Genomic DNA, 57,671 nt, shown 5'->3' on the forward strand with positions numbered 1-57,671 from the left:
GCGCGTGGTCGCGGCGGATCGACGACGAGCACCGCCTCGTCTACCTGGTGACCGACGCAGAGGTCGTCGTCCTCGCGGCTCGGTACCACTACTGACCGCCCGTGCTGGGATGACCCTGCCGAAAACAGCGTTTCCGCAGGTCACGGCCCTGTGCTCGACGTTCTGCTTCAACCTGTGGTCGACCCGTTACGGCATGTTGGCCAGGTTCGTCGAACGTGCAGGTCAGAAGGGGCCGGACTCGTCAGAGTCCGACCCCTTCTGCATTCCCGTGCTGACTCGGTGCTGACTTTTCAGCCGCTTCGGGGTGGCGTGAGCTTGTCGAGGTCCAGGCTGATCGCGAAGGGCACCGGGCGCTGGAGGGTGCCGCGGAAGATTCCGGTGGGGGCGTAGGCGCCGGTGGGTTCGTCGAGCTCGTAGGCGTAGACGACGGGTGCCCCGTCCTCGTCCTCGATCCGCCAGTAGTGCGGGATGCCGGCCTCCGCGTACTTGCGGAGCTTTACTGTGCGATCGCGATGGGCGGATTCGGGTGACACCGCCTCCACGACGAGCTTCACGTCCTCCGGGGCGTACCAGGTGCGGTCGGGGTCGTAGGGCAGGTTCGTCAGCAAGAGGTCCGGCTCGGGGCGGTTGCGGGCGTCGAGGCGGATCGTCATCTCGCGCTCGACCTCGAAGCCGGCCGGTGCCTGCGCCATGAGCGTCGTGGTCAGGGCGGTGACGAGGCGGCCGTGCCAGGACCGCTGGGGCGACAGCATGAAGACGAGGGCTCCGTCGATCAGCTCGGTGTGGCGGGGTGCCTCGGGGAGGCGGTCGAGGTCCTCCGCGAACCAGCCTTCCGCGCGCGGCGGGCGCATCCAGTCGGGCAGTGCGGTCATGGCTTTCACGGTAGCGCCTGCGGCCCAGGTCGAGGAGCGAACTGTTCCCGCTGATCAAGAAGGTCAACGAGAACCATGAGGCCATCGAGATCGTCTCCCGTCTCGGCCGAGGACTACGCGGCGCTGCGCGAGGGCTCCTACGCGCTGCCCTCACCGGCGAACGCCCGGCGGCTGCTCAAGGCGTACGAGAACGCCCTGTCGCACATCGACGTGTCGGAGCGTGAGCTGATCGATCCCGAGTCGCCGGACGCGGGTGCGGGTGCCGCCTGAGGCTCGTCTTCGAGGATCAGGGCTGGGGGGACTACACGTCCTGACTCAAGAACGACCGCAAGACGTCGGTCCGGTGTGCTGGGACGGCATCGGTCACCTCTCCGGGTGCAGGTCGGTGCGGTCGATCCAGGTGGGAGCTACGAAGACGTTGTCGGCGACGGGGGCTTCGGTGGCTTCCAGGAGGGACCAGGTACGGGCTTCCTCGACCAGGTGCTCCCAGGGCGCGGTCCAGTCGAGCTGCCGGTCGAGGCCGGTGCCGGAGACGCCGTACGTCTGGCCGGCGTCGACGCGCCAGAACTGGGAGTAGAGGATCAGTTGGGAGTGGTCGGCCAGGTCGTCGATGATCTCCGCGAAGTGGGCCGAGGGCCAGCCGGGGCTGTCCGGTCCGGTGTCGGCCTGCAGCCGGGCGGTCAGGGAGGGGACGACGGGGCTGCGGGCGCCGAGGTCGGTCAGGGCCCAGCGGGTGGCGACGGGTTCGGACTCGTCGGGGGGAGTCTGTCGCTCCAGGCAGGCGCGGTAGGCGCGGCGTAGGGGCTCGACCGCGTCCTCGATCTCCAGGCTCGCCGGCGCCGTGGCCGCCCACTGGCGGACGGTGGGGTTGTGTCCGTCGAGCAGGGTGATCAGGGCGGGGCCGCAGCGGGGGTCGGCGACCTCTTCGAAGACCTCGATGGCGGTCAGTTGTCCGAAGCTTCCGAGGGAGGGGAGGGCGTCGAGGATCGCGGGGGTGGCCGTGGATCCGATGTGGATCAGTTCCGCGCGCGCGTCGTAGGACTCGCCGGACTCACTGTCGAGCTGCTGGACGAGTCGCTCGATGTGGGAGGTCATGACGCCCGCCACCCGCGACGCCGGAAGGCGGGCAGCCACCGGCAGAGCACCGAGCGGTCGTCGGGCCACGGGACGTGCTCCTCGGCTTCCCGGTCCCCGAAGGAGGCGCGCGTCAGGTCGATGGGGCGCCAGGGCGGACGTACTGCCGGCCGTGCTGGTCGCAGGCGCCGAAGTCCTGGTCATTGCGCCGGGCCTCGATCAGGGAGACCTTGTGCGCTCCGCCGACCATGGCCGGACGGCGGAACCGAACCCCGTCGTCCTCCCGGATCCCGTAGGAGCCGGGCATGGCGTCGAGTACGAGGTGCTCGCAGCGAGGGCAGGGGTGGCGGTCGCTCACCTGCGCAGTCTCGTTGCAGGTCCGGCCCGTGCGCCATGGATTTCTCTGCCTCGGCACCTCCGGCCGGTCCGCGGTCGGTACGCCACGCGCCGGCGGCCCACGCCCTGATGATGCTCCGCGGAGGGCGCGCCCGGTGGGGGACACCCCCTAGCCTGGGCGGGCTCGGGATGTGGGTGCGGAGGGCGGAGGGCGGACGGGTGGACGTGGGACCGGGTGAGCGGTGGGAATGGCCGGGTCGGAGTCTGCTCGGGGTGTTGTCCGCTCCCGCGCGGGCGGAATTGCTGGGCCTCGGCTCGGAGTTGACGCTCGACTCCGGCGGCGTACTGCTCACCGAGGGCGCCACCGATCGGCATCTGTACGTGATCCTCGGCGGGTTCGCCAAGGTCACCGCGACCGTCGAGAACGGGCAGGAGTCGCTGCTCGCCGTTCGGGTCGGCGGGGACAGTGTGGGCGAGATGGCCGCGCTCGACGGCGCGCCCCGGTCGGCCGGGGTGGTGGCCTGCGGGCCGCTGCGGGCACGGGTGATCGGACCCGGGGCCCTGCACGGGCTCATGCTGCGGCGGCCCGAGGTGGCGATGGCGCTCACCCGGATCGTGGCCGACCGGCTGCGCTGGGCGAATCGTCGGCGGCTCGAATTCCGTGGGTATCCGGTCAAGGTGCGCCTCGCGCGGCTCCTGGTGGAGCTCGCCGTGGCGTACGGGCGGCCCGAGGCGGGCAGTGGCCATGTGATCGGCTTCCAGCTCACCCAGCCCGAACTGGCCGCGCTCACCGGTGCCGCGGAGACCACCGTGCACAAGGGCTTGCGCGAGCTACGGGACGAGGGACTGCTCGGCACCGGATACCGCACCACCACCGTGCACGACCTCGCCCGCCTCGCCCGGGTGGCCGAACTCGCCGAGCCCGTGGCACCGCCCGCCCCGCGCCGGCCCCGGGGATCAGCCGAGCAGCGGCCGTAGCAGCAGGCAGAGACCGGCGGTGGCCCCCATCACCGCGGTGCACACCACGGCGGCCGTCACCCAGCGGTACTTGCGCAGGGCCACGTCGGACAGGAAGCGGATCGCCGCCTGCACCTGCCGTTCGTCCTCGTCCTCGGCGGCGGTGGTCACGCCGGTGGCGGGCGACGGCGGGCCCGAGGTGGCGGCGAGCCGGACGAAGCTGTAGCCGTTGGCGCCGGCGGGCCGCCAGACGCGCGGCCGGAGCGCCAGCGCGAGCGAGGCCGCGCCGCCGAAGAGGCCGCAGGCGAAGAGGGTGAGCAGCACCGCCGCCAGCACGCCGAGCGCGCCGCCGCGCCGCCAGCCGTCGAACGCCGCCTCGCTCCAGGCGCCCGCCGTCCCCACGAGTGCCGCCTGCACGGCGGAGAGGATGCCGGCCTTGGCGTCGGCGTGCTGATGCGTCGTCTGCAGGACGGTCAGCATCGTGCGTGAGGTTGGCCCGGGCCCACCCCCGGCAGGGGTGGGCGCCGCCGTGGGCGCGGCGGGCGGGGTGGATGTCACGGTTCCTCCAGCGAGGCTCGTCAGGAGTTCCATCGAGCCACCGTGCCGCCGGGTGGACCAGGCACTTCTACGGGATCGGCCGACTTCGCCGGATCCCGTATTTCCACGGGGTGCGGGTGGCCGGATCCGGTGTACGACTGGCAGGGCGACCGACGCTCCGGGGGGTGGGCAACGGTCCGGGAGCCGGCATGCCGCATCGCTTTGCAACTCGTAACTCTGCTGATTCGCGAGCGAGTTGGAGGTGCGGCATGCTGTGCCTCCCGATGGCACGGACGAGGAGGACGAGATGTCCGTAGGTGCGATGGGCGTGTTCGGCAGGCGGCTTCTGTTCGCCGTCGACGCGCGTGGTTACGGCAGCGCGGACACCGCGCGACAGCGCGATATCCAGACAGTGTTGCCCCGCCTGCTCTCCGACGCCGCCGAGGCGGCCGGGCTCGACCGGGCCTCCTGGGTACGGCAGGCCGGCGGGGACTCCGAGTTCGCCGTGCTCCCGGCCGGTTCCGGTGAGCAGGCGCTGGTCGAGCCGTTCATGCGCCGGCTGGACGCCGGCCTGCGGGCGTACAACCGCGACCGGGTGCCCGCCGCCCGGCTCGCGCTGCGCGCCGCCGTGCACTTCGGTCCGGCGTCCGAGGCCCCCAACGGTTTCGTGGGCCCCGGCCCCGTCGAGGTCTCCCGGATCCTGGAGAGCGAGCCTCTGCGCCGGGCCCTCGCCGCGGCCCCGGACGCCACGCTCGCCGTCGCGCTGACCGCGCCGATCTTCACGGAGATCGTCGCCCAGGGGTACACCAACTTCCGGCCGGAGGAGTTCCGCGAGGTCGTCGTCGCGAAGAAGGAGTACCGGGGCCGGGCCTGGCTGTGGGTGGCGGGGTGCGACGTCCACACGCTGGACCTCGGCGATTCCGACTCCGGTTCCGATTCAGGTTCCGATTCTGGTTCCGGTTCGGAGCCTGACTCCCCTTCCGGTTCTAGGCCAGGATCCGGCACCGCTTCAGGTTCGGCATCTGCGCCGAACTCCGGTTTGGCTTCCGACTCGGATTCCGGTTCGACGCCGTCCGGTGTGGGCGGAGGCGACTCGGTCACCAACAATCTGTACGGAACCACCATCCGCGGCAACGTCGTCTTCGGCATCTCCAAGTGAGTTGAGCGGACGGGGAGACGGGGTGCACACGTGAGATCCACGGATCGGCCCACGGAGGATCACGGAAGTGGTGGGGAAGGGAACGGCGTGTCCGGCGAACCCCGGCAGTTACGCGAGGAGGGGAACGGCACCGCCGATCCCCGCCCCGCCCCCGAGTCGCCCGCGACCCCGGACCCGACCCCCTCCCCGATCCCGTCCACACCCGCGCCCCCGTCACCCTCACGAGTGAATTCCGGAGCGAATTCCGGAGCGAATCCCGGGGCGGAGTCCGGAGCCGATTCCACCGACGGCGACTACCGCGTCTACAACAACTTCTACGGCCCGCAGTACCACGGCCGCGCCCACTTCGGCATCGCCACCGCCGAGCGGCCCGGCCGGGCCCGCGCCACCGGCCTCCTCGACGGCGACGAGATCGACGCGCTGCTGCGCTCCTACATCCGCCCCGACTGCTTCGACGACGCGGCCCGCGAGCTCTCCCGTACCGGCATCGTCGTCCTGACCGGCCCCCAGGGCACGGGCAAGCGCTCCGGCGCGGTCGCCCTGCTCCGGGAGACGGTGGGACCGTCGGCCGACTACGTGGTGCTCTCGCCCGACATCGGCCTCGACCAGCTCGCGGAGCGCACCTTCGACGAGGGCGTCGGCTACGTCGTCCTCGACCGCACCGCAACCGCCGGCACCACGGGGGCCGGCGGGGCCGCCGGGTCCACCGCGGACGCCGCCGGTCCGTCCACCGACTTCGACTGGCGCCGCGTACGCGACCAGCTGCGCCGCCACCGCGCCCACCTGGTGATCACCACCGTGCACGGCGTGGCCGGGCGCTCGCCCGAGGCCGTACGCCATCTGCCGTGGCGGCCCCCGGCCCTGGACAAGGTGGTCCGGGCCCGGCTGGTCCAGGCCCGCCTTCCGCAGGACAGCGTCGACCGGGCGGTCTCCGGTATCCCCTCCCGCTGCCCCATCGCCGTCGTCGCCGAAGCGGCCCAGCGGATCGCGGCGGGCGCCGACCCCGACCAGGCGTGGAAGGAGCACAGCGGCAGGGCGCCGCAGGCGGTCCAGGAGTGGTTCGACGCCGAGGAGGAGCGGAGCCTGCGCGAGATCGCCGAGGTCACCACCCTCGCGTTCGCACCCGGCATCGGACGGCGCGCCTTCGAATCGCTGCAGGACCTCCTCGAACGACTCCTCGGACCGGTCTACTTCACTCCGGAGGCCGATACCGCCGACGGCGCGGCAGCCACCGACGCCACGGGGCCCACGGGGCAGGCCGGCGCCGCCCCCGACGGCCAGGGCCCGCAGCAGCGCCGCCGCGCCCGCCCGGTGGACCGGCGCCGCTCGCTCTCCCGCAACGCCCTGATCACCACCGAGATGCAGGTCTACGGCGCGACCACCCGCGAGGTCATGGTCTTCGCCGACGCCGAGCTGCGCCGGTGGGTGCTGCAGGCGCTGTGGCGCGACCACCCCACCGAGTACTGGGACGCGGTCCGGCACTGGCTGGACGCGCTCGTCGGCGCCGACCCCGACCCCGCCCTCCAGCTCTCCATCGCCTCCGGCCTCACCCTGCTCGGACACATCGCCTTCGACGAGGTCGTGCAGAGCTACCTCGACCCGTGGGCGCGCGGGGAGAGCGGCGAGATCGGGCAGACCCTCGCGGTGTACGTGCTCTGGTACATGTGCCTGGAGGAGACCCAGGCGGCCGCCGCGCTCACCCTGGCCCGCACCTGGGCCCAGTCCCTCCACCCCACCCTGCGGGGCACCGCGCTGATCGCCTTCAGCGGCCAGCTCGGCGTCACCTTCCCCACCGACGCGGTGAAGTGGCTCTGGGCGGTGCTGCGCAGCGGCGCCCTGGAGAAGCGGGCGGAGCGCGAACACGGCCTGCGGGCCTGGGCGCAGCTGTTCCTGACGCTCGTCGACTGCCAGGAGGACGCCGGCATCGTCCTCGACGCCCTGGCCCACCGGATCCGGAAGGAACAGCGCACCCGGTCCGCCGCCTACTCCGCGACCGGCCTGCTCGTCCTCGAGACCACCCTGTGGGTCTTCACCGCCACCGAGCGGCTCTCGGGCCGCCCCGCCGTCGCGCGCCACCTCGCCGACCGGCCCGAAGAGGCCGACGTCGTCGCCGAGTTGTGGGCGGCGATCCTCTGCTACCGGCCGCTGCGCCGCAACGCCCTGTCCGCCCTCCTCGTCGCGGCCCGTGGCCTGCCCGCCGTGACCTCCGACCCCACCGCTGCGGCCGCGCGACTCGGTCACGCCCTCGCCGCCGCGCTTCCGCAGGTCGAGCACCCCTTGCTGACAAGCGAGTTGGGCCGACTCGCGGTCTCCCGTCCCACTCGTGCCACGGGTCCCGACTGCGTCGCGACCCTGCTCGGCGCCTTGAACAGTGCGAAGGACACCCACCCACGATGACCACGATCCGCAAGAGCTATCCCCTGGTCGAGGAGCGCGTGCTAGCCCCCGCGCCCCGCACCGGTCGCCGCTTCTGGAACCAACCCACCCGCTCGTACGACGAACTGCCCCGCGTCTGCGCCCACGAGGTCCTCGTGTACCGCACCGGCGACCAGTACCTCACCGACCACGGCGTCCGCGGGCCCGGCGACGAGACCGTCCTGAACGCCGGCTCGGTCACCGTCGTCGACTGCCGCACCGCCGTGCCCGTCACCGTCGGCACCGACGTACCGTCCGCCGAGACCGACGGCTTCACCGTCCAGGTCGCCTTCCACTGCACGGTCACCGACCCCGTGGCCGTCGTCCGCGAGGGCGTCGTCGACGTGGAGTCGCGCCTGCTCGGCTATCTCCGGGCGTTGCCCGGGCTCACCGACGTCACCCAGGAATGGCCGCTGGAGAAGGGCAAGGAGGTGTCCCGGCGGCTGACCGCACGGCTGATCTCGTACCTGGAGATGGAACCGCCGCGGATCGCCGGGCTCTCCGTCGGCGACCCCTACCTGACGGTGCTCACCCCGCAGGAGTTCGCCGACCAGCAGCGCCGTGCCGACGAGGAGCGGCGCGAACGCGAGCACGACCGCGTGAAGGAGGCGGTGCGCCGCGAGCGCGAGCAGATGGAGCACGAGCGCGAGAAGGAACGCAAGGCGATGGAGGCCGAGCGCAACTCCCTCGAAATGCGGCACCAGCAGGAACTGGACGACCTGCGGCGCTCGTACACCCGGCGGACCGACGCCGAGGACCAGCACTACACCCACAACCTCAAGCGCAAGGACTACGAGTTCGAGCGCGTCGAGGCGCTCAAGGACCTCGAAGACTTCGGCACCGACCCGGCCAACACCGACATCCTCGCCCAGCGCCGGGGCGAGATCGGGTACTCCGAACTGGCCGAGCGCCAGCGCGAGACCGACCGGCTGCGCCGCGAGCGGCAGCGCGAGGACGAGGAGCGCCACTGGGAGAACGCCGAACGCCGGCGCCACGCCGAGCGGGAGGACCTGCGCTACAGCCTGGAGCGCGAGGACCGGCACCGCGAGGTCGACCGCCAGGACCAGCGTGCCGCGCTCGACGCCGCCCGTGAGGAGCAGCGCGAGCAGCGGACCGCGGACCGCGACGACCGGCTGCGGCAGCGCGCGGAGCAGCGCGAGGACGTGCTGGCCGACCGGGCCGAGCGGCGGCACCGGGCCGACCGGCGCGACAACATCAACCAGGAGCTGGGCCGCCAGATGATCAACCGCGGCCTGCTGGACAACGCGCCGATCGACGCCCGTGCTTTCGTGGAGCGCCTCGGCACCGGGCAGGGCCTCCTCGACCAGGACCCGCCCGCTGCCGGGCAGGTGGCCGGCGGCGCCGAGGCCCCGCAGCTGAGGGAGGGTGGCGGCGGTTCGTCCGGGGACCGCTCCGACGGGCGCCGCCGCCGTTCGTACGAGGAGGAGGCCCCGTACGACAAGAAGGACGAGTACGGGCGGGAGTACGACCCGGGCGACGACCGACGTGACGGCCGAGGTGACGGCCGACGTGAAGATCGCTACGGGAGTGACCACTACGGGAACGACCGGTACGGGAACGACCGGTACGGCGACGGGGGCGGGCGTACCGGTCGGGCCGGCCGCGACGGCGGCGCCGACCGGGACCGCGACGGCGCGGGCGACGACGACGGCGCCGGTTCCGCGCGCCGCCCCCTGATCGCCGACGACGACCTCGGTGAAGCGGGGAGGGAGGAGCGTGGCCGCTGACACCCCCGTCCGCCCGCCCGAGGAGGAGTACGACGCCTGGGCGGCCGACACCCGTACCGCCCACCGCTCGTACCGCCCCTGGGGCGGCCGCGGCCCCGCCGTGTTCCTGCGCCGACTGATCGGCATCCGGGAGGAGATCCTCGACCGCGAGAGCGCCGAGCGCGCCCGCTACACGTGGTACGGAGCCATCGTCCTCAACACCGCGCTGCTCGGCGGTGCCTCCATGGCCATGGCGATCTCCACGATCCGCGAGGGCACGCCGGTCGCGGTGGCGATCGTCGTCGGCGTGGTGTGGGCGTGGATCGTGCTGGCCCTGGACAGCTGGCTGGTCTCCAGCACCCACGGCTACACCGGCGGACGGGCGGTCCGCATGCTGGTGCCCCGGCTGTTCCTCTCCCTGGTGCTCGGGCTCACCATCGCCGAGCCCCTGCTGTTCCAGATCTTCGACCGGGAGATACGTCAGGAGATGGCGGTCGACCGGGAGCGCGACCTCGCCGACTTCCGGGGCGACCTCACCGCCTGCAACCCCCTCGACGGCCACGACACGACGGCCCGCCGCGAGTGCGGCGACTTCCATCTGACGGTGCCGGGGGCGCCGGCCTCGATCAAGGAGGACATCGCCGACACCACCGCCGCCACCGGCCGACTCGACGCGCAGATCAAGATCTACAACGACGACCTCGCCGGGAAGCTCGCGGACGAGCGCCGCGAGTGCGCCAAGGACCGCTGGATCCGGCGCGGCAACGGCTGGGACACCACCGAGACCTGTGAGCGTGCCCGCGCCGACACCAGCGCGTACAAGGCGACCAGCAAGGTCGCCGAGTACGAGGCGAAGCGCGCCGAACTCGTCGCCAAGGGCAACGTCCTGTCCGAGGCGCTGATCAACACCGGCGTCGCGTACCGCGTGGACGTCAAGAAGGCGATCGACGCCAAGGTCGCCGAGCGGCAGAAGTCGCAGCAGCACGACGGCCTGCTGATGCGCGCCGACGCCCTGTCCACGGTGGCCTGGTCCGACGGCTTCGCGCTCTTCATGATGTTCCTGCTGCACGCCGTGCTGCTGCTGGTCGACGCCATGCCGGTGCTCGCCAAGCTGATGAGCGGCCCGTCCGAGTACGACCGCCGGCTCGCCGAGCGGCGCGAGGCCAACAAGCGGATCCACCTGGAGGACCAGGAGGCGCAGCGCCGGGTCGACGCCATCGACCACGAGGTCCGGCGGTACGCGGCCGAGGTGTGGGCCGAGGAGGACAAGGCCCGGCTGGGCCACGACCACTACAAGGCGCGCACCGAGCACGCCCGTATGGTCCGCGAGGAACTCGACGCCCGCACCGCCCGACTCCTGGGCGAATGACGCGCGACGGTGACCGGTCGCCCGCCCGCCCCGGCGGTCGCGGCGACCGGTGACCGTCGCCGGTGACCGTCACCGGTCGGGGGCCGGTCGGGGGCCGGTCCTCGCGGCGTTGCCGCCGCGGCCGCGGTGGGAGGATGCGGGGACACGGAGAGAAGGGCCGGGGCCGGATGGGGCGCAGGGAGCGGGAGACGGTCGCCCGGGGTGCACGGCTGTACGAGGCCGCGCGGGCGGTGGTCGACGACCACCGCCGAGCCGTCGACGCGGTGCGGGCGGCTCTGCGGCCGATCCACGACGAAGCGGCGGAGCAGGCGCTGGCGGCCATCCCCGTGGCCCGGCTGAAGGAGGTCACCGAGGGCCGGCTGAGGCTCGGGGAGGTCGAGCGCAGCGGGCTGTGTTCGGTCGGGCAGGTGCTCGACGCCGGGTCGTACCGGCTGCGGCAGATTCCCGGTGTCGGCCAGCGGACCGCCGACCAGGTCGTCGCGGCGGCCCGGCAGATCTCCGACGCCGTCCGGGAGACCGTCGCCGTCCACATCGACGTGGACCGGCCGGAGCCCCGTACCACCGCGCTCGTCCTGGCCCTGCACGTACTGGTGGAGGCGGGCCCCGACGCGCAGCGCGCCCTGGACGCGGCCGTGGTGCTCGCGGAGCGCCTCGGTCCGCCGCTCGTCGAGGCCGGGCCGGTCGCCGGGCGGCTGCGGATGCTGCTGGCGGGTCAGGCCGGACGGGAGCGGGCCCTGGCGGCCGTGGCCGAGGTCCGCGCCCTGACCGAGGAAGCGGCGCAGGGCGGGGCGCCGGAGCTGCTCGCGCAGGCTTCGGTGGATCTGCTGCGCGGCCCCTCGACCGAGGTCGCGGCCTGGGTCGACTTCGAGCTGCGGTCCGCCGAGTACTACAGCCTCCTCGCGGAGATCTCCGGCCGCAGCCCCGACGCGGCCGCCGCCGAGGGGTTGCTGCCCGACGAGGTCGCCGAGCGGGTCCGCGGCCAGCTGCTCGACGACACCCACCGCAGGGTGTCGTTGCGCGGCTACCAGTCCTTCGGGGCGCGCTTCGCGCTGGCCCAGCGCAGGGTGATCCTCGGGGACGAGATGGGGCTCGGCAAGACCATCCAGGCCATCGCCGCCCTGTCCCACCTCGCCGCCGAGGGCCAGAGCCACTTCATGGTCGTCTGCCCGGCCGGTGTCCTGATCAACTGGACGCGGGAGATCGAGGCCCGCAGCACGCTGCGCGTGATGTGCCTGCACGGCCCCGACCGGCAGGAGGCGTTCGCCGACTGGAAGGGCCGGGGCGGCGTCGCGGTGACCACCTTCGACGCCTTGCGCGGATTCCCCACGCCCGGGGGCGGCGAGATCGGGATGCTGGTCGTCGACGAGGCGCACTACGTGAAGAACCCGCTGACACGGCGCGCCCGGGCCGTGACCGACTGGGCCGGGCGCTGCGACCGCGTCCTGTTCATGACCGGGACCCCCATGGAGAACCGCGTCGGCGAGTTCCGCAGCCTCGTACAGATCCTGCGGCCCGACCTGTCCGACGCGGTGGGGGACCGGGACGGCGTGGCCGGCTCCCAAGCCTTCCGCAAGGCCGTGGCCCCGGTCTACCTGCGCCGCAACCAGCAGGACGTCCTGACCGAACTGCCCGCGCTGCAGCACACGGACGAGTGGGAGGAGCTGAGCCCCTCCGACGAGGTCGCCTACCGCGAGGCCGTGCGCTCCGGCAACTTCATGGCGATGCGCCGGGCGGCGTACGCCCACCCCGAGCGGTCGGCGAAGCTGGACCGGCTGCGCGAGATCGTCGAGGACGCCGCCGAGAACGGGCTGAAGGTGGTGGTGTTCTCCACCTTCCGGGACGTCCTGGCGGTGGTGAAGGACTCGCTGGACGCCGCGCCGGGTACCGGCGGTGGCCGGGTGTTCGGTCCGCTCTCGGGGAGCGTGCCGCCCGCCCGCCGCCAGCAGGTGGTGGACGAGTTCGCCGCGGCGCCCGGTCACGCGGTGCTGGTGGCGCAGATCGAGGCGGCGGGCGTGGGGCTCAACATGCAGGCGGCCTCCGTCGTGATCATCTGTGAGCCCCAGGTCAAGCCGACCATCGAGAACCAGGCGGTGGCACGGGCCCACCGGATGGGGCAGGTGCGTCCGGTCCGGGTGCACCGGCTGCTGGCCACGCGCGGGGTGGACGAGCGGCTGGTGCGGATGCTGAAGAACAAGAGCCGCCTGTTCGACGCGTACGCGCGGCGCAGCACCGTCGCCGAGTCCACACCGGACGCGGTCGACGTGTCGGACGTCGCGATGGCCCGCCAGATCGTCGAGGAGGAGCAGGCCCGCCTGGGCACGATCCGCGGGCGGTCCTAGGGCGGCGGGCGTACCGACTCCCGGCCGCATCACCACCGTTGCCGCGAGGTGGGAACCAACTATCTTGTGATGCAAGGTAGTGAGTGACTATCTTGTACCGCATGACAAAGGAGCCGACCGCGTCCGCCGACCAACGGCGCAGCCAGCTCCTGCGCGGAGTGCTCGACCTCTGCCTGCTGTCCCTGATCGCCGAACAACCCAGGTACGGCTTCGAGTTCGCCCAGGCGCTCGCCGACAGCGGGCTCGACCTCGTCAGTGACGGCAGCATCTATCCGCTGCTCGCGCGGATGGAGCGGGCGGGGCTCATCTCCTCGTACCGCGCCCCGTCCCCGAGCGGCGGCGCCCCGCGCAAGTACTACCGACTGACCGACGCCGGGCAGGCCGAGCTGACCGGGGGGCGGGCCGGCTGGCAGTCCTTCGCCGGGCCCGTCGGCCGGATCCTGAACGCCGGTACGCATTCCACGGGGGAAGGCACACCATGACCAACGAGCAGATACTCGCGGCCTGCCGCAGCAACTGGGCGTACCGCGGCGTCGCCGAGGCGGACATGCGGGAGATGCTGGACGAGCTCTCCGCGCACCTGGCGGACGCGGAGGCCGCCGGGCGCACCGCGCGGGACGTCGTCGGCCCGGACGTACGGGCCTTCGCCGCGGCCTGGGCGCGTGAGCGCGCCCCCCTCACCCACCGGGCCCTGCGCACGACGGCCATGGCCTGCTACGTCCTCGGCTGCCTGCCGCTCTTCACGTTCCTGGTCCACCGGACCACCGCGATGGACGTGCGGGCCGACTACCTCGCCTTCTGGGCGGCCATCGGCGCGGTCACCATCGCCTGGGAGCTGCGCCGGGGCAGCCTGCGCATGTATCAGCAGTTGCTGATCTCCCTCGTCGTCGGTCTGCCCGTGATGATCCTCGTCAAGCGGCTGACCGGCGAGGGGGTGCTGTTCACGCTCCCGCTGTGGGCTGTGCCGATCCTGGTGCTGCCCGCACTGCCGTACATCTACGCCGACACGCGGGCCCGCCGGAACGCCAAGCGCGACGCGGCTCGGCCGCACTGAAGATCACGTGACGGTACATGGCCCGGGCTCGGCGTGACTTTGCTCGCTCTTGGAACTTCGCGGGGGATTCGTACATCCCAACCAGGGGGTGTCCTGTCGGTCGGGGCGGCTCACCTCCCGGGGATGTACCGCCGTTCTGCCCTCGGGCAGTCATGACCGTTCGGAGCGAAGTTCGTGCACCAGTACCCGCAGCGCCCGCGGCCCGATGAGCAGCCGGCGTACCAGGAGTACCCGCCCGCGGAGCAGTACCAGGGGCACCAGGACTTCCCCGGGTACCCGGGCCCGCCGGAGCAGCCCCGGCACCAGCAGTCGTACGGCGAGCGGCCCGCCGGCGCCCGGACCCCGGAGCCGAGGCGCTCCCGGCGCCGCGTATGGATCGGCGCGAGCGTCGCTCTCGCGCTCCTGCTCGGCGGCGGCGCCTTCGCCGCGTGGAAGCTCGACGTGTTCTCCGGCAACGGCCAGGACGTGAGCTTCGGGAAGAACACCCCGCCCTCGGCCACGGGCAAGGCGGACCCGAGCGCCCCGGCGACCGCCGCCACCCCCTCCGGCGACCCGGACGTGCTCATGCCGGCCGGTCCCAAGTCCGGCTTCCGGCAGACCACCAAGCTCGACGACGGCACGATCATCGCCAAGACCCGCCTCGCCGGCGCGAAGTCCGGCTTCGAGGGCGACGTATGGGTGTGGGCGCCCAAGGAGTACGACGACCCGAAGTACGCCAAGAGCGGCTTCCCGGTCCTGATCGCGCTCCCCGGCGGCAACGGCTTCCCCGACAACTACTGGGCCGACCGCAGCCTCGGCCTCCAGAAGGCCATCGGCGACGGCGTCAAGGCCGGCACCAGCCTGCCGTTCGTCGTGATCATGCCGGTGCTCAACCCGGACGCCAAGTACTACTACGACGGCTCCGACATACCCGGCCAGGCCAAGATGGGCACGTGGATCGCCGAGGACGTCCCGGACTTCGTCAAGGCCAACTTCCGTACGTACAAGTCCCGTGACGGCTGGGCCTTCATGGGCTCCTCCTCCGGTGCCTTCGTCGGGATGAAGACCGTCCTGCAGTACCCGGACCGGTTCAAGGCCGTGATAGCCAGCGGCGGCGAGATCGTGCCGGACTCCCCGCTGTGGAAGGGCCACCAGACGGAGATGGACGCGAACAATCCGGAGAAGCTCGCCCAGAAGCTGATCGACACCAAGGGCCCCGAGGTCTACATCAACTTCCAGATCGGCACCAAGGAGAGCGGGAAGGAGCGGATGACGAGGTTCCAGCAGCAGTACGGCAAGGGCCCGGTCAAGATGACCATCCGCGACATCCACAACGGTGAGCACAACGGCTGGCACTACGTCCGGGGCATGAAGGAAGGCTCCCTGGAGTGGGTCAGCAAGGTCCTGAAGGGGCCGAAGCCCGAAGCCGGCTGACCGGCCCGGCCGCGCCTCGCGGCCGACCACGTGGTGCTCGCCACGTCACCCCCGTCCCAGGCAACCCATCCCGTCGTTCATACCTCTGTAAAGGGTGTAAGGGGGACCGATCGGTCCGACCCGCGCCTCTGACCGGGCGCCGGAGAAGGAACGGGACAAAAACCGTGCAGCAAGACCAGCAAGGCGACGGCAGCCCTGTGACCGAGGGCCGCCGCCGCCCCCATCGCCTGCGCATGATTCTGATCAGCGGCGGGCTCGCGCTCACCCTCGCCGGGGCCGGAACGGCGGCATACCGGTACGGCCTCTTCTCGGACATAGGGGATCCGGTCGCCTTCGGCAAGACCCAGGAGAAGGCCGGCGCGGTCGCCGACGTGCCGCCCGAGGTGCAGATGCCGACCGGGCCGAAGGCCTCGTTCGTCCGTACCTCGCGGCTGCCGGACGGCACCCAGATCGGCCGCACCACCCTCACCGGCAAGAAGTCCGGCTTCACGGGTGACGTGTGGGTGTGGGTGCCCAAGGAGTACGACGAACCGAGGTACGCCAGGAGCGGCTTCCCGGTCCTGATCTCCCTGCCCGGCGGCCGCGGCTACCCCACCAACTACTGGGGTACCGGTCCCGGCCTCGGCCTCCAGAAGGCCGTCAGCGACGGGGCCAAGGCCGGCACCAGCCTGCCCTTCATCCTGATCATGCCGGTGCACAACGCCGACACCAAGCACCACTTCGACGCCTCGGACATCCCCGGCCAGCCCAAGATGGGCACCTGGATGGTCGAAGACATCCCGGATTTCACGAAGGCCAATTTCCGCACCTTCACCTCCCGTGACGGCTGGGCCTTCATGGGCTCCTCCGCGGGCGGATTCGGCGCCTTCAAGCACGTCCTCAAGTACCCCGACCGGTTCAAGGCGGCCATCGCGAGCGGGGTCGACATCGTCCCCGACTCCCCGCTGTGGCAGGGGAACAAGCAGGCCATGGACGCCGACAACCCGGAGAAGCTCGCCGCGAAGCTGATCGCGGAAGGCGGTCCGGACGTCTACGTCAACTTCCAGATCGGCACCAAGGAGAGCGGCCGCGACAAGGCCGAGAAGTTCATGAACGACTTCGGCAAGGGCCCCGTGCACACTTCGCTCCAGGTGATCCAGGATGGTGAGCACAACGGAAAGTCGTACGTGCGCGGTATGAGGGAGGGCTCCCTGGAGTGGATCAGCAAGGTGATGAAGGGACCGACACCCGATCCCGTCGTGCGATGAGCACGGTGGTGAAGGGGGCGTCGGCGGCCGCCGCGGCGGGGATCGTGGCGGTGTTCGCCGTCGCCTTCCTCGAGGTGCCCGGCGCGCGGCCGGTGCTCCCCTTCCCCACCGTCGGCGTACTCATGGCGGGCGGAGAACACTGGTGCACGGCGAGCGTCGTAGACAGCCCCGAGGGCAACGTCGTCGCCACCGCCGCGCACTGCGTGGCCCCGGCGGGCGAGGACGGGCAGCCGGGCGAGGTGGCCCACGACGGCCTGGCCATCGGCGAGCTCTCCTTCGCCCCGGCCTTCTCCGGCGAGGGCGCGGGCACCCAGCCGCTGGGCGTCTGGAAGGTCAAGTCGATCCACGTGGACGACCGCTGGACCAAATGGGGCGAGGACACCGCCGACTTCGCCTTCCTCACCATCGAGCCGGACGAGGACGGACGCAGCGTCCAGGACGCGGTCGGCGGCGGCGCCGAGGCCCCGAAGCCCGAGTGGACCTCGGGGTACGAGCGGGACGTGACCGTCGTCGGCTACCCGGAGTCCGAGCACAACCCCCAGAACAAGCCCGTCTCCTGCACCACCCAGACCCGCCACGACGAGGACGACCCCGACATGCTCTACATGAGCTGCGCCGGGTTCTGGACGGGCACCAGCGGCAGCCCCTGGATCGCCGACCGGGGCGGTCCCGACCGGGCAGGGCGGCTGATCGGAGTGCTCAGCGGCGGGGACACGGACGTGGACTCCACGGCCGCGCTGTTCGACGAGCACGCCAAAGCCCTGTACGAGCAGGCCGCGCGGGGCTGAGCGCGCGCCCGCGCCGCGGCTGCCGCTACTTCCTGCGCTCGGTACCGACGATCACGCCCACCGCCGCGACGACGATCGCACCGCCGACCACGATCGGCCAGGTCAGCGCCTCGTCGAGGATCAGGGTGCCGAGCGCCACGGCGACCACCGGATTGACGTACGCGTACGTGGACACCAGCGACAGCGGAGCGGCCTGGAGCAGCCACACGTACGCCGTGAAGCCGACGAGCGAGCCGACGACCGTCAGATAGCCCAGGGCCAGCCAGGAGGCGGTGGAGAACGCCGACGGGTCCAGGCCGTGGTGCTCGCCGCGCAGCAGGCCGACGACCACGGCGGCGACCCCGCCCGCGACCATCTGGTAGGCGCTGCCCGTGAAGGGGTTGGCCGGCAGCTTCAGGCGCGGCGCCGAGAACGAGCCCAGCGACCACAGGACCGAGGCGCCCAGGACCAGCAGCACCCCGGACAGCCGCACCGCGCCGCTGAGCCCGGGGCTGGTCAGCACCGCGAGCCCGGCGAGCCCCACCAGCACCCCCGCCAGGGTGCGCGTCGGGGGCCGGTCCCCGGTGCTCGCCCGGAGCACCACCACCCACATCGGCACCGCCGCCACCAGCAGCGCGGCGAGGCCCGAGGGCACCGAGGTCTCGGCGAGCACCACCAGGCCGTTCCCGCCCAGGATCAGCAGCAGGCCGACCAGGGCCGCCGAGCCGAGCTGCGCGCGGGTGGCCCGCAGCGCGGCCGGACCGTACCGGACGGCGACGAAACCGGCCAGCAGCAGGCCCGCGGTGATGAACCGGGCACCTGCGGAGAGGAAGGGCGGCATGGTCTCGACGACGATCCGGATGCCGAGGTAGGTCGAGCCCCAGACCACGTAGACCAGGGCCAAGGCGGCCCAGACCGCCCCCGAGATCCCGCCGAGAGGGGTGGTGGCCGACCCGGCGGCCCTGCCGTCGACCGGAGTTGAGGTGCCCATGCCCGGATCCTAAGGTCGTTGGCCCATGCACGCTTCCGGATTTCTCAGCCCTTGAGAAGGTCGTTCAGTTCGCCGTAGGGCAGGGAGTGCGCGAGCGCCCCGTAGGTGCCCGTCGACATCAGCTCCTCGGCGGCGCGGCGCACCACGGCGTACGCGGCTTCGGCGACCCAGGAGCCGAGGCTGACGCGGGAGACGCCGAGGGCGCCGAAGGCGGCGACGGTCGGGGCGCCCGGGCCGAGCAGGATGTTCAGCGGGGCGTCGATGCCCTTGGCCAGCTCGGCGACGGTGGTCGGGTCGAGGACGCCGGGTACGAAGACGCCGGTGGCTCCGGCCCGCAGGTACGCGGCGGCGCGGGCCAGGGTGTCGTCCAGGCGGGTGGCGTCCTCGCCGAAGCCCCGGAGGTAGGTGTCGACCCGGGCGTTGATGTAGAGCGGGACCCCGGCGGCGTCCGCCGCGGCGCGGGCCGCGGCCAGGCGCTCGATCTGCTCGGCGGGGTCGCGGTGGCCGTCCTCGATGTTGATGCCGACCGCGCCGGCGGCGAGGACCCCGGTGACGGTCTCGCCCACGGCGGCCGGGTCGGCGCCGAAGCCGCCCTCGATGTCCGCGGTGACGGGCACGGAGACGGCGTCGACCACGCGGGCGACGAGGTCGAGGGCCCGGTCCCGGGCGAGCGCGTCACCGTCGGGGGACCCGAGGGACCAGGCGACGCCGGCGCTGGTGGTGGCGACGGCGGGAGCGCCGGAGGCCTCGACGATGCGGGCGCTTGCCACGTCCCAGGCGTTGGCGAGGGCGAGCGGGGCGGCGGGGGTGTGCAGGGCGGCGAACGCCTCGGCCCGGGCGGCGAGATCAACATGGGTGGTCATGGGGCCAGTTCATCAGACCGGACGCGTCCGGGCTCGCGGAATTCCGACATGGACGTGGAAGGTCTAGCGCGGAGCGCGGAGCACGGAGGGCGTGGGGCGGGCCGAGGGCGCGGCGCCGGCTATCCGCCCGCGCCGCAGAGGGGGATCACGGCGGTGCGGCCCTGGAGGGGATCCCCGGGGGCCGCCGGGCCCACCGCGGCCCAGCAGGCGGCGGCCGTCGGCTCCACGGACAGGCCGCGGCGGGCCAGGTCCCGCTGGGCCTCGCGCAGCCGGTCGTCCGGGACGGTCAGGACGGTGCCGCCGGACTTGCGGACCGCCGCCAGGACCTGACGGGCGCGCGGCGGCGCCGGGATCGCGATCCCCTCGGCCAGGGTCGGGCGCTGTTCCACCGGGGCGGCTTCCTCCGCGCCCGCCGCGAAGGCCTGCGCCAGCGGGGCCACCGCCTCCGCCTGGACCGCGATCAGGGCGGGCGGCCTGACCCCGCGCCGGGCCAGTTCCTCCACGGCCAGGGCGGCCCCGAGCAGCAGGGTGCCGTTGCCCACGGGGACCACCAGGGCCTCCGGGAGCCGGCCCCCCAGCTCCTCCCACACCTCGTACACGTAGGTCTTGGTCCCGTGCAGGAAGTACGGGTTGAACACGTGGCTCGCGTAGAAGACGCCGGGCGCGTCCGCCGCCGTCCGGGCGGCCTGCGCGGCGGCCTCGCGACCGCCGGGGACCACCCGGACGTCGGCGCCGTGCGCCCGCATCCGGGCCGTCTTCTTCTCGGCCGTGCCCTCGGGCACGTAGACCTCGCAGGCCAGTCCGGCGCGCGCGCAGTACGCGGCCACCGCCGTACCGGCGTTGCCGCTGCTGTCCGCCACGACCCGCTGCGGCGCGAGCCGCCGGGCGAGCTCCACCAGCATCACCGCGCCCCGGTCCTTGAAGGACCGCGTGGGCATCAGGAAGTCGAGCTTGGCGTGGATCCGCTCCGCCAGCGGGATCAGCGGGGTGTGCCCCTCGGCCAGCGACACGGAGAACGCCCCGGGCAGCGGCAGCACGGACCCGTACCGCCACAGCGAGTTCGGTCCCGCGGCCGGTTCCAGGGCCGCGGTCGGGTCCGGCGTGAAATCGAGGTCCCAGGGTCCGCCACAGACCGGGCACGCCCACGGGGCGGTCCGGACGTCCGCGCGGGTGCCGTCCTCGGAGCAGATGTAGCCGGGGAGTGCGTGCGTCATGGGTGGAACCCCTCCGCTCGGTCATGGCCGTTGTCCTGCACGGATGTTACGCGTCGATGATCGTCGGAGGGGTCCGTGCAGCGCGCCGGGGCGCGGGAGCCGTGGGGCCGATCGGGCCGTGCGTGATGACGGGGCGACGGCGGGGGCGACGGCGGGGGCGACCGATCCGCCGGGCGCCCGCGCTGCGTACTATTTCGCGCATTCGTTCGCGCCCTCCGCGGCGCGGCGCCCCACGATGCCGCCCTGCGATGGAGTCCGCCCCCGTGAGCAACCCGCCGAGTCCTCCTCCCGGACCGGGCCACTCCTGGCCCCCGCCGCCCCCGTACCAGGGCTGGCCTCCGCCGCCCGGTCACGGACAGCAGCCGCCGGCACTCAACGGATTCGCACTCGCCTCGCTGCTGTCCGGGCTGCTGTGCTTCCCGCCGCTCGGCATAGCCTTCGGCATCGCGGCCCTCGTACAGATCACGAAGCGGGGCGACCGGGGCAAGGTCCTGGCGATCGTGGGCCTGGTGGTGTCCGTGGTGATGACCGGCGCGCTGGTGTTCACCGCCGAGCGGCTCCTGAGCTCTGTCGACGACCGGTTCGACGCGCTGAGCCGGTACTCCGACGTCGAGGGCGAGCTCACGGACCTCGACGACCTACGGGCGGGCGACTGCTTCAACGTTCCGGGCGGGGACCTGGTCGACGAGCGGCCCGTGACGTACCGGATCGACTGCGCGCGGGTGCACCACGGCGAGGTCACCGCCGCCGAGGCGCTCAAGGTGCCGGACGACCCGGAGTCCCGCGCGGCCGACCGCGCCGCCGAGGACACGTGCTGGAAGGCCCAGGACGAGTACGCGATGGACACATGGGCGCTGCCCGAGTACGCGGAGATGTTCTACTACGCGCCCTCCCGCGAGTCCTGGCGCGAGGGGGACCGGGCGCTGGTCTGCGTCATCGGTACGACCGAGGAGGAGTGGCGGGGCAGTCTGCGCAAGGACGCCGCGATGCTGAAGCCCGAACAGGCGGCCTTCCTGCGGGCCGTCAACTCCGTCGAGTTCGTCATGAGCCGGCCTCCCGACGGCGACGTGGAGGACGTGCTGCCCGAGTACCGGGCGTGGGCGCGCGCGATGGACGAGGCGCTGGGCGCCGAGGGGAAGCTCCTCCAGGGGGAAGCGGCCGGGCCGGCGACGGAGAAGGCCGCGGCGGCGCAGCTGAAGGAGATCGAGGCGGCGCGCACGCAGTGGCGGCACGCCGCGCAGGCCAGGACGCCGGAGGATTTCGACGAGGCGTGGAGCCGGGCGCTCGCCGCGATGTCCTTGGAGACGGAGAAGGCGCTGCGGGGTGCGTACGGGCTTTCGACGCAGATCCCGCAGTGGCTGCAGGACGGCGGGGGCGACCTGGAGGACGGTGACGGCGGCTCCGACGGGGGACCCTCGTCCGGGTCGGCGTGACACCTGACGAGGTGACGCAGGGTAGTGGGTTTGGGGACCTGGCTTCATCACTTCGAGTGAAACTCTGGCCCTTGCTTGCGGTCTTCAACCGTCGGTTGCCAGGGTGTAGCTGTCTGTCAACCTGATGGGAGTGGCCAGTGACTTTCGGTGAGCAGCCGGCCTATCTGCGCGTGGCCGGGGATCTGCGACGCAAGATCGTCGACGGTTCTCTGCCCCCGCACGCCCGGCTTCCCTCTCAGGCACGCATCCGCGAGGAGTACGGGGTCTCCGACACCGTGGCCCTTGAGGCGCGCAAGGTCCTCATGGCGGAGGGACTGGTCGAGGGCCGGTCCGGCTCCGGCACGTACGTACGGGAGCAGCCGGTCCCGCGGCGGGTCGCCCGCGCCGGCTACCGCACGGGCGGCGCCTCGACGCCGTTCCGGCAGGAACAGGCCGACGCCGGCGCGCGCGGCACCTGGGAGTCGAGCAGCGAGCAGGCGGCCGCGCCCGCCGAGGTCGCGAAGCGGCTCGGCATCGAAGCGGGCGAGCGCGTGATGCGGACGCGGTACGTCTTCCGCGACGCGGGGGAGGCGATGATGCTGTCGACCTCCTGGGAGCCGTTGGCCGTGACCGGCCGGACCCCCGTGATGCTGCCCGAGGAAGGGCCGCTGGGGGGCTCCGGGGTGGTCGACCGGATGGCCGCGATCGACGTCGTCGTGGACAACGTGGTCGAGGAGGTCGGCGCGCGGCCCGGTCTGGCGGAGGAGATCCTGCTCCTGGGTGGGGTGCCGGGGCATGTGGTGCTGGTGATCGGCCGCACCTACTACGCCTCCGGCCGGGCGGTGGAGACCGCCGATGTGGTGGTCCCGGCGGACCGCTACCGCCTGGCGTACCACCTCCCGGTGAGGTAGCCCGGGCAGCCGCCCCCTACCCGCGATACCAACCCCCGGGCGGCGCCCGGGGGTTCACGCGCGCCCACCGGACGTCGGCGACCCGGCGGGTTTCGGCGCGATGGTGGGCGCCCGCGCCCCCCCGACCCGGGCGTTCCCGGACCGTTCGGTCCGCATGCCGGGACCCTCTCCCTCCGCGCCCCGGCCGGGACCGCTCCCAAGGCCCCGCCGCTTCCTCGGCGTCACCTGCGCGGATGCCCGCCGCCCCGCGGCGCGGCGGGCCCGTCCCGGCCACCGGTGTGCCCCGTTCGAACCGGCGCGCACGGCCCACTCGTACGCATGGCCGGATGCGTACGCCTGTGAGGTACCTCTTCGTGAAAAACCGTATCCGCTCCGTAAAGGTCGGGCGTAAGCTCGGGCATATGCGCAATGCGGTTTCCCGGACAAGTACGTCGGCGGAGGGTGTAACGCGATGAACGACAGCGGTGCCCTGCTTCCGTGGCTGGTCATACGCGAGGACGACAACGGCAACCGCTACCGGGTGGGCCGGTACGCCACCCGGGCCGAGGCCCAGAAGGTCGCCGACAGCCTCGAGGACCGAGGACACAAGCAGCTCTACTGGGTCGAGCGGATCGGTCGGACCGCCACGATGAACTGAGCGGCGCGGCGCTCCGCGACGCTGACATAGGCTCCGCCCATGACGGTACGAGTGGTCGTGGGCGGAGCCCTTTGTCATGAGGGGCGCCTGCTGGCCGCCCGCCGCAGCGCACCGCCCGAACTCGCCGGACGCTGGGAGCTGCCGGGCGGGAAGGCCGAACCGGGCGAGTCCGTCCCCGACGCGCTGGTGCGCGAACTGCGCGAGGAGCTGGGCGTGGAGGCGGAGCCGCTGGAGCGGATCCCGGGGGAGTGGCCGCTGCGGCCGGGGCTCGTCCTGCACGTGTGGACCGCCCGACTGCTCTCCGGTGTGCCCGCTCCGCTGGAGGACCACGACGAGCTGCGCTGGCTCGGGCCCGAGGAGCTGGAGTCGGTGGACTGGCTGGACCAGGACCGGCCCGCGGTCGCCGAGGCCGGACGTCGGCTGCGCCAGGCCGGGCGGCGGCCGCGCCGGGACGGTGGCGAGCCGCGCCAGGACGGTGGCGGGGGCGCGTGACGCTCGCGGCCTAGGCCGTCTGCGCCACAGTGCGCCGGTGGGCGAGGGATCGAGTGGTACGACGCCCCGAATATCGGGTATGTCGCTATTAATCCCTATCTCGTCCCCCTTTCGTCCCCGACGAACCGGACTGGGGTCGCTGCTGGCCCGGGAAGTGATCGGCGTGATCGACACAGACGGTGAGTGCGCCGAGTGGGCTTTCCCCGCAGAGCCCGGTGCCGTCCGCACCGCCCGCCACGCCGTCCGCGGAACCTTGCACGACTGGGGCCTGGAGGCCGTCGGCGATGTGACCGTCCTGCTGGTCAGCGAGCTCGTCACCAATTCCCTGCGGTACGCCTCCGGTCCCATCGGAGTCCGCCTGGAACGGCGCAATCCAGCCGCCGACGGCCCCGCGGCCGGCCCGGCGCTGCTCGTGGAGGTTTCCGATCCGCTTCCGGATCCGCCCCGCGAACGGGCCGCGAACCATGACGACGAGGGGGGTCGTGGCCTGCACCTGGTGGCCGCCTCCTCGCAACGCTGGGGAACCCGGCACGGGAAATCGGGCAAGACTGTGTGGTTCGAGTTGGCTCTTCCTGGTGAGTAACAAGGTGAACGGTGGCGTGTGACCTCTGGGGAACGCCTCCCGGCGACAGTCGGGGGAGGGATGCGGGGGAGAGCGCGTGACATGGCTCGAAATCATCGAGACCGTGCTGTGATCGTGAACGCCGTGCCGTCCGGGGCCGTGGTGCTGAATACTTCGGTCATGGCCGGTCCGGTTGCGGTGAGCTGGAGGGGACGGTCGCGTGAGCGAGATACCTGCGCAGGCACATCAGACCGACGTGCCGCGAGAGACATGGCACGACGCCCTGTGGCACAGCAGTCCGCCTGGCTCGATATATGACTACATAAAGGTCGCCTCCTTCTCGATCGGGCCCGACGGGTTCATCGATCAGTGGAGCCTGCGCGCCGAGGAACTGTTCGGGCTGAGCGCCTCCCAGGCCGTGGGCCGCGACCCGGTCGACGCCTTCATGCCGCCCGAGCTGCGTCCCGACGCGCACCGCAAGGTCGCCGAGATCCTCGACGGCAAGGAGTGGACCGGCCTGATCCCCTTCCGGATCCCGGGCGGGAACGGCGCGCACGGAGTGGCCGAGATCTATGTGATGCCCACCCAGACCGAGACCGCCGAACGGGCCGCGCTGTGTGTCGTCGTCGACGTACGCGCGCTGCGCCGGATCGAATCCGACCTGGCGGCTTCACAGGCGATATTCGGCCAATCTCCTTTCGGCTTCCTGCTCTTCGGCACGGACCTCACCGTGCAGCGGGCCAACCGACGGTTCGCCACCGTCTTCGGGGGCGCGGCCGAGGAGCACCGCGGCCGGACCGTGCACGACTACCTGCCCGCGCACGAGGCCGACCGGATGGCCGCCGCCCTGCGCCGGGTGCTGGACACCGGGGACTCGGTCACCGACCTACGGATCACCGGTGCCGCGCCCGGCAGCCGGGAGAACCGGCACTGGTCCATCAACCTCTACCGCGTCCACGGCGGCAGCGGCCGACCCATCGGCGTCGCCGGGATCGGCACGGACGTCACCCGCCGTCACCTCGCCGCCCGCGAGGCCGCCGGGGTCCGGCGCAACCTCGCCCTCCTCAACGAGGCCGGGCACCGCATCGGGAACTCCCTCGACCTGGAGACCACCGCCCGCGAGCTCCTCGACGTCACCGTCCCCGGCTTCTGCGACCTGGCCGCCGTCGACCTCTACCAGGGCCTGCTGCTCGGCGACGACGACCGGCCCGCCCGGCCGCAGGGCCCGGGCGTGCCCAGCCTGCCCGGCCAGGGCCCGGCCCGGACGCCCTCGGCCGCCCTGCGCCGGGTGGCCTTCGCCTCCGCCGTCTCGGACGCCCCGCTGTCGGGTCCCGGCGCGCCGGTCTCCGTGGGCGACATCCACCGCTACCCGGCCGCCTCGCCGGGCGCGCTGGCGCTGCGTACGGCGCGGACGCGGCTGATCGAGGGCGGCGGACCGGAGGACCTCGTCCAGTCCACGCTGGTCGTGCCGATGGTCGCCCACGACACGGTCGTCGGGCTCGCGCAGTTCTCCCGCACCAAGGGCAGCGAGCCCTTCGGCGAACGGGACCGGGCGGTGGCGGTGGAACTGGCCGCACGGGCCGCCGTATGCATCGACAACGCGAGGCTCTACCGGCGCGAGCACGAACGGGCGCTGATCCTGCAGCGCAGTCTGCTGCCCCCCGGCGACCCGGAGGCGGCCGGCCTGGACATCGCCTGCCGCTACCTGCCCGGTAACGCGGCCACCGAGGTCGGCGGAGACTGGTTCGACGTCATCGAGCTGCCCGGGCACCGCACCGCGCTGGTCGTCGGCGACGTCATGGGCCGCGGCCTGCGGGCCGCCGTCGCCATGGGCGAACTGCGCACCGCGGTACGGACCCTTGCGCTGCTGGACCTCGAACCGGCGGAGGTACTGACCGCGCTCGACGAGATCGCCCGTGGCCTCGGCGCCCCCGGCGGCTCCCAGCAGGCCTCCCGGGCGGCCCTGCACTCACGGGACGCGGACCGCTCCGAGGTGTACCTCGCCACCTGCGTCTACGCGGTCTACGACCCGGTGACGCGACGCTGCACCATCGCCAACGCGGGCCACATGCCGCCCGTGCTGGTCGAGCCCCCGGACGAGGCCGGCGTCTCGCGGCCCGCGCTGCTCCTGGAGGTACCGCCCGGGATGCCGCTGGGCGTGGGCGGCGAACCCTTCGAGGAGGTCGAGGTCGACCTGCCGGAGGGCGCCTTGCTGGCCCTCTACACGGACGGGCTCGTGGAATCCCGTGACCATCCCCTGGAGGAGGGGCTCCGCGGACTGCGCGCGGCCCTCGCGGACCCGGTCCGGCCGTTGGAGGACGTCTGTGACCACGTGCTGAACACCCTCGACACCCGGCACGGCGAGGACGACATCGCCCTGCTCATGGCGCGGGTGCAGGGCCTGCCGGTGGACGCGGTCGGCGACTGGCAACTGCCGCGCGAGGCCCGCTCGGTGGGCCGGGCCCGCGAACTGGCCCGGGCCAAGCTCCCCGCCTGGGGCCTGGAAGGGCTGCTGGACACGACCGAACTGCTGGTCAGCGAACTGGTCACCAACGCCCTGCGGTACGGGGAGGGCGAGATCCGGCTGCGGCTGCTGCTGGACCGCACGCTGGTCTGCGAGGTCTGGGACGCGAACCTGGTCCAGCCCCGCCGCCGGCGCGCCCGCGACACCGACGAGGGCGGCCGCGGTCTCCAGCTGGTCGGCCTGCTGTCGGCGGGCTGGGGCACGCGCCGCACCCACCGCGGCAAGACGGTCTGGTTCGAACTCCCGCTGCCCGGCGCGGCGGCGGAGGCCGTCGCCGAACTGTCGGCGGAGCAGCTGCTGAGCATGTACGGATAACGGGTGGCGGCCGCCCGCGTCGGGCCCGCCGCCGGGGCCGCGCCCGAACCCTCCTGGGGTCCGGGCGGCCGCCGTGGAGCGGGCCGGAGGGGTTTCCGGCCGCCGACGGTTTCCGGCCCAGGCGGCCCAGGTGGCCCAGGGGGCCTAGGCGGCCTTGCGGGATTTGAGGGCGGCCAGGCGGGCCTCGACCTCCGAGGACTTGCCGAGGTCGTCCAGGGCTTCGAACTGGGCGTCCAGGGAGGACGCCGCCAGTTCCTGCTTGCCGAGCGCCATCGCCTCCTCCCGCCGCACCTTCTCCTCGAAGCGGGCCAGGTCGCTCGTCGGGTCCATGACGTCGATGTTCTTCACCGCGTCCAGCATCGTGTTCTGCGCCTGGGCCGTCTTCGCCCGCGCCACCAGCTCGTCGCGCTTGCCCTGCAGCTCGGTCAGCTTGTTCCGCATCGAGTCCAGACCCGCCTTCAGTTTGTCGACGACCTCCGTCTGGGCGGCGATCGTCGGCTCCGCCGTCGTCGCCTCCTTCTCCGATTGGATCTGCCGGCCCAGCGCCACCTTCGCGAGGTTGTCGAACTTGTCGGCGTCCGCCGCCGAGCCCGCCGCCCGCAGCTCGTCCGCCTTCCTGCTCGCCGCCAGGGCCTTGCCTCCCCACTCGGCGGCCGCCTCCACGTCCTCCGTGTGGTCCGCCTCCAGCATCCGCAGGTTGCCGATCGTCGTCGCGACCGCCTGTTCCGCCTCCGAGATGTTGTTCGTGTAGTCCCGGATCAGCTGGTCCAGCATCTTCTGCGGGTCCTCCGCCTGGTCCAGCAGCGCGTTGATGTTGGCCTTGGCGAGCTGGGTGACGCGGCCGAGGATGGTCTGCTTGCTCATGGTGGTCTCTCCTGGTCAGGGCCGATGTGTGCAGTTCAGAAGCGGCCGCCGCCGCCCATCCGGCCGCGGGTTCCGCCGCCCCCGAAGGAGCCCGGACCGCTGCCGCCCCCGCCGCCGAAGCCCCCGCCCCGGCCGCCGCCGAAGCCGCCGCCGAATCCCCCGCCGCCCCGCAGGATCTCGCCGAGGATGATCCCGCCCAGTACGGCGCCGCCCTGGCCGCCGCCGGACCGCCGGCCCGCGTACGGGTCCTGGTACGCGCGTACGTCCTGCTCCGCCAGCTGCTGCGCCTCCCGCGCCAGCGCGTCCGCCCGCTGGGCCTCCGCCAGCGCCCCCGCCGGGTCGGCCGCCGTCAGGGACTCCGCCCGTTCCAGGTGCCGGCCCGCCTCCGCCAGCCGGGTCCGGGCCTGGCTGCCGACCGCGCCCCGGGTGGTGGTGATGTAGTCCGTCGCCGCGCCGATCGCGCTGCGCGCCGCGAGCATGGCCTGGTCGAGCAGGGCCACCGCCCGCTGGCGCCCCGACTCCCGCTCCCGCGCCCCCGCCAGCGCCTCGTCGAGGGCCGCGTCGGCCTCCTCGATCCGGCGCAGGGCGTCGATCGGGTCGTACCGGCCGGCCGCCTCCTCCCGCCGGACCTCGGCCAACACGGCCTCCGCCCGGCCGATCCGCCCGCGCAGGTCCGCCGTCGAGGTGCCCTCCGCCGTGCCGGTGAGCAGTCCGCGGGCGTCCGCGAGGTCGGTGTCCGTCTCGGTCAGCGCGCCCGGTAGCTTCCCGGCCGCCTCCGCCAACTCCTGCGCCCGGCGCTCGACCGCGTCCACCAAGGTCGCCGCCTGGTCCACCGCGCCCTCGGCGGCCCGTACGTGCACGGCCCCCGTGCCCTTCTCGCCCGCGTCGAGGGCCGCGTGGGCCAGCCCCAGGTTGGTCGCCGCGAACAGCAGCCGGTCCTTGGCCTGTTCGGCGTTGGAGGCGACGGGCGCGGACGCCGAGTCCGCGTACCGCCCGGCCAGCGCGGTCAAAGTCGCTTCGGCGGTGCTCGCGCGCCCGGTCAGGTCCAGATAGCCCTGCTCCACGCTCGCCAACGCCTGCGGGGCGTTCTTCTCCAGGTCCCGCAGTCGGTCGAAGTCCGCCGACTCGGCGTCCAGCCGCCGGTTCGCCTCGGTGCACCGGGCGACGATCTCGTCCAGCATCCGCCGCCGGGTCGCGTCGTCCTCCGGGTAGGCGTCGTCGAGCTGCTGGCGCAGCCGGAAGGCGTGCGTCAGCTCGTCCTTGGCGTACGCCACGGCCGCGACGAAGGGGCGGGCCGCCTCCTCGCCGAACTGGGCCGAGGCGAAGCCGAGTTCCTCGGTGCTGGTGCGGACCGCGTCGTCGGTCTCCACCAGCAGGGCCTTGGCCCTGGAGTCCAGCTCCGGGAGCGGCAGCCGGTCCGGCGCGCCTTCGGGCCAGCCCGGCCCGGTCGTCGTACCGCGCCCGCCACCGGCGCCGCCCTTGCGCTTGCGGCGGGTGTACGTGTACGCCGCGAGCGCCCCCGCCGCGCCGACGGCGACCACCGGCAGCACGAAGTCCCCGGCTCCGCTCTCGCCGTCCGCCTTGCCGCCGGGGTTCGCGGGTCCCGGGGTGATGGTGGGCACGGGGATCGGCTGACCGCCGAGGACGGCGTCGTAGCCGTTGGCCGCGCCGATGGCGGCGCCCGCCCAGTCGTTCTGCCTCAGGGCGGGCTCGATGGCGGTCTGCGCGACGGCAGCCAGCTGCTGCTCGGTGAAACCGGAGTCGACATCGGCCGAATAGGCGTACTGGCGGGCCCCGGTCGCCACGGCCAGCAGGACGTCGTTCTGGCCGAGGCCGTTGCGCTGCGCGGTGGCGTCGGCCCAGCTCTGGGGGGAGCGCCCGGAGAAGTCCCGTACGTAGGCGACGAAGAGCTGGATCCTGCGGTCGGCGTACAGCTTGTCGAGCGCGGCGGTGACGGACCCCTGCCGGTCGCCCAGGGCCCCCACCCGGTCGGTGATCTGCCCCTGCTGGGACAGGGTGACGGGATCCTCGGCCCGTGCGGGCGCCGCCCCGGCCATGCCCCAGCCGCCGACCGCGAGCAGCCCGGCCGCCAGGGCGAGCCCGGCCCGTACGAACGTCCTGCGGCGCGGCCTGCTTCTCGGCGGAATCACAATTGGGAGGGTATGGGGGCTTTCGCGGCCCCGCATTCGGAGCCGTCCCCCTCCGGGCGCCGACCCCACCGACCCCGCCGGCCCGGCCACCCGCGTCCCCGGCGGCACGATCGCCGGGGACGCGGGCGGCGGGGGGCGACCCGGACCGGGCGGCCTAGGCCGTCTCTTCCGGATCTTGTCGGGCCCGGCCCGCCCGGCACGGCACCTCGCCGCGTTGTCGGGGCGCCCGAGTACGTCCAGTACACGGGCGCCCCTCCGCCTTGCGAGGCACCGCACCGGACGACCCGGGCTCACCCGACAAGATCCGAAAGAGACGGCCTAGCGGGAGTCGGCCGACCGGCGTCCGATCTTGTTCCCCAGCCACACCAGCGGGTCGTACTTACGGTCCACCGCCCGCTCCTTCAGCGGGATCAACGCGTTGTCGGTGATCTTGATGCCCTCCGGGCAGACCTCCGTACAACACTTGGTGATGTTGCAGTAGCCGAGCCCGTGCTCCTCCTGCGCGGTGCGTTTGCGGTCCAGGCCCGCCTCCGCCGCCGCGTCCAGCGGATGCATGTCCAGTTCCGCCACCCGCATCAGGAAGCGCGGACCGGCGAAGGCACCCTTGTTCTCCTCGTGGTCGCGCACCACATGGCAGGTGTCCTGACACAAGAAGCACTCGATGCACTTGCGGAACTCCTGCGAGCGCTCCACGTCGATCTGCTGCATCCGGTACTCGCCCGGGGCCACCCCCTCCGGCGGCACGAAAGCCGGCACCTCCCGCGCCTTGGCGTAGTTGAAGGACACGTCCGTCACCAGGTCGCGGACGACCGGGAAGGCACGCAGCGGGGTGACCGTGATCGTCTCGGACCGCTCGAAGGTCGACATGCGCGTCATGCACATCAGCCGTGGCCGCCCGTTGACCTCCGCACTGCACGAGCCGCACTTGCCGGCCTTGCAGTTCCAGCGCACCGCCAGGTCCGAGGCCTGGGTGGCCTGGAGCCGGTGGACGATGTCCAGGACCACCTCCCCGTCGTGCACCTCGACGGTGAAGTCCCGCAGTTCCCCGCCCTCCGCGTCGCCCCGCCAGATCCGGAAGCTCGCGTCGTACGTACTCATCCGTACAGCTCCTCTTCGGCGAGGTACTTGGCCAGCTCTTCCTTCTCGAACAGCGCGAGCAGGTCGGGGCGGATGGGCTCGGTGCGGGTGCGGACCAGGGTGATCCGATCGGCCGCCGGATCCACCGGGGCCGGGTCCACCGGCCTGCAGAGCAGGTTCACCGGGCGCCAGGCGCGCTCCATCGACGGGCGGTCCTCGCGGGTGTGCCCGCCCCGGCTCTCGGTGCGCTCCAGGGCCGCCCGGGCCACGCACTCGCTGACCAGCAGCATGTTCCGCAGGTCCAGCGCGAGGTGCCAGCCCGGGTTGAACTGCCGGTGCCCCTCGACGCCGGCCCGGGAGGCCCGTACGCGCAGGGTCGCGAGCTTCTCCAGGGCCTCGGCCATCTCGCCCTCGCGCCGGATGATCCCGACGAGGTCGTTCATGGTCGTCTGCAGTTCCTGGTGGAGCGTGTACGGGTTCTCCGCGCCCTCGGCGGCGTGGAAGGGGGCCAGTGCCTCCGTCGCCGCCGCGTCGATCTCCGCCTGGGCGACGCTCGGGCGCGGCGCCGAGGTGGCGTACTCGGCCGCGTGCAGTCCCGCCCGCCGCCCGAAGACCAGCAGGTCGGAGAGGGAGTTGCCGCCGAGCCGGTTCGAGCCGTGCATGCCGCCCGCGACCTCCCCGGCCGCGAACAGCCCCGGCACCCCGACGGTGGCGGCGGACTCCGAGTCGACCGCGATCCCGCCCATCACGTAGTGGCAGGTCGGGCCCACCTCCATCGGCTCCGCCGTGATGTCCACGTCCGCCAGTTCCTTGAACTGGTGGTACATCGACGGCAGCCGCCGCCTGATCCGCTCGGCCGGCATCCGGGTGGACACGTCGAGGAAGACCCCGCCGTGCGGTGAGCCGCGGCCCGCCTTCACCTCGGAGTTGATCGCCCGCGCCACCTCGTCGCGCGGCAGCAGCTCGGGCGGGCGCCGGTTGTGGTCCGGGTCCTCGTACCAGCGGTCGCCCTCCGCCTCCGACTCGGCGTACTTCTCCTTGAAGACGTCGGGGACGTAGTCGAACATGAACCGTTTGCCCTCGGAGTTGCGCAGCACCCCGCCGTCACCGCGCACGGACTCGGTGACCAGGATGCCCTTGACCGACGGCGGCCAGACCATACCCGTCGGGTGGAACTGCACGAACTCCATGTTGAGCAGGGGCGCGCCCGCGAGCAGGGCCAGCGCGTGGCCGTCGCCCGTGTACTCCCAGGAGTTGGAGGTGGTCTTGAACGACTTGCCGATCCCGCCCGTGGCGAGGACGACCGCCGGGGCCTCCAGCACGAAGAAGCGGCCGGTCTCGCGCTCGTAGCAGAAGGTCCCCGAGACCCTCGCTCCGTCCGCCGCGGTGCCGCGGTCCTTCAACACCCGGGTGACCGTGCACTCCTGGAAGACCTTGAGCCGGGCCTCGTGGTCCCCGTACTCCTTGAAGTCCTCCTGCTGGAGCTGGACGATCTTCTGCTGGAGCGTGCGGATCAGCTCCAGGCCGGTCCGGTCCCCGACGTGCGCGAGGCGCGGGTACTCGTGCCCGCCGAAGTTGCGCTGGGATATCTTCCCGTCCGGCGTCCGGTCGAAGAGCGCGCCCCAGGTCTCCAGCTCCCAGACCCGGTCCGGGGCCTCCTTCGCGTGGAGCTCCGCCATCCGCCACTGGTTGAGGAACTTGCCCCCGCGCATGGTGTCGCGGAAGTGCACCTGCCAGTTGTCGCCCTCGTTGACGTTGCCCATGGAGGCGGCGATCCCGCCCTCGGCCATCACCGTATGGGCCTTGCCGAACAGGGACTTGCAGATCACGGCCGTACGGGCGCCGCGCTCGCGGGCCTCGATCGCGGCGCGCAGTCCGGCGCCGCCCGCGCCGACCACGACCACGTCCCACTGCTGCCGTTCCACTTGAGCCATCTCAGAAGATCCTCGGGTCGGTGAAGGCGCCGCTCGCCAGCAGGTACACGTAGAAGTCGCACAGGGCCACGCTGATCAGGGAGGCCCACGCCAGCTGCATGTGGCGGGCGTTGAGCCGGCTGACCCAGCCCCAGAGCCGGTAGCGCACCGGGTGCTTCGAGAAGTGCTTGAGCCGGCCGCCCATGATGTGCCGACAGGAGTGGCAGGACAGGGTGTAGGCCCAGATCAGCGTGATGTTGACCAGGAACAGCAGGGTCCCGAGGCCCATGTGGCCCCAGGCGTAGTGCTGGTCGCGGAAGGTCAGCACCGTGTCGTAGGTGAGGATGCCCGCGACCGGGACCGCCGCGTAGAAGAAGTACCGGTGCGCGTTCTGGAGGATCAGCGGGAAGCGGGTCTCGCCGGTGTACCTCGTGTGCGGTTCCGCGACGGCGCAGGCGGGCGGCGAGGCCCAGAAGCCCCGGTAGTAGGCCTTGCGGTAGTAGTAGCAGGTCAGTCGGAAGCCGAGCGGGAAGATCAGGATCAGCAGGGCGGGGGAGAGGCCCCACCAACTGCCGAAGATCTCCCAGTTGGGCCCGCCCTTCATCGGGACGCAGTTCTCCGCGAGACACGGGGAGTAGAAGGGGGAGACGTACGGGGCCGCGTAGTAGTCGGCGTTCGCGAAGGCCCGCCAGGTCGAGTAGACGATGAAGGCGAACAGTCCGGCCGCGGTGCCGGCGGGCGACAGCCACCACCGGTCGGTCCGCAGGTGCCGGGCCGCGATCGCGGCCCGTGAGGCGTCGTGGACGCCGCCGGGCCGCTGCTGGGGTCGTTCCGTGCCTGTGGCCAAAGAAGACTCCGGGTGGAGTGATGAGGGGTGGCCCGGCCGGCCCGGCCGCGGACGGCCGGGCGGGTCGGGGCGTGGGTGGATGCGGGTCCGGGACGGACGGGCTCAGGGGGCGCGGCGGTCGCGGGCGCCCAGGCCCTCGTCGTCGGAGTCCGTCCACAGGGAGCTGTCGTACGGGGTGTCCGGGACCGTCACCATCCGGGACGGGTCCGGACCGGCCGCCGTCGTCGACGGCTTCCGGCGTGCGGCCTGCTGCTCCAGCCGCTCGACCTTGCGCGTCAGCTCGTCCAGGTTGCGCCGTACGGCACTCAGATCGTCGTGCAGGGACATGATGTGACCTCGCTTCCGCGCCGGGTGCGGTGGCAACGCTCATGTGCGCCTGCGAGTGTCGCGCTTCCCGTCCCCCGTGTGAAGGGATCTGCAGCGATTGCGGGCGCGCAGGCGTGAACCGTGCGCCCCTCCCTGGCCCCCATTCTCATCCCTCTCCCGGGGGAACGCCTCCCGCAGCGCAAGCGGGATTGGTCCGCACGGGTGGGGTTCGCGGCGTGGCGAGAGGCGGGTGCGGGGGGTGTGGCGGAGCGTCCATTTCAGTGGGTTCCGGCAACCGGTGTGATCAGCTCCATATACCGCCGAACGTGATCATGCTTCCCCCACGCCCCGCCCCGGAGGTACCACCCATGTCCCAGAGAAGGCGCAGGTCCTTGGCGCTCCTGACCTCGGGAGTCCTCGCACTGCCGCTGCTCACGGGCTGCGGCGCGGGTGACGACGAGGGCGGCCAGGCCGCCGCAGGACAGGACATCGCGACGACCACCCGCGACAAGGTCGCGGACGGGGGTGTGATGCGTTGGGCGGTGGACACCCTCCCGGACACCCTCAACACCTTCCAGGCCGACGCGGACGCCACCACCAACAGGATCGCCGGCGCCGTGCTGCCCCAGCTCTTCGTGCTGGACGCCAAGGGCCGGCCGATGGCCAATCCGGACTACCTGGAGAAGGCCGAGATCATCGAGCGGGAGCCGAAGCAGGTCGTCCAGTACAAGTTGAACCAGAAGGCGGTGTGGAGCGACGGGCGCGAGATCGGCGCCGCCGACTTCGTGGCGCAGTGGCGGGCCCTGAACGGCAAGGACTCCGCGTACTGGACGGCGCGCAACGCCGGTTACGACCGGATCGAGAAGATCGAGAAGGGCAAGACCGACCTGGAGGTCAGGGTCACCTTCAACAAGCCGTACGCCGACTGGCGCTCGCTCTTCACCCCGCTCTACCCCAAGCAGGTCACCGGCACTCCCGATGCCTTCAACGAGGGCGCCCGGGGCGCGCTGAAGATCACCGCCGGACCCTTCGCGCTGGGCGCGATCGACAAGAAGACCGGCACCGCCGCCCTGACCCGCAACGCGCGCTGGTGGGGGCGCCCGGCCAAGCTGGACTCGCTGGTCCTGACGGCCGTGCCGCGGGCCGAGCGCCCGGCGGCGCTGGCCGCCGGGAAGCTCGATCTGGCGGAGATCGACCGGGCCGGGGCCGACCGCATCGCCCTCGCCCGCCGCGACGCGGCCGCCAAGAACGGCCCGGGCGCGGGCGGCGCGCCGGCCCACGGCCCGGACGCCGCGCTGACCCCGGCCGAGGCCACGCTGTCGTGGGCGACCGCCTTCGGCGTGGACGAGGAGAAGGCCGCGACGGAGACGGAGAGCCGCCAGAAGCACCTCGACTCGGTCAAGCTGTACGCGCAGGAGCAGACGGCGCTGAAGGCCTTCACCGTGCGCAAGTCCCTGGAGCCGGCCTACACCCAGCTCGCGATGAACGGGGCCTCCGGCCCGCTGGCGGACGAGCGGGTGCGCCGTGCGGTGGCCCGGGCCCTGGACCGCCAGGCGCTGGCCGAGGTCGTACTGAAGCCGCTCGGCCTGCCCGCGAAGCCGGTCGGCAGCCACCTGGCCCTGGCCGGGCAGCGGGCGTACGCCGACAACAGCGACGCGCTCGGCGGTCAGGACACCCACGCGGCCCAGGCCCTGCTCGCGGACGCGGGCTGGCGCAAGGGCGGCAAGATCACCGAGCCGGTGGGCGCCAAGGCCGGCCCGGAGAGCGAGCAGCAGGACGACTCCAAGACCCCCTCGGGCCCGGGCACCGGCAACGACGGGCTCTACATCGTGGGCCAGGACGACGGCGCCAACGGCGAGCCGCGCTCGGCGACCGAGGACCGCGCCGAGGCCGACACCGCCCCGGCGGGCGCCCAGGACGGCCCGTCCCCCGTGCTGGCCCCCGCCCCCTTCGGCGCCCAGCAGGAAGCCTCGCTGCTCGCCCAGGCGGCCCAGGTCGCCCGGGCCGCCCGGACGGACGCCACCGACGACGCCAAGGGCGCCTTGGCCCGCGACGAGGTCGACCCCGCCAAGGCCTCCCCGGCGCCGGCCCCCGCCAAGCAGCCCGTCCGCACCTCCGGCGGCATGCTCGCCAAGGACGGCAAGGCGCTCTCGCTGCGCTTCGTCCTCCCGGCGGGCCCCGGCTCGGAGGCCCTGCGCACGGTCGGCGAGCGGATCGCCGGGATGCTCCGCAAGGTCGGCGTGAACACCGAGACGATCAAGGTGGCCGACGACAGCTTCTTCAAGGACCACATCGCCTCCGGGCAGTACGACCTGGCCCTCTACTCCTGGCCCGCGACGGCCTACCCGGCCACCGACGCCCGGCCCATCTTCGCCAAGCCGGAGCCGGCCGCGGACGGCTCGCTCCTGGTCGAACAGAACTACACCCGGGTCGGCACCGACCACATCGACCAGCTGTTCGACCAGGCGCTCGGCGAGCTGGACGAGGAGAAGTCCCGTGAGCTGATGCGCAAGGCCGACGCCCGGATCTGGGCCGCGGCCGGCTCCATCCCCCTCTTCCAGCGCCCCGAGCTGGTGGCGGTCAAGCCGGGCCTCGCCAACGCCGGTGCCTTCGGCCTCGGTGCTCCCCGCTTCCAGGACATCGGCTGGAAGAAGGCGCCCACCGCGAAGGACAAGAAGAAGTAGCGCGGGAGAAGAAGTGATGACAAAGCGGTGCCTGTCTGGTTGACCGCAGGGTCGCAAGCTCAGATGTGACTCAAGTCCCTTGCCCGCCGGATCCACCGGCGGGCAAGGTCGTGCATACCCGTTGACCCGCGTGTATACAGGCCGGAACGGCGGTCGGGGCACCCCACGAAACCCCCGGCCGCACTCATGCGTCCGGCCTCTTGACAGACCCCCGGCAGGCGGTTCCCGCCATTCGACGTACCATGGGGTAAGGCCGTGGCAGGTTTTCGCCCGGCCGAGGCGCGCGTGCCGGACCGTACGCGACGCCATCCACGATCCCGGGAGAAGCGCCGAAGTGCCCACGCGCCACGACATCCGTAACGTCGCCATCGTCGCCCACGTCGACCATGGCAAGACGACCATCGTCGATGCCATGCTCAAGCAGGCCGGTGCCTTCGCCGCCCACCAGCACCTCGACGACCGCATGATGGACTCGAACGACCTGGAGCGTGAGAAGGGCATCACGATCCTCGCCAAGAACACGGCGGTGAAGTATCACCCCAAGGACGGCGGGGCCCCGATCACGATCAACATCATCGACACCCCCGGCCACGCCGACTTCGGTGGTGAGGTCGAGCGCGGTCTGTCCATGGTGGACGCCGTCGTCCTGCTGGTGGACGCCTCCGAGGGTCCGCTGCCCCAGACCCGCTTCGTCCTGCGCAAGGCCCTGCAGGCGAACATGCCGGTCATCCTCTGCATCAACAAGACGGACCGCCCGGACTCCCGGATCGACGAGGTCGTCAACGACACGTACGACCTCTTCCTGGACCTGGACGCCACCGAGGAGCAGATCGAGTTCCCGATCGTCTACGCCTGTGGCCGTGACGGCATCGCCTCGCTGACCAAGCCCGAGGACGGCACCGTCCCCGCGGACAGCGACAGCCTGGAGCCGTTCTTCTCCACCATCCTGGAGCACGTCCCCGCCCCGGTGTACGACGACGAGGCGCCCCTGCAGGCCCACGTCACGAACCTGGACGCCGACAACTTCCTCGGCCGTATCGCGCTCCTGCGCGTCGAGCAGGGCGAGCTGCGCAAGGGCCAGACCGTCACCTGGATCAAGCGTGACGGCTCCCAGTCCAACGTCCGCATCACCGAGCTGATGATGACCGAGGCGCTCACCCGCAAGCCGGCCGAGGTGGCGGGCCCGGGTGACATCTGCGCGGTCGCCGGTATCCCCGACATCATGATCGGCGAGACCCTGGCCGACACCGAGAACCCGATCGCGCTCCCGCTGATCTCGGTCGACGAGCCGGCGATCTCCATGACCATCGGTACGAACACCTCCCCGATGGTCGGCCGCGGCGGCAGCGGCAAGGGCGCGGACGCCAAGTCCGCGGTCAAGGACCGCAAGGTCACCGCGCGTCAGGTGAAGGACCGCCTCGACCGCGAGCTGATCGGTAACGTCTCGCTCCGCGTGCTGGAGACCGAGCGTCCGGACGCCTGGGAGGTCCAGGGCCGTGGTGAGCTCGCGCTCGCCATCCTGGTCGAGCAGATGCGCCGCGAGGGCTTCGAGCTGACCATCGGCAAGCCGCAGGTGGTCACGCAGGAGATCGACGGCAAGGTGCACGAGCCGGTCGAGCGCATGACGGTCGACGTCCCCGAGGAGCACATGGGCGCGGTCACGCAGCTCATGGGCGTCCGCAAGGGCCGCATGGACAACATGTCGAACCACGGCTCCGGCTGGGTCCGCATGGAGTTCGTGGTCCCGTCGCGCGGTCTCATCGGCTTCCGTACGGAGTTCCTGACGAACACCCGCGGTACCGGTATCGCCCACTCGATCCACGAGGGCCACGAGCCGTGGTTCGGTCAGCTGGTGACCCGTAACAACGGTTCCCTGGTCGCCGACCGCGCCGGCTCCGTGACGCCGTTCGCGATGATCAACCTGCAGGAGCGCGGTGTCCTGTTCACCGAGCCCGGCACCGAGGTGTACGAGGGCATGATCGTCGGCGAGAACTCGCGCGCCGACGACATGGACGTGAACATCACCAAGGAGAAGAAGCTCACCAACATGCGTGCGGCTTCCGCGGACAACACCGAGAACGTGGTGCCCCCGCGCAAGCTCTCCCTGGAGCAGTCCCTGGAGTTCTGCCGCGACGACGAGTGCGTCGAGGTGACCCCGGAGGCCGTCCGTATCCGCAAGGTCGTCCTGGACCAGAAGGAGCGCTCGCGCACCGCGTCGCGCGCCAAGTCCGCCAAGTAACAACAGCCGTACGACTGTTCGCCCGAATTTGCTCGGGCGGTGGCAACGGTCGGCGCAGCCGGCCACAGGGCCCTGGTAGTGCAACAGCCCCTCCCTTCACGGAGTCCGTGAAGGGAGGGGCTGTTCGCTTATGTCAAGCGGATTTTTGCGTTCAGGTGTCCGCATACCGACCGTGACACTCCGGAAGATGAGCTAACCGTCCGTTTCGCACGTGTCTGTCTCCTATCCGTTTGTCCGGATTTCGGGTTTCTGCCGCGGATCGATGTTGTGAAAACGAGACCACTTAAGTGTGGTTTACGGCCTGACAGTCCCTGAGGATGGCTCCATTGAGCTCGGGTCAATGGGTCACGCGATGTGGGGATCGCGCCGACTCACGAGCACACTATGGGCAGGAAAATTGCTCGCCGTCAGGGGTGTCGGCGAGGTTTTTTTGCCCCTCAAGTCGATCAGTGGACTCATGAGGAGGAAACCCATGCGCGGTGCCAAGAGCGCCAAGTGGGTCGTGGGCGCGGTTGTCGTCGCCCTGGCCGCTACCGCCTGTGGCGGCGGTGACGGTGACAGCAAGGACAAGGCCAACGCCGACGGCGGCGTGTTCCGGCTCGGTAGCACCGAGCCGGACACCATCGACCCGGGGCGCGCCCACGAGTCCACCGGTGTCCTGCTGGCCAACGCCCTGTTCACCGGCCTGTACGGAAACACGCCGGACGGCATGGCCGAGCCCCTGCTCGCCGAGTCGGCGACCTCGGACGAGGCTTGCACGTCCTGGACGTTCAAGATCAAGCCGGACACCAAGTTCTCCAACGGCGAGGTCGTCGACGCCGAGTCGTTCGCCCGTGGTTGGGCCCGTGCCGCGCACAAGGCCGCCGCGTCCGACGTGGCGTACCACTTCGCCGGCATCAAGGGTTACGAGCAGCTGCAGGACGGCTCCGCCAAGACCTTCAGCGGTGTCACCACGCCGGACCCGACCACCATCAAGGTCGACCTGTCCAAGGCGGACTGCGAGTTCGTCCTGAAGACGGCGCACAACGCCTACAGCCCGGTCCCGAAGGTCGCCAAGGTCGGCGAAGAGGACAAGGCGTTCGGCGAGGCCCCCGTCGGCAACGGTCCGTTCAAGATGGACGGCACGTGGGAGCACAACAAGGCGATCAACCTCGTCCGTAACGACAGCTACGGACTGCAGAAGGCCTCCCTCGGGAAGGTCCAGGTCACGCTCCTCAACGACAAGACCGCGCAGCAGCTCGAGTACGACGGCTTCCAGGCCGGCACCTTCGACTACGCGCACATCCCGACGCCGATGCTCAAGACGGCCGAGGCGAAGTTCAAGCCGCAGAACAAGTGGTTCGCCAAGGACACCAGCGGCATGAACTACGTTCTGCCGATCGGTGACAACGGTCCGACGAACAACAAGGACGCCCGTCTGGCGATCTCCTACGCGATCGACCGTCAGGCCATCGCCAAGGGTGTCTTCCAGGGCTTCCAGACCCCGTCGACCACCATCGTGCCGCCGTCGTTCCCGAAGGCGTACCAGAAGGACCTGTGCACCTCCTGCGTCAAGCAGGACGTCGCCAAGGCCAAGGAGTACGCCGAGAAGGGCGGCCTGAAGCCGGGTACCGAGATCAAGTTCAGCTTCAACACCGGTGCGGGCCACGAAGAGTGGGTCCAGGCCATCGCGAAGCAGCTCGAGGACGTCCTCGGCGTCAAGGTCAAGCTGGACGGCAAGGACTTCCCGGGCATGCTCAAGGAGCAGCAGGGCAAGGGCGCGACCGGTATCTACCGCTTCGCGTGGGGCGCGGACTACCCGACCCCGGAGAACTTCCTGTTCCCGCTGCTGCACTCGACCTCGATGAACAAGGACGCGGACGGCAACGTGGTCGGTGACAACCGCGTCCGTTACAACAACCCCGAGTTCGACAAGCTGATCGACACGGCCCGCGCCACCAAGGACGAGGCCGCGCGTCTGGCGATGTACAAGCAGGCCGAGAAGATGGCCATGGACGACATGGCCCTCATCCCGACCTTCAACCGTTCCCAGTTCCGCCTGATGGCGACCGACAAGTTCAACGGTCTGGACGACATCAACTTCAACGAGGACCCGATCCTCGAGAAGATCTCGCTCAAGAAGTAATCGGTTCGGACGGTATATCCGTCAGGAGCGAACGTGCCGCGGCCCCCGGGTGACCGGTGGGCCGCGGCCCCGCTCGGCAGGCCGTTTTTACTTCGGCACCCCTCACATCCGCGGGCAATCCCCGCTGGCCGAGAGCCGGCCCGTTCCTTGGGTCGGAGGCCGCTGCTCCCAGAAGCGGCCAGGTAGAGAGGCACAAACATGGGAAGGTACGTCGCCCGTCGCCTCGGGCAGATGGTCATAGTCCTCATCGGCGCGACCATGGTTCTGTTCGCGTGTCTGTTCGTTCTCCCCGGTGACCCCGTGGGCTCGATCGCAGGCAGCGACAAGGCACGTGACCCAGCGGTGGTCGCGGAGCTCAAGGCGCGTTACGGGCTCGACAAGTCGCTGCCCGAGCAGTATGTGAACTACGTGGCCAAGGTCGCGACCGGTGACCTCGGCGAGGACTTCGTCCAGCGCCGCGAGGTCTCCGAAATCCTCGGTCCCAAGCTGCAGAACACCGCGAAGCTGGCCCTCCTGGCCATCGTTCTCGTCACGGTGTTCGGTATGGGCGTCGGCATCATCGCCGCCCTGTACAGATACAGCATCTTGGACATGGCCACGACATTCTTTACGACCATGGCCGTCGGATTCCCGACGTTCGTGATCGGCATGCTGCTCATGAAGTACTTCGCCGTGGAACTCCAGTGGTTCCCGCAGCTCGGCGGCGACAAGCTCGAAGGCATGGTCCTTCCCGCGATCACCCTCGCGATCACCGACGTCGCGTTCGTCGCCCGCCTCACCCGCGGCACGATGCTCGAGGTGCTGCGCGCGGACTACGTGAAGACGGCCGTGGCCAAGGGACTTCCGCGCCGGCGCGTGCTCTTCAAGCACGTGCTCCGCAACTCGTCCATCCCCGTGGTCACCTACCTGGGTATCTCGTTCGGCGGACTTCTCGGTGGCGCGCTCATCACCGAGGCGATCTTCAACTGGGACGGTGTCGGTCTGGCACTGGTTCAGGCGATTCAGCAGCAGAACAACCCGATCGTGATCGGCGTCGTGACCTACAGCGTCGCCATCTTCGTCGTCCTCAGCCTCATCGTGGACCTGCTGTACGCGGCCCTCGACCCGCGTATCCGCCTCAGCTGACCGCCCCCAAGGAGGATTTCCTCATGTCTGAGCTCGCAACGAGCCCGGCGATCGGGGACGAGAACCCCGTGTCGTCCGTTTCGGCCCCGGCCGAACCCCGACCCAAGCAACTGAGCCAGTGGGGCGAGATCCGCCACCGCTTCGTCCAGAACAAGCTGGCCGTCGTCGGCCTCGTGATCATCACGCTGCTGTTCCTGACGGCGATCTTCGGGAACATGCTCACCCCGTTCGACCCCGGTGCGCAGGACCTCGAGAACACCCTCGCCTCGCCCAACGGCACCCACTGGATGGGTACCGACGCCCTGGGCCGCGACATGTTCTCGCGCCTCATAGCCGGTACCCGCGTGGCCATGTTCGTCGGCCTCGCCTCGATCTTCTTCGCGGTACTGATCGGTGTCGCCCTCGGCGCCATCGCCGGTTACTTCGCCGGCTTCGCCGACACGCTGGTCATGCGCATCGCGGACGTGTTCCTCGCGTTCCCGCTGATGATCGGTGCCGTCGTCATCATCCTGGTCACCGGTCGCGGCATCACCCCGGTGGTCATCTCGCTCGCGATCTTCTCGTGGGCGACCGTGTCCAGGCTCCTGCGCAGCTCGATCCTGTCGGTGCGCGAGATGGACTACGTCCACGCGGCCAAGGCACTGGGCGCGAGCGGCTGGCGCATCGTGCGCACGCACATCCTGCCCAACTCGCTGACCGCCGTGCTGGTCTACGCGACGTTCAACGTCGGTACCACCATCGTCGGTGTGGCGGCGCTGTCCTTCCTCGGCGCCGGCGTCCCCGTCGACGTCCCCGAGTGGGGCAACATGCTGGCGGCCGGTCAGGGCTTCATCGGTGTCAACGACTACCTGTGGTACTTCCCCAGCCTGTTCGTCGTCATCACCGTGCTCGGCTTCGCCTTCGTCGGCGACGGCCTGCGTGACGCGCTCGACCCGAAGCTCCGGTAGGGCCGCCCGATGCCCCGAGACAACATCAGCAAGCAGGACGAAGGTGGCGGCGTGACCACGTCGGAGATTCTCAGCGTTGCGGAGACGGGCGGCGGATCCGCCGTGCCGCTGCTGGAGGTCGACAACCTCCAGGTCGAGTTCAAGACCCGTGACGGGGTCGCCAAGGCCGTCAACGGCGTGAGCTACAGCGTCAGCGCCGGCGAGACCCTCGCCGTGCTCGGCGAGTCCGGCTCCGGCAAGTCCGTCACCGCTCAGGCCATCATGGGCATCCTCGACAGCCCGCCCGGACGCGTGTCCGGCGGCGAGGTGCGCTTCCACGGCAAGGACATCCTCAAGATGTCCGACGAGGAGCGCCGCAAGCTCCGTGGCAACAAGATGGCGATGATCTTCCAGGACGCGCTGTCCTCCCTGAACCCGGTCTACTCGGTGGGCGACCAGCTCGGCGAGATGTTCCGGGTCCACCGGGGCGCGTCCAAGAAGGACGCGAAGCTCAAGGCCATCGAGCTCATGGACCGCGTGAAGATCCCCGCCGCCAAGGCGCGCGTGGGTGACTACCCGCACCAGTTCTCCGGCGGTATGCGCCAGCGCATCATGATCGCCATGGCGCTGGCCCTGGAGCCGGACCTGATCATCGCCGACGAGCCGACCACGGCTCTCGACGTGACCGTCCAGGCCCAGGTCATGGACCTGCTCGCGGAGCTCCAGCGCGAGATGAACATGGGCCTGATCCTGATCACCCACGACCTCGGCGTCGTCGCCGACGTCGCGGACAAGATCGCGGTCATGTACGCGGGCCGGATCGTCGAGACCGCTCCGGTCCACGAGATCTACAAGCGCCCGTCGCACCCGTACACCCGCGGCCTGCTCGACTCGATCCCGCGCCTGGACCAGAAGGGCCAGGAGCTCTACGCGATCAAGGGCCTGCCGCCCAACCTGCTCCGCATCCCCACGGGTTGCGCCTTCAGCCCCCGTTGCCCCAAGGCGCAGGACATCTGCCGCACCGAGATCCCGGTGCTGCACCCGGTCACCGAGCAGGACGGCACCGAACTGCCCGGCCGCGGCAGCGCGTGCCACTTCTGGAAGGACCAGATCCATGGCTGAGCTCACCAAGAACGCCACCGAGCGCGAGCCGATCCTCCAGGTCCGTAACCTGGTCAAGCACTTCCCGCTGACCCAGGGAATCCTGTTCAAGAAGCAGGTCGGCGCGGTCAAGGCCGTCGACGGGGTCTCCTTCGACCTCTACCAGGGCGAGACCCTCGGCATCGTCGGCGAGTCCGGCTGTGGCAAGTCCACGGTCGCCAAGCTCCTGATGAACCTGGAGCGGGCGACCGCGGGCGAGGTCTTCTACAAGGGCCAGGACATCAGCAAGCTGTCCGGCCGCGCGCTGAAGGCCGTGCGCCGCAACATCCAGATGGTCTTCCAGGACCCGTACACGTCGCTGAACCCGCGTATGACGGTCGGCGACATCATCGGGGAGCCCTACGAGATCCACCCCGAGGTGGCTCCCAAGGGCAACCGCCGGCAGAAGGTCCAGGAGCTCCTGGACGTCGTCGGTCTGAACCCGGAGTACATCAACCGGTACCCGCACCAGTTCTCCGGCGGTCAGCGCCAGCGCATCGGCATCGCCCGCGGCCTGGCCCTGCAGCCCGAGATCATCATCTGCGACGAGCCGGTCTCCGCGCTCGACGTATCGGTGCAGGCCCAGGTCATCAACCTGATGGAGAAGCTGCAGGACGAGTTCAACCTCTCCTACCTCTTCATCGCGCACGACCTCTCGATCGTCCGGCACATCTCGGACCGCGTGGGCGTCATGTACCTGGGCAAGATGGCGGAGATCGGCTCCGACGCCGAGATCTACGAGCACCCGACCCACCCGTACACCCAGGCGCTGCTGTCCGCCGTCCCGGTCCCGGACCCGGACGCGCGCGAGGGCCGCGAGCGCATCATCCTCACCGGTGACGTCCCGTCCCCGGCCAACCCGCCGTCGGGCTGCCGCTTCCGCACCCGCTGCTGGAAGGCCCAGGACAAGTGCTCCACCGAGGAGCCGCTGCTGGCGATCCCGGAGCGCTTCAAGGGCGTGAACACCCTGGCCGCGCACGAGTCCGCGTGCCACTTCGCCGAGGAGAAGGCCATCCTGGCCGTCTGACCGACGCGTTCGTCCGAAACGGCCGGCCCCCGGCGCCTCACGGCACCGGGGGCCGGCCGTTTTCCACGCCCCGGGGCAGGGGCCCGGGGAAACCGGTTGCGCCCCCGGGAGCCCGGGCCGGACAGTGACGGAATGACCCTCACCGTACGGCCCGCCGGTCCCGGGGACGCGTCCGACATCTGCGCCCTGCTCAATGCCGTGGACGTGATCGAGATCGGCCGCCCGGAGACCGATCTGGGCACCGTCGAGTCCGATCTCAACGCCCCCGACGTGGACCTGGCCACCGATTCCTGGGTCGCCTTCCAGGACGGGAGACTCGTCGCCTACGCCCTCGTCTGGGCGGACTCCGGCCCGGGCCGCGTCGACGGGGACCACTACGTGCTGCCCGGCCACCACGAGGCCGCCCTCCTGCTGCTGGAGCACATGGAGGCCCGGGCCCGGGAGCTGTCCGCCGGACCCGGCGTCCTGAGACTCCAGCTCAACGTGAAGCCCACCCTCGACCTCTCCCTCCTCACCGGGCGCGGCTACCGCACCATCCGCCGCTACCAGGTGATGACCCGCTCCCTGTCCCCGGCGGCCGACCCGGCGCCGACCCCGCCGGCCGGACTCACCCTGCGGCACTGCGGCGACGACGAGGCCGATCGCCACCGGGCCCACGCGCTGATCGAGCGGACCTTCGCCGCGCACTTCGGCCATGTGGACCGCCCGTACGAGACCTGGCTGGACCACATGGACGGCCGCAAGCTGGACTGGTCCCTGGTGTGGATCGCAAGCCTGCCCGGCCACGGCGACGCGGCCGTGCTGCTCACCCGGGACGACCGGACGAGCATGGCCTGGGTCAGCCACATCGGCGTGACCGAGGAGGTACGCGGCCGGGGCATCGGCGGTTTCCTGCTCCGCCACTGCTTCGCCGTCTACGCGGCGCGCGGCCGGGACTCCGTGGGCCTCGGGGTGGACACCCACAACGAGACCGGCGCGCTCGGGCTGTACGAGGCGCACGGGATGGGCCTGCACTACGCGGTCGACTCGTGGGAGCTGTCATTGCACCCCCAGGGGTGACAGGGGCGTGACGCGCGGGTGCAATCGGTCCAACCGGGAGTGTGCGAGGTCCTACATAGGGTGACATAGGCCCCTAAGCGAGTCTTGGGATCCTAGGAGGCACTCCATGCGCGGAGCCACCCACGCCCAGTGGGCCGCATGTGCGGTGGCCGTCGCCCTCACGGCGACGGCCTGCGGCGGCGGTAGCGACAGCGGCGGAGGCGGCGGCGAGGCGGGCATCGTCAGCTCCTCGTGGGGTGACCCGCAGAACCCGCTGGAGCCCGCCAACACCAACGAGGTGCAGGGCGGCAAGGTTCTCGACATGCTCTTCCGGGGCCTCAAGCGCTACGACCCGAAGACGGGCGAGGCCCTCGACATGGTCGCCGAGAAGATCGATACGACGGACAGTCAGAACTTCACCGTCACGCTGAAGGACGGCTGGAAGTTCAGCAACGACGAGCCGGTCACCGCGCAGTCCTTCGTCGACGCCTGGAACTACGGCGCGGACGTGCGCAACAAGCAGAACAACTCGCCGTTCTTCTCCGACATCGTCGGGTACGCGGACGTCCACCCCACCTCCGGCGAGCCCAAGGCCAAGACGATGTCGGGACTGGTCGTCAAGGACGCCAAGACCTTCACCGTCGCCCTGAAGAACAAGTTCTCCACGTGGCCCGAGACCCTCGGCTACCAGGCCTTCTCCCCCCTGCCCAAGGCCTTCTTCACCGACCACGCCGGCTGGTTGGACAAGCCCATCGGCAACGGCCCCTACACGGTGGACTCGTACACCAAGGGCACCGGCATGAAGCTGCGCAAGTGGGACACCTACCCCGGCCCGGACAAGGCGCAGAACGGCGGCGTGGACCTGAAGGTCTACACCGACAACAACACCGCCTACACCGACCTGATCTCCGGCAACCTCGACCTCGTCGACGACATCCCGGCGCAGCAGCTCAAGAACGTCAAGAACGACCTCGGCGACCGGTACATCAACCAGCCCGCCCTCATCATCCAGACCCTGACCTTCCCGCTGTACGACCCGCAGTGGAACAAGGAAGGGATGGAGAACGTCCGGATCGGCATCTCCCGGGCCATCAACCGCGACGAGATCACCAAGCAGATCTTCCGTGAGACCCGCACCCCGGCCAAGGACTGGACCTCCCCGGCCCTCGGCGAGAAGGGCGGCTTCTCCTCCACGGTCTGCGGCGACGCCTGCGTCTACGACCCGGCCGCGGCCAAGAAGCTCATCACGGACGCCGGCGGGCTCCCCGGCGGCAAGGTCACGCTGACCTCCAACGTGGACACCGGCTCGCACCGCGACTGGATGGACGCCGTCTGCAACAGCATCAACAACGCGCTGGGCGAGGGCCCGGTCTGCACGGTCAACCCGATCGGCACCTTCGCGGACTTCCGTAACCAGCAGAGCAGCTTCAAGCTGACCGGCCCCTTCCGCTCCGGCTGGCAGGCCGACTACCCGCTGATCCAGAACTTCCTCCAGCCCCTCTACTACACCGGGGCCTCCTCCAACTACGGGAAGTTCAGCAACGCGGACTTCGACAAGCTCGTCGACGAGGCCAACCAGGAGAGCGACCCGGCCAAGGCCGTCGCGAAGTTCCAGGACTCCGAGAAGATCCTCGCCGCGCAGATGCCGGCCATCCCGCTCTGGTACCAGAACGGCAGCGCCGGTTACGCCGAGCGGCTCTCGGACGTGGCGCTCAACCAGTTCAGCGTCCCCGTGTACGACCAGATCAAGGTCGGCTGACCCACGCAACGGATCGATCCTGGAGCAGTCCATGGGACGTTATGTGATCCGGCGGCTGCTCCAGATGATCCCGGTGTTCATCGGCAGCACGTTCCTGATCTTCTTCATGGTGTACGCGCTCGGTGACCCGGTCGCGGCCCTCTTCGGCGACAAGGCGCCCGACCCCGCCACCGCGGCGCGCATCCGCAAGGACCTCTTCCTCGACCAGCCCCTGTGGAAGCAGTACCTGCACTACATGGGCCAGATCTTCCAGGGCGACTTCGGCACGGCCTTCAACGGCCAGCCGGTCACCGAGCTGATGGCGAGCGCCTTCCCCGTCACCCTGCGCCTGACCCTCGTGGCGATCTTCTTCGAGATCGTCATCGGCATCACCCTCGGCGTGGTCAGCGGCCTGCGCCGCGGCAAGTCCGTCGACACCGGCGTGCTCGTGCTCACCCTCGTCGTCATCTCCGTGCCGACGTTCGTGACGGGCTATCTGCTCCAGTACCTCTTCGGCGTCAAATGGGGCTGGGTCCGGCCCACCGTCTCCCCGGACGCCCCCCTGAACGAGCTGATCCTGCCCGGCATCGTGCTCGCGCTGGTCTCCCTCGCCTACGTCACCCGGCTCTCGCGCACCTCCATCGCCGAGAACGTCAAGGCCGACTACGTGCGCACCGCCGTCGCCAAGGGGCTCCCGCGCCGCCGGGTCGTCACCCGGCACCTGCTGCGCAACTCGCTGATCCCCGTCATCACCTTCATCGGCACCGATATCGGCGCCCTGATGGGCGGCGCCATCGTCACCGAGCGGATCTTCAACATCCACGGCGTCGGATACCAGCTCTACCAGGGCATCCTGCGCAACAACTCCCCGACGGTGGTCGGCTTCGTGACCATCCTCGTCATCGTCTTCCTGCTGGCGAACCTGCTCGTCGACCTGCTCTACGCGGTCCTGGACCCGAGGATCCGGTATGCCTGACCCCGAGCGTCCCGAAGGGCCCGGCGGCTACGATCCCGTCGGGCCCCGCCCGCGCGAGGCGGTCTCCCCGACCGGCCAAGGGGGACCCATGGATCTGGCCATCGAGGCGGCCGAGAGCGTCGAGGGCATCGAGAAGACCGGCCCAGGGGGCGGGATCGGCCCCGGCGGGCTGTACCCATCAGCCGCCTCCGGCGGGCGGCCCCGCTCCCTGTGGTCCGACGCCTGGCACCAGCTGCGCCGCAACCCCGTCTTCATCATCTCCTCGCTGATGATCCTGTTCCTCGTGATCATCTCGATCTGGCCGCAGCTCATCGCGAGCGGCGACCCGCTCCAGTGCGACCTGTCCAAGTCGCAGCAGGGCTCCTCCCCGGGCCACCCGTTCGGCTACGACACCCAGGGCTGCGACGTGTACACCCGTACGGTCTACGGGGCCCGCGCCTCCATCACCGTGGGCGTCTGCGCCACCCTGGGCGCGGCCCTGCTCGGCTCGCTGCTCGGCGGGCTCGCCGGGTTCTTCGGCGGCTGGGGCGACGCGCTGCTCTCCCGGGTCGCCGACATCTTCTTCGGCATCCCCGTCGTCCTCGGCGGCCTGGTCTTCCTGTCCGTGGTCACCAGCACCACCGTCTGGCCGGTGGTCGGCTTCATCGTGCTCCTCGGCTGGCCGCAGATCGCCCGCATCGGCCGCGGCTCCGTCATCACCGCCAAACAGAACGACTACGTCCAGGCCGCCCGGGCGCTGGGCGCCGGCAACGGCCGGATGATGCTCCGGCACGTGGCGCCCAACGCCGTCGCGCCCGTCATCGTCGTCGCCACCATCGCGCTGGGCACGTACATCGCCCTGGAAGCCACCCTGTCCTTCCTCGGCGTCGGCCTGCGCCCGCCCACCGTGTCCTGGGGCATCGACATCTCCAACGCGGCCTCACAGATCCGCAACGCCCCACACATGCTGCTCTGGCCGGCCGGCGCGCTGAGCCTGACCGTGCTCGCCTTCATCATGCTCGGCGACGCGGTGCGCGACGCCCTCGACCCCAAGCTGCGCTGAGGAGCCCCGCACATGCTGCTCGAAGTCCGCGACCTGCACGTGGAATTCAAGACGCGCGACGGAGTCGCCAAGGCCGTCAACGGCGTCAACTACTCGGTGGCCGAGGGCGAGACGCTGGCCGTGCTCGGTGAGTCGGGCTCCGGCAAGTCGGTCACCGCCCAGGCCGTGATGGGCATCCTCGACATGCCCCCGGGCCGGATCGCGGGCGGCGAGATCCTCTTCAAGGGCAAGGACCTCCTCAAGATGAAGGAGGAGGAGCGCCGCAAGGTCCGCGGCGCCGAGATGGCCATGATCTTCCAGGACGCGCTCTCCTCCCTGAACCCGGTGCTGAGCGTGGGCGCGCAGCTCGGCGAGATGTACGAGGTGCACCGCGGGATGTCCCGCAAGGCCGCCAAGGGCAAGGCCGTCGAGCTGATGGACCGGGTGAAGATCCCGGCGGCGAAGGAGCGGGTGGGGGACTACCCGCACCAGTTCTCGGGCGGTATGCGCCAGCGCATCATGATCGCCATGGCGCTGGCCCTGGAGCCCTCCCTGATCATCGCCGACGAGCCGACGACGGCCCTGGACGTCACCGTCCAGGCCCAGGTGATGGACCTGCTGGCCGAGCTCCAGCGCGAGCTGAACATGGGCCTGATCCTGATCACCCACGACCTCGGCGTCGTCGCGGACGTCGCCGACAAGATCGCGGTGATGTACGCGGGCCGGATCGTCGAGGCGGCCCCGGTCCACGAGATCTACAAGGCGCCCGCGCACCCGTACACCCGCGGCCTGCTGGACTCGATCCCGCGCCTGGACCAGAAGGGCCAGGAGCTCTACGCCATCAAGGGCCTGCCGCCGAACCTGGTGGCCATCCCGCCCGGCTGCGCCTTCAACCCCCGCTGCCCGATGGCGCAGCCGGTGTGCCGCACCGACGTCCCGCCGCTGTACCGGGTGACCGACTCCCCGGTGGAGCGGACCAGCGCCTGCCACTTCTGGAAGGAGTGCCTCCATGGCTGAGTCCCTGCTGGAAGTGAAGGGCCTGGTCAAGCACTACCCGCTGACCCGGGGCATCGTCTTCCGCAAGCAGGTCGGCGCGGTCAAGGCCGTCGACGGGGTCTCCTTCGACCTGCGCGCCGGTGAGACGCTCGGCATCGTCGGTGAGTCCGGCTGCGGGAAGTCCACCGTGGCCAAGATGCTCGTCAATCTGGAGCGGCCGACGGCGGGCGCGATCTCGTACAAGGGCGAGGACATCACCAAGCTCTCGGGGCGCGCCCTGAAGGCCGTGCGCCGCAACATCCAGATGGTCTTCCAGGACCCGTACACCTCCTTGAACCCGCGCATGACGGTCGGCGACATCATCGGGGAGCCCTACGAGATCCACCCCGAGGTGGCTCCCAAGGGCAACCGCCGGCAGAAGGTCCAGGAGCTGCTCGACGTCGTCGGTCTGAACCCGGAGTACATCAACCGGTACCCGCACCAGTTCTCCGGCGGTCAGCGCCAGCGCATCGGCATCGCCCGCGGCCTCGCCCTGCAACCCGAGATCATCGTCGCCGACGAGCCGGTCTCGGCCCTGGACGTCTCCGTCCAGGCCCAGGTCGTCAACCTGCTGGACCGCCTGCAGAGCGAATTCGACCTGTCCTACGTCTTCATCGCGCACGACCTCTCGATCGTCCGGCACATCTCCGACCGGGTGGCCGTCATGTACCTCGGCCGGATCGTCGAGATCGGCACCGACCGCCAGATCTACGAGCACCCGACCCACCCGTACACCCAGGCGCTGCTCTCGGCCGTCCCCGTCCCGGATCCGCAGGCCCGCGCGCACCGCGAGCGGATCATCCTCACCGGTGACGTGCCCTCCCCGGCCAACCCACCCTCGGGCTGCCCCTTCCGCACCCGCTGCTGGAAGGCCGAGCAGCGCTGCGCGGTGGAGGTTCCGCTGCTCGCGGTGCCGCAGGTCTTCCCCACGGGCCCGGCGGCGCATCCGTCGGCCTGCCACTTCGCGGCGGAGAAACAGGTGGTCCCGCCGTCGAACCAGCCGCCCCCGACACCCCCGCAGCCGGTGGATCCGCCGACGAAGGAGTAGCCGCATACCGATCATTTCCGGCCACCGCTGTGTGCCGGGTGGGGGAGCGCCGGACGCCCCGGCAACTCCGTTTACGTGCGGGCAACTTGACCGTTTCTGCCCCGAGATCTGGGGCATGCAACCTGGATGCCGTGCGGCCGTGCGGGTGCCGACAGCCGGCCGGGGAGGCGTACAGCCTCGCCGGCCGGCCTCCCCGTGCCCCCACTCATGCGCGGCATGCGCCCCTCGTGCTGCCGGATTTCGATCGATGCGCTGGTACGGATAGTTATGATCCGTAGCGCACGGTGGGTATGACTCCTGCTGAGCACGAATACGCGTACCGATGTCCGCTCGACGTGGAGGTGAAACGCCGTGGCACTCTCGATCTCCGCCGTGGTGCTGCTGGCGATCATCGTCTTCCTGCTGGTCCGAAGGGCGGGCCTGAAGGCGGGACATGCGGTGGTCTGCGTACTGCTCGGCTTCTACCTGGCGAGTTCCACCATCGCCCCGACCCTCAGCCAGCTCACCTCGAACGTGGCGAGCATGATCAGTGGCCTCAAGTTCTAGGTCCTGCCTCGTAGGCTAGGCCCCATGAACGGTCTTCCCGCCCGTCGTCTGCTCCTCGTGCACGCGCACCCCGACGACGAGTCGATCAACAACGGCGTCACCATGGCCAAGTATGCGGCCGAGGGCGCCCACGTCGCGTTGGTGACCTGCACCCTGGGCGAGGAGGGTGAGGTCATCCCGCCCGGGCTCGCGCACCTCGCGGCCGACCGCGACGACACCCTCGGCGCCCACCGCGTCGGCGAGCTCGCCGCGGCCATGGCCGAACTGGGCGTCCACGACCACCGCTTCCTCGGCGGCCCCGGCCGTTTCCGGGACTCCGGGATGATGGGCGCCCCGCAGAACCACCGCCCCGAGGCCTTCTGGTCCGCCGACGTGGACGAGGCCGCCGCGTACCTCGTGGAGGTGATCCGGGAGCTGCGTCCGCAGGTGCTCGTCACCTACGACCCGGACGGCGGATACGGGCACCCCGACCACATCCAGGCCCATCGGGTCGCCATGCGCGCCGCCGAACTGGCCGCGGAGACCGCGTACCGGCGCGACCTCGGCGCGCCCCACACGGTCGGGAAGATCTACTGGAACCGCGTCCCGCGCTCGGTGGTCGAGGAGGGCTTCGCCCGGCTGCGCGCCGGCGGGGGCGGGGTGCCCTTCCCCGCGGTGGGCTCGCCCGGGGACGTCCCGGGGGTCGTCGCCGACGAGCGGATCACCGCCGAGATCGAGGCCAAGGACACCTTCGGGGCGGCGAAGGCCGCCGCCATGCGGGCCCACGCCACCCAGATCGCCGTGGACGGGCCCGTCTTCGCCCTCTCCAACGACCTGGCGCAGCCGCTCTTCACCCGTGAGTACTACGAACTCGTCGAGGGTCGGCCGGGCGCCCCGGCCGGCGAGCGCGAACACGACCTCTTCGCGGGGGTGGAGGCATGAGCGGCACGACGACGGCCGGGCGGATCGCCGGCTGCCTCGGCATGGCGGTCGCGGGCGCGCTGACCGGCGCGGCCGGTTGGCTGGTGGTCGACCTCTGGTTCCCCGGCGGTCTGCTGCTCGCCCTGCTGGCCGTCCTCGGACTCTTCCTCGGCGGCCGGATCGCGCTCGGGACCGGCTACGGGGTCGGCGGCGCCGCGGCCGGCTGGTTCCTCTCCTACGTGATGCTCAGCATTCCGCGCCCCGAGGGGGACTTCCTCCTCGGTTCGTCCGGAATCGGCGTGTACGTCTATCTTTTGGGTGGAACCGTGCTCGCTGTGATGTGTGCCACGATGCGCGGTCCGCTGGATCGGCCGGTTTCGGCCGCTCGGTCTGCCAAGTGACGTGGTGTCGGACCTCGTAGGGAGGTCCGTCGGGGAACGCGCGAGGGTACTCGCCGCACACTTCGGAGGGGTTTGACCGGCGCTATCAGGAACCCCTGATTCCCGCCAGTCAGTTGCGTGCGGGCGGCGGCCAGTATGGTGGACGGGCCGCCGAGCTGCCCGCGCACGGAATGACGGGCGGCGGAGCCAACCGGGAGAACCTGCCTTGAGTCGTGAAACCGACAGTTCGTCCTCCGGGCCCAAGGGGCACGGTGGAGCCGCCTACCCCTCGGGGACACCGCCGTACGGAACCGGCCAGTACCCGTCCACGGACGCTGCGGCGACCGCTCCGGAGGAGAACTCTGTGACCTCGAAGCCGTCCACGCCCGATTCCGACGGGCCCAAGACCGAGACCACCCTGACGACCCGGATCCGGATCAACATCCCGGGTTCGCGGCCGATTCCGCCGGTGGTCGTGCGCAAGGCGATGGGTACCAACTCCGGCTCGGCCGGTGCCGGCGAGCAGACCGGCCCCGAGCCCACACCCGAGCAGGCGCCGCCGCCACCGCTCGCGCAGCGGCGCGGACCGCAGCCGACCCGTATCGAGGCCGCGCCCGAGCCGGACCGCGCCCAGCCGCCGGCGCCCGCCCCCGCGGCCGAACCCGAGGAGGCGGCCAGCAACTGGTTCGCCCCCCGCAAGTCGGCCGCCCAGGCCCCGGCACCCGCCCCGGCGCCCGCGCCGGCCCCCGCCGTGGACCGGACGCCGCCGGGCGCGGCCGCCCCGCGGCCCCCGCAGCGGCCGTTGCCCACCCGGACGCCGTCCCCGACGCCGACCCCGGCGCCCACGCCGCCGGCCATGCCGGGCGCGGGCTTCGCCCCGCCGCCGCGCACCCAGGGCCCGCCCGTACCCGGACCGGACGGCGCCTTCGCGCCGCCGCGCACCCCGCCGCCGCCCGTGGCGGACTACGGCCAGGGCTACCCGCCCGCCCCCGCGGCCCCGATGCCCGGCGGTCCGGGCGTCGGGTCGACCCAGGGCTTCCCCGCGTACGGTGACGAGCACGGCGACGCCGGCCCCGTCACCGAGGCCTTCCCGGCCTACGGCGGTGGCCCCACCGGACCCACCGCAGGCCCCGGCTTCGGCACCGGCCCCGTCGGCGGCCCGGCCGGCGCGGCGGCCTTCGACGAGGCCCCGCAGTGGCCCGGCCCCGACCTGGACGGACCGCTGCCGACGCCGGTACCGGCCCCCGCCCCGGCCGGCCCCCGCCCCGCGGCCAAGCAGCCCAAGGCCACCGACAAGCCCGCCAAGAAGGGCCGCTCCAAGCTGGTCCTGCTCGGCGGCGGTGTCATCGCCCTCATCGGCGTGGCCTACGGCGCCGGACTGCTCCTGAACCACTCCGACGTCCCCAAGGGCACCACCGTTTTCGGCGCCGACATCAGCGGCAGCCGCGACGAGGCCGTCTCCAAGCTCCAGACGGCCTTCGGCACCCGCGCCGCCGCCCCGATCCAGCTCAACGTCGGCGGCAAGCCGGTCGAGCTGAAGCCCGAGAAGGCCGGCCTCACCCTCGACGCCCAGACCACCGTCCGCAACGCGGCCGGCAGCGACTACAACCCGATCACGGTCATCGGCTCGCTCCTCGGCAACGAGCGCGTCGCCGAACCGGTGATGCCGACCGACGAGGAGAAGCTCCAGGTCGCGCTCCAGGAGCTCGCGGGCACCTCCGGCACGGCCACCGAGGGCACGATCAAGTTCGACACGGGCAAGGCCGTCGCCGTCCCCGGCACCCCCGGCACCACCCTCGACGTGGACGCCTCCGTCCAACTGGTGGCCAAGACCTACAAGGACCAGGTCGCCACCGGCAAGGCGGCCGTGGCCGAACTGCCGACCACCACCAAGGCACCGGCCATCGGCCAGGCCGAACTGGACCGGGCCATGAAGGAGTTCGCCGAGCCCGCGATGTCGGCGAACGCCACCGTCAAGGTGGGCACCAAGTCCATCGCCTTCGGCGCCAGGTCCCTGCCCAAGATCCTGAGCATGCAGCCCGTCGACGGCCGGCTGGTCGAGAAGTTCGACCTGGAGGCGCTCAAGGCGACCTACGGGAACACCTTCGACGGGATCCTGATCACCCGCGGCAACGGGGAGAAGACGCCCGTCACCCCGCAGGACATCGCCGGCCCCCTCGGCAAGGCACTGCGGGGCAAGACCACGGCCGAGCGCACCGCGGTCGTCGACACCAACCCGAGCTAGGGCACATCCAGGCCGCAGCCGCAGCCGCCGCCCGCACAGCACGTCATGGCAGAAACGGTGCCTCCGCCCGACCCCGGGCGGGGGCACCGTCATGTCCCCGGCATGACATCTGTCATCCGGCACACACGACGCCCGACACTGCCGCGCGGGACCCCGTACGGGCGAATCTCTCTCCATGACGACGACCACCGCGACACGCACCGCGAAGCCCACCACCGACAGCGTGGTCGACTTCGAGAACGTGACCAAGAGCTACGGCCAGGTCCGGGCGGTCGACGGTCTCTCCCTCGCACTCCACCCGGGCGAGACCGTCGCGCTCCTCGGCCCCAACGGCGCCGGCAAGTCCACCACCCTCGACCTCCTCCTCGGCCTGCGCCCCGCCGACTCCGGTTCCGTCCGGCTCTTCGGCACCACCCCGCGCGAGGCCGTCGCCGCCGGCCGGGTCGGCGCGATGCTGCAGAGCGGCGGCCTGATGGAGGAGGTGACCGTACGGGAGATCGTCGCCCTCGGCTGCGCCCTGCACCCGCGGCCGCACCCGGTCGACCAGGTGCTCTCCCGCGCCGGCATCGACAAGATCGCCGACCGCCGGGTCGACCGGCTCTCGGGCGGCCAGGAGCAGCGCGTACGCTTCGCGCTCGCCACCGCCGGCGACAACGACCTGATCGTGCTCGACGAGCCGACCACCGGCATGGACGTCACCGCCCGCCACGCCTTCTGGGCCACCATGCGCGAACAGGCCGACCAGGGCCGCACCGTCCTCTTCGCCACCCACTACCTGGAAGAGGCCGACGCGATCGCCGACCGGGTCCTGGTCCTCAGCAAGGGTCGGCTGCTCGCGGACGGCACCGCCGCCGAGATCAAGGCCACGGCCGGGGCCCGGAAGATCTCCTTCGACCTGGCCGGCGCCGCCGACACCGACATCGACCGCCTGCGCGCGCTGCCCCACCTGACGGCCTTCGGCCACCACGGCGACACCGTACGCATCCAGTCCCGCGACGCCGACGCCACCATCCACGCCGTGTACGCGCTCGGGCTGTACCCCCGCAATCTGGAGGTCGCGGGCCTCGGCCTGGAACAGGCCTTCATCGCCCTCACCGAGGCCGAGGAGGCCACCCAGTGAACGCCCTCATCAAG

At 71.4% G+C, this 57,671-nt stretch carries 50 protein-coding genes and 1 pseudogene (2 of these 51 running past the window's edge); 38 read left to right on the forward strand and 13 right to left on the reverse strand.

The genetic code is table 11. From position 1 onward, the window contains the following. Window positions 1-95, forward strand: partial view of a Txe/YoeB family addiction module toxin gene (locus BCL76_RS22155; RefSeq protein ID WP_109781193.1) — the end only. 160 nt of this gene lie to the left of the window's left edge; the window shows 95 of its 255 coding nt (coding positions 161-255); its start codon lies beyond the left edge, outside the window; its stop codon occupies window positions 93-95. Window positions 96-290: 195 nt separating this feature from the next. On the opposite strand, the gene BCL76_RS22160 is transcribed toward BCL76_RS22155, so the two are convergent. Beyond that, entirely contained in the window at window positions 291-872 is a 582-nt protein-coding gene (locus tag BCL76_RS22160; RefSeq protein WP_109781194.1) for a Uma2 family endonuclease, read from the reverse strand. A 17-nt stretch (window positions 873-889) separates the two neighbouring features. Between BCL76_RS22160 and BCL76_RS22165 the strand changes: the two are divergent. Further along, window positions 890-1,142, forward strand: a pseudogene (locus BCL76_RS22165) (type II toxin-antitoxin system Phd/YefM family antitoxin). Between the two features lie 93 nt (window positions 1,143-1,235). Here the strand turns inward: BCL76_RS22165 and BCL76_RS22170 are convergent. Next, on the reverse strand, window positions 1,236-1,967 hold the full coding sequence (locus BCL76_RS22170) for a HEAT repeat domain-containing protein (protein WP_109781378.1): 732 nt from the start codon (window positions 1,965-1,967) through the stop codon (window positions 1,236-1,238). 112 nt (window positions 1,968-2,079) lie between these two features. After that, a complete protein-coding gene (locus tag BCL76_RS22175; protein ID WP_258309840.1) occupies window positions 2,080-2,304 on the reverse strand; it encodes a CPCC family cysteine-rich protein in 225 nt (74 codons plus the stop codon). A 251-nt stretch (window positions 2,305-2,555) separates the two neighbouring features. On the opposite strand from BCL76_RS22175, the gene BCL76_RS22180 reads away from it, so the two are divergent. Further along, entirely contained in the window at window positions 2,556-3,260 is a 705-nt protein-coding gene (locus tag BCL76_RS22180) for a Crp/Fnr family transcriptional regulator (RefSeq protein ID WP_258309841.1), read from the forward strand. On the opposite strand, the gene BCL76_RS22185 is transcribed toward BCL76_RS22180, so the two are convergent. Beyond that, entirely contained in the window at window positions 3,240-3,719 is a 480-nt protein-coding gene (locus BCL76_RS22185; RefSeq protein ID WP_109781196.1) for a Pycsar system effector family protein, read from the reverse strand. The genes BCL76_RS22180 and BCL76_RS22185 overlap by 21 nt on opposite strands. Window positions 3,720-4,083: 364 nt before the next feature. Between BCL76_RS22185 and BCL76_RS22190 the strand changes: the two genes are divergently transcribed. From BCL76_RS22190 to BCL76_RS22235, 10 genes are all read left to right on the forward strand, one after another. Continuing rightward, window positions 4,084-4,935 (forward strand): hypothetical protein, encoded by an 852-nt coding sequence (locus BCL76_RS22190; protein WP_146228412.1) that lies wholly within the window; start codon window positions 4,084-4,086, stop codon window positions 4,933-4,935. Window positions 4,936-5,160: 225 nt separating this feature from the next. After that, window positions 5,161-7,332: a hypothetical protein gene (locus tag BCL76_RS39060; RefSeq protein ID WP_181382656.1), complete on the forward strand. Its 2,172-nt coding sequence runs from the start codon at window positions 5,161-5,163 to the stop codon at window positions 7,330-7,332. After that, window positions 7,329-9,098: a hypothetical protein gene (locus tag BCL76_RS22200; RefSeq protein WP_109781198.1), complete on the forward strand. Its 1,770-nt coding sequence runs from the start codon at window positions 7,329-7,331 to the stop codon at window positions 9,096-9,098. Before BCL76_RS39060 ends, BCL76_RS22200 begins: the two co-directional genes overlap by 4 nt. Then, window positions 9,088-10,446 carry a DUF4407 domain-containing protein gene (locus BCL76_RS22205; RefSeq protein WP_181382657.1) on the forward strand — a complete coding sequence of 453 codons (1,359 nt, stop codon included), beginning with the start codon at window positions 9,088-9,090 and terminating at the stop codon, window positions 10,444-10,446. The genes BCL76_RS22200 and BCL76_RS22205 overlap by 11 nt, the downstream gene beginning before the upstream one ends. Window positions 10,447-10,613: 167 nt before the next feature. Beyond that, a complete protein-coding gene (locus tag BCL76_RS22210) occupies window positions 10,614-12,785 on the forward strand; it encodes a DEAD/DEAH box helicase (RefSeq protein ID WP_181382678.1) in 2,172 nt (723 codons plus the stop codon). Between the two features lie 101 nt (window positions 12,786-12,886). After that, window positions 12,887-13,267: a PadR family transcriptional regulator gene (locus BCL76_RS22215; protein ID WP_109781201.1), complete on the forward strand. Its 381-nt coding sequence runs from the start codon at window positions 12,887-12,889 to the stop codon at window positions 13,265-13,267. Next, entirely contained in the window at window positions 13,264-13,839 is a 576-nt protein-coding gene (locus tag BCL76_RS22220) for a hypothetical protein (RefSeq protein ID WP_109781202.1), read from the forward strand. Before BCL76_RS22215 ends, BCL76_RS22220 begins: the two co-directional genes overlap by 4 nt. Window positions 13,840-14,013: 174 nt before the next feature. Further along, complete coding sequence (locus BCL76_RS22225; protein WP_375137953.1) at window positions 14,014-15,252, forward strand: alpha/beta hydrolase; 1,239 nt, start codon at window positions 14,014-14,016, stop codon at window positions 15,250-15,252. A gap of 233 nt (window positions 15,253-15,485) precedes the next feature. Next, on the forward strand, window positions 15,486-16,499 hold the full coding sequence (locus BCL76_RS22230) for an alpha/beta hydrolase (protein WP_181382658.1): 1,014 nt from the start codon (window positions 15,486-15,488) through the stop codon (window positions 16,497-16,499). After that, entirely contained in the window at window positions 16,496-17,287 is a 792-nt protein-coding gene (locus tag BCL76_RS22235; RefSeq protein WP_109781204.1) for a trypsin-like serine peptidase, read from the forward strand. Before BCL76_RS22230 ends, BCL76_RS22235 begins: the two co-directional genes overlap by 4 nt. Before the next feature lie 25 nt (window positions 17,288-17,312). Here the strand turns inward: BCL76_RS22235 and BCL76_RS22240 are convergent, their stop codons facing one another. From BCL76_RS22240 to BCL76_RS22250, 3 genes are all read right to left on the reverse strand, one after another. Further along, a complete protein-coding gene (locus tag BCL76_RS22240; RefSeq protein ID WP_109781205.1) occupies window positions 17,313-18,257 on the reverse strand; it encodes an EamA family transporter in 945 nt (314 codons plus the stop codon). A 44-nt stretch (window positions 18,258-18,301) separates the two neighbouring features. Next, window positions 18,302-19,120: an isocitrate lyase/PEP mutase family protein gene (locus tag BCL76_RS22245; RefSeq protein ID WP_109781206.1), complete on the reverse strand. Its 819-nt coding sequence runs from the start codon at window positions 19,118-19,120 to the stop codon at window positions 18,302-18,304. Between the two features lie 119 nt (window positions 19,121-19,239). Then, entirely contained in the window at window positions 19,240-20,334 is a 1,095-nt protein-coding gene (locus BCL76_RS22250; RefSeq protein WP_109781207.1) for a threonine synthase, read from the reverse strand. 263 nt (window positions 20,335-20,597) lie between these two features. Here BCL76_RS22250 and BCL76_RS22255 point away from each other — a divergent pair, with 263 nt between their 5' ends. The 6 genes from BCL76_RS22255 (at window position 20,598) to BCL76_RS22280 (ending at window position 27,187) form a co-directional block, all read left to right on the forward strand. Further along, a complete protein-coding gene (locus tag BCL76_RS22255) occupies window positions 20,598-21,767 on the forward strand; it encodes a DUF4190 domain-containing protein (RefSeq protein WP_181382659.1) in 1,170 nt (389 codons plus the stop codon). Between the two features lie 137 nt (window positions 21,768-21,904). Further along, window positions 21,905-22,657: a GntR family transcriptional regulator gene (locus tag BCL76_RS22260; protein WP_109781209.1), complete on the forward strand. Its 753-nt coding sequence runs from the start codon at window positions 21,905-21,907 to the stop codon at window positions 22,655-22,657. Window positions 22,658-23,108: 451 nt separating this feature from the next. Continuing rightward, window positions 23,109-23,294 carry an SPOR domain-containing protein gene (locus BCL76_RS22265; RefSeq protein WP_030764821.1) on the forward strand — a complete coding sequence of 62 codons (186 nt, stop codon included), beginning with the start codon at window positions 23,109-23,111 and terminating at the stop codon, window positions 23,292-23,294. Window positions 23,295-23,333: 39 nt separating this feature from the next. After that, window positions 23,334-23,786, forward strand: coding sequence for a (deoxy)nucleoside triphosphate pyrophosphohydrolase (locus BCL76_RS22270; RefSeq protein WP_109781210.1), 453 nt, complete (start codon window positions 23,334-23,336; stop codon window positions 23,784-23,786). Window positions 23,787-23,940: 154 nt separating this feature from the next. Beyond that, a complete protein-coding gene (locus BCL76_RS22275; RefSeq protein WP_109781211.1) occupies window positions 23,941-24,369 on the forward strand; it encodes an ATP-binding protein in 429 nt (142 codons plus the stop codon). 208 nt (window positions 24,370-24,577) lie between these two features. Beyond that, window positions 24,578-27,187, forward strand: coding sequence for a SpoIIE family protein phosphatase (locus tag BCL76_RS22280; protein WP_181382679.1), 2,610 nt, complete (start codon window positions 24,578-24,580; stop codon window positions 27,185-27,187). A 144-nt stretch (window positions 27,188-27,331) separates the two neighbouring features. Here BCL76_RS22280 and BCL76_RS22285 read toward each other — a convergent pair whose 3' ends face one another. From BCL76_RS22285 to BCL76_RS22310, 6 genes are all read right to left on the reverse strand, one after another. Next, a complete protein-coding gene (locus BCL76_RS22285; RefSeq protein WP_109781212.1) occupies window positions 27,332-28,051 on the reverse strand; it encodes a PspA/IM30 family protein in 720 nt (239 codons plus the stop codon). A gap of 35 nt (window positions 28,052-28,086) precedes the next feature. After that, a complete protein-coding gene (locus BCL76_RS22290; protein ID WP_109781381.1) occupies window positions 28,087-30,108 on the reverse strand; it encodes a TPM domain-containing protein in 2,022 nt (673 codons plus the stop codon). Window positions 30,109-30,519: 411 nt separating this feature from the next. Further along, the gene (locus BCL76_RS22295; RefSeq protein ID WP_109781213.1) at window positions 30,520-31,299 is read right to left on the reverse strand and encodes a succinate dehydrogenase/fumarate reductase iron-sulfur subunit; all 780 of its coding nucleotides are present in this window, start codon (window positions 31,297-31,299) and stop codon (window positions 30,520-30,522) included. Then, window positions 31,296-33,212 carry a fumarate reductase/succinate dehydrogenase flavoprotein subunit gene (locus BCL76_RS22300; RefSeq protein WP_109781214.1) on the reverse strand — a complete coding sequence of 639 codons (1,917 nt, stop codon included), beginning with the start codon at window positions 33,210-33,212 and terminating at the stop codon, window positions 31,296-31,298. Before BCL76_RS22300 ends, BCL76_RS22295 begins: the two co-directional genes overlap by 4 nt. Window position 33,213: 1 nt before the next feature. Continuing rightward, entirely contained in the window at window positions 33,214-34,038 is an 825-nt protein-coding gene (locus BCL76_RS22305) for a hypothetical protein (RefSeq protein WP_109781215.1), read from the reverse strand. Between the two features lie 102 nt (window positions 34,039-34,140). Next, window positions 34,141-34,365, reverse strand: coding sequence for a hypothetical protein (locus BCL76_RS22310; protein WP_109781216.1), 225 nt, complete (start codon window positions 34,363-34,365; stop codon window positions 34,141-34,143). Between the two features lie 347 nt (window positions 34,366-34,712). Here BCL76_RS22310 and BCL76_RS22315 point away from each other — a divergent pair, with 347 nt between their 5' ends. From BCL76_RS22315 to BCL76_RS22410, 19 genes are all read left to right on the forward strand, one after another. After that, window positions 34,713-37,028, forward strand: a complete 2,316-nt coding sequence (locus BCL76_RS22315) for an ABC transporter family substrate-binding protein (protein WP_258309843.1) — start codon at window positions 34,713-34,715, stop codon at window positions 37,026-37,028. Between the two features lie 334 nt (window positions 37,029-37,362). Then, complete coding sequence (gene typA / locus BCL76_RS22320) at window positions 37,363-39,267, forward strand: translational GTPase TypA (protein WP_109781218.1); 1,905 nt, start codon at window positions 37,363-37,365, stop codon at window positions 39,265-39,267. Between the two features lie 472 nt (window positions 39,268-39,739). Continuing rightward, window positions 39,740-41,392: a peptide ABC transporter substrate-binding protein gene (locus BCL76_RS22325; protein WP_258309844.1), complete on the forward strand. Its 1,653-nt coding sequence runs from the start codon at window positions 39,740-39,742 to the stop codon at window positions 41,390-41,392. 198 nt (window positions 41,393-41,590) lie between these two features. Next, window positions 41,591-42,517 (forward strand): ABC transporter permease, encoded by a 927-nt coding sequence (locus BCL76_RS22330; protein WP_109781220.1) that lies wholly within the window; start codon window positions 41,591-41,593, stop codon window positions 42,515-42,517. A gap of 23 nt (window positions 42,518-42,540) precedes the next feature. Further along, window positions 42,541-43,464 (forward strand): ABC transporter permease, encoded by a 924-nt coding sequence (locus tag BCL76_RS22335; RefSeq protein WP_109781221.1) that lies wholly within the window; start codon window positions 42,541-42,543, stop codon window positions 43,462-43,464. Between the two features lie 9 nt (window positions 43,465-43,473). Beyond that, complete coding sequence (locus BCL76_RS22340; RefSeq protein ID WP_078909174.1) at window positions 43,474-44,565, forward strand: ABC transporter ATP-binding protein; 1,092 nt, start codon at window positions 43,474-43,476, stop codon at window positions 44,563-44,565. Further along, a complete protein-coding gene (locus BCL76_RS22345) occupies window positions 44,558-45,610 on the forward strand; it encodes an ABC transporter ATP-binding protein (protein WP_109781222.1) in 1,053 nt (350 codons plus the stop codon). The genes BCL76_RS22340 and BCL76_RS22345 overlap by 8 nt, the downstream gene beginning before the upstream one ends. Window positions 45,611-45,742: 132 nt before the next feature. Next, window positions 45,743-46,669, forward strand: a complete 927-nt coding sequence (locus BCL76_RS22350; protein ID WP_109781223.1) for a GNAT family N-acetyltransferase — start codon at window positions 45,743-45,745, stop codon at window positions 46,667-46,669. Between the two features lie 106 nt (window positions 46,670-46,775). Continuing rightward, the gene (locus tag BCL76_RS22355) at window positions 46,776-48,407 is read left to right on the forward strand and encodes a peptide ABC transporter substrate-binding protein (RefSeq protein WP_109781224.1); all 1,632 of its coding nucleotides are present in this window, start codon (window positions 46,776-46,778) and stop codon (window positions 48,405-48,407) included. A 31-nt stretch (window positions 48,408-48,438) separates the two neighbouring features. Next, window positions 48,439-49,362: an ABC transporter permease gene (locus BCL76_RS22360; RefSeq protein WP_109781225.1), complete on the forward strand. Its 924-nt coding sequence runs from the start codon at window positions 48,439-48,441 to the stop codon at window positions 49,360-49,362. Then, on the forward strand, window positions 49,355-50,404 hold the full coding sequence (locus tag BCL76_RS22365; protein WP_181382660.1) for an ABC transporter permease: 1,050 nt from the start codon (window positions 49,355-49,357) through the stop codon (window positions 50,402-50,404). The genes BCL76_RS22360 and BCL76_RS22365 overlap by 8 nt, the downstream gene beginning before the upstream one ends. 12 nt (window positions 50,405-50,416) lie before the next feature. Next, on the forward strand, window positions 50,417-51,400 hold the full coding sequence (locus tag BCL76_RS22370) for an ABC transporter ATP-binding protein (RefSeq protein ID WP_109781227.1): 984 nt from the start codon (window positions 50,417-50,419) through the stop codon (window positions 51,398-51,400). Beyond that, window positions 51,393-52,466, forward strand: coding sequence for an ABC transporter ATP-binding protein (locus BCL76_RS22375; protein WP_109781228.1), 1,074 nt, complete (start codon window positions 51,393-51,395; stop codon window positions 52,464-52,466). Before BCL76_RS22370 ends, BCL76_RS22375 begins: the two co-directional genes overlap by 8 nt. A 351-nt stretch (window positions 52,467-52,817) precedes the next feature. Next, window positions 52,818-53,012 (forward strand): hypothetical protein, encoded by a 195-nt coding sequence (locus BCL76_RS22380; protein ID WP_030012369.1) that lies wholly within the window; start codon window positions 52,818-52,820, stop codon window positions 53,010-53,012. 24 nt (window positions 53,013-53,036) lie between these two features. After that, window positions 53,037-53,933, forward strand: a complete 897-nt coding sequence (mshB, locus tag BCL76_RS22385; protein ID WP_109781229.1) for an N-acetyl-1-D-myo-inositol-2-amino-2-deoxy-alpha-D-glucopyranoside deacetylase — start codon at window positions 53,037-53,039, stop codon at window positions 53,931-53,933. Then, on the forward strand, window positions 53,930-54,313 hold the full coding sequence (locus BCL76_RS22390) for a DUF6113 family protein (RefSeq protein ID WP_109781230.1): 384 nt from the start codon (window positions 53,930-53,932) through the stop codon (window positions 54,311-54,313). The genes mshB and BCL76_RS22390 overlap by 4 nt, the downstream gene beginning before the upstream one ends. Window positions 54,314-54,518: 205 nt before the next feature. After that, window positions 54,519-56,537 (forward strand): peptidoglycan binding domain-containing protein, encoded by a 2,019-nt coding sequence (locus BCL76_RS39880; RefSeq protein ID WP_181382661.1) that lies wholly within the window; start codon window positions 54,519-54,521, stop codon window positions 56,535-56,537. Between the two features lie 175 nt (window positions 56,538-56,712). Beyond that, on the forward strand, window positions 56,713-57,657 hold the full coding sequence (locus BCL76_RS22405) for an ABC transporter ATP-binding protein (protein WP_109781231.1): 945 nt from the start codon (window positions 56,713-56,715) through the stop codon (window positions 57,655-57,657). Then, a protein-coding gene (locus BCL76_RS22410; RefSeq protein WP_109781232.1) for an ABC transporter permease crosses the window boundary here: on the forward strand, window positions 57,654-57,671 show its 5' end (the start). Its footprint extends 723 nt past the window's final position; 18 of the gene's 741 nt are visible here — the first part of the coding sequence; the start codon lies at window positions 57,654-57,656; its stop codon lies off the right edge, out of view. Before BCL76_RS22405 ends, BCL76_RS22410 begins: the two co-directional genes overlap by 4 nt.

It is taken from the genome of Streptomyces sp. CG 926 (genome assembly GCF_003148825.1).
Taxonomy (GTDB): Bacteria; Actinomycetota; Actinomycetes; order Streptomycetales; family Streptomycetaceae; genus Streptomyces.

Bases quoted from the DNA above. Each gene is read 5' to 3' on its own strand.
- BCL76_RS22160 (WP_109781194.1), bottom strand. From the start codon at position 872: ATGACCGCACTGCCCGACTGGATGCGCCCGCCGCGCGCGGAAGGCTGG.
- BCL76_RS22170 (WP_109781378.1), bottom strand. From the start codon at position 1,967: ATGACCTCCCACATCGAGCGACTCGTCCAGCAGCTCGACAGTGAGTCC.
- BCL76_RS22185 (WP_109781196.1), bottom strand. From the start codon at position 3,719: ATGCTGACCGTCCTGCAGACGACGCATCAGCACGCCGACGCCAAGGCC.
- BCL76_RS22190 (WP_146228412.1), top strand. From the start codon at position 4,084: ATGTCCGTAGGTGCGATGGGCGTGTTCGGCAGGCGGCTTCTGTTCGCC.
- BCL76_RS22200 (WP_109781198.1), top strand. From the start codon at position 7,329: ATGACCACGATCCGCAAGAGCTATCCCCTGGTCGAGGAGCGCGTGCTA.
- BCL76_RS22210 (WP_181382678.1), top strand. From the start codon at position 10,614: ATGGGGCGCAGGGAGCGGGAGACGGTCGCCCGGGGTGCACGGCTGTAC.
- BCL76_RS22215 (WP_109781201.1), top strand. From the start codon at position 12,887: ATGACAAAGGAGCCGACCGCGTCCGCCGACCAACGGCGCAGCCAGCTC.
- BCL76_RS22220 (WP_109781202.1), top strand. From the start codon at position 13,264: ATGACCAACGAGCAGATACTCGCGGCCTGCCGCAGCAACTGGGCGTAC.
- BCL76_RS22230 (WP_181382658.1), top strand. From the start codon at position 15,486: ATGATTCTGATCAGCGGCGGGCTCGCGCTCACCCTCGCCGGGGCCGGA.
- BCL76_RS22235 (WP_109781204.1), top strand. From the start codon at position 16,496: ATGAGCACGGTGGTGAAGGGGGCGTCGGCGGCCGCCGCGGCGGGGATC.
- BCL76_RS22240 (WP_109781205.1), bottom strand. From the start codon at position 18,257: ATGGGCACCTCAACTCCGGTCGACGGCAGGGCCGCCGGGTCGGCCACC.
- BCL76_RS22245 (WP_109781206.1), bottom strand. From the start codon at position 19,120: ATGACCACCCATGTTGATCTCGCCGCCCGGGCCGAGGCGTTCGCCGCC.
- BCL76_RS22250 (WP_109781207.1), bottom strand. From the start codon at position 20,334: ATGACGCACGCACTCCCCGGCTACATCTGCTCCGAGGACGGCACCCGC.
- BCL76_RS22265 (WP_030764821.1), top strand. From the start codon at position 23,109: ATGAACGACAGCGGTGCCCTGCTTCCGTGGCTGGTCATACGCGAGGAC.
- BCL76_RS22270 (WP_109781210.1), top strand. From the start codon at position 23,334: ATGACGGTACGAGTGGTCGTGGGCGGAGCCCTTTGTCATGAGGGGCGC.
- BCL76_RS22285 (WP_109781212.1), bottom strand. From the start codon at position 28,051: ATGAGCAAGCAGACCATCCTCGGCCGCGTCACCCAGCTCGCCAAGGCC.
- BCL76_RS22290 (WP_109781381.1), bottom strand. From the start codon at position 30,108: ATGGCCGGGGCGGCGCCCGCACGGGCCGAGGATCCCGTCACCCTGTCC.
- BCL76_RS22295 (WP_109781213.1), bottom strand. From the start codon at position 31,299: ATGAGTACGTACGACGCGAGCTTCCGGATCTGGCGGGGCGACGCGGAG.
- BCL76_RS22300 (WP_109781214.1), bottom strand. From the start codon at position 33,212: ATGGCTCAAGTGGAACGGCAGCAGTGGGACGTGGTCGTGGTCGGCGCG.
- BCL76_RS22310 (WP_109781216.1), bottom strand. From the start codon at position 34,365: ATGTCCCTGCACGACGATCTGAGTGCCGTACGGCGCAACCTGGACGAG.
- BCL76_RS22315 (WP_258309843.1), top strand. From the start codon at position 34,713: ATGTCCCAGAGAAGGCGCAGGTCCTTGGCGCTCCTGACCTCGGGAGTC.
- BCL76_RS22325 (WP_258309844.1), top strand. From the start codon at position 39,740: ATGCGCGGTGCCAAGAGCGCCAAGTGGGTCGTGGGCGCGGTTGTCGTC.
- BCL76_RS22330 (WP_109781220.1), top strand. From the start codon at position 41,591: ATGGGAAGGTACGTCGCCCGTCGCCTCGGGCAGATGGTCATAGTCCTC.
- BCL76_RS22335 (WP_109781221.1), top strand. From the start codon at position 42,541: ATGTCTGAGCTCGCAACGAGCCCGGCGATCGGGGACGAGAACCCCGTG.
- BCL76_RS22340 (WP_078909174.1), top strand. From the start codon at position 43,474: ATGCCCCGAGACAACATCAGCAAGCAGGACGAAGGTGGCGGCGTGACC.
- BCL76_RS22345 (WP_109781222.1), top strand. From the start codon at position 44,558: ATGGCTGAGCTCACCAAGAACGCCACCGAGCGCGAGCCGATCCTCCAG.
- BCL76_RS22350 (WP_109781223.1), top strand. From the start codon at position 45,743: ATGACCCTCACCGTACGGCCCGCCGGTCCCGGGGACGCGTCCGACATC.
- BCL76_RS22355 (WP_109781224.1), top strand. From the start codon at position 46,776: ATGCGCGGAGCCACCCACGCCCAGTGGGCCGCATGTGCGGTGGCCGTC.
- BCL76_RS22360 (WP_109781225.1), top strand. From the start codon at position 48,439: ATGGGACGTTATGTGATCCGGCGGCTGCTCCAGATGATCCCGGTGTTC.
- BCL76_RS22365 (WP_181382660.1), top strand. From the start codon at position 49,355: ATGCCTGACCCCGAGCGTCCCGAAGGGCCCGGCGGCTACGATCCCGTC.
- BCL76_RS22370 (WP_109781227.1), top strand. From the start codon at position 50,417: ATGCTGCTCGAAGTCCGCGACCTGCACGTGGAATTCAAGACGCGCGAC.
- BCL76_RS22375 (WP_109781228.1), top strand. From the start codon at position 51,393: ATGGCTGAGTCCCTGCTGGAAGTGAAGGGCCTGGTCAAGCACTACCCG.
- mshB (WP_109781229.1), top strand. From the start codon at position 53,037: ATGAACGGTCTTCCCGCCCGTCGTCTGCTCCTCGTGCACGCGCACCCC.
- BCL76_RS22390 (WP_109781230.1), top strand. From the start codon at position 53,930: ATGAGCGGCACGACGACGGCCGGGCGGATCGCCGGCTGCCTCGGCATG.
- BCL76_RS22405 (WP_109781231.1), top strand. From the start codon at position 56,713: ATGACGACGACCACCGCGACACGCACCGCGAAGCCCACCACCGACAGC.